A 57,671-nucleotide genomic window follows, 5' to 3' on the forward strand; every position below is an offset into this window, starting at 1 on the left:
GCGCCGCGCGCACCGTATGCGCCTGCCAGCCGGTGGCCTTGCACAGGTCGTCGAGCTTTGCACCATCTGCGCGCGTGAGCATGTCGCGCAGAAGCTCTGCCTTGGATTTGCGCGAGGGTTTGGTTTGGGGCTTGGTTTTGGTCATGAGGATCTCCCGGTTCTGCGGGCCGACCCGGTGTCAGCCCTGCTACCGGCAGAGGCCCGAAGCATCGCTCGGGCGTGAGTACAGCAATGCTCGTCGTGGCGCTGAAGTCCAGTCGGGGGGGGGAGGTTCGGGAGCTATGTGGTCGTGTTGTTCAGGTCGCGGTGAGGCGAGATAAGGCGTACATTTGAAAAGGAATTCGGCATTGATGGCCAGCTTGAGTAATGAGTTAAGTCATATCTTCCGCGGCTCAGCGATAAGCTGAGCCGCACTTTTCTTCCAGAGCAATGCTTCAGCGTATGTCAGCCGCAAACACATTTGATCCCCCGCAGTCCATCACTTGATAGACTTGTCGATGAAGCCCAGCGTAGTTGCGTTCTCGATCAAAGTTCTGACTTTGGCACGATCCAGACCGGAAGCGACTTCGGCATCAATTTCCAGCTTCAGAGATACGTCACTGCCCGGAAGTGTAGTGAGCTGCTCGATAATTGCTTCCACGATTTGGTGGATGTCTCGCGCCGGTCGGTCGGCCGAGATCATGACGGTTCCGGCGAAACGCGTGGGTTTCCTTTCTGGGGCGGGAGCGGGTTCTCCACCCGTATCACCACCTGGCGTTGGCGCAGGGCCATCAGGGTCCGTGGGGCCTGATCCGCCCTGACCAGCCGGCTCTTCTGTTGACTTGGGCCGGTGAGATTCTGCGACGTCGGGTTTGATGATTACAGAATCGCTGTCGATCACGACCTGGACTTGGCTAGGACCTGATATTGCCAAACCAACGTAGATATCCTCTGGTTCATCCCAGCGATCGGCGTATGCAAATGGGCCAGGAAGCATCCCAGAGACCGCTGATTGAACAGCTTTCGCAAGCACGCTGCGATTCTTGACGCGAGGCAAGTAGGTGTACCGGTTCATGTACTCCCACAAGTCCTTGAGAAACAGATGACCTTTCCCGTTCCAGATGTATTTTTGGAGCTCGCGATCCAGTCGGGCGGGCCCAAGCTCGGGCAAAAGCCCCTCGTCACTGACGAGCTTCTTGCTTGCACGCGCCAGCAATCCGTCCTGAGCGGGCACCTTCGCTGACGTCCACTCGAGGTCTGCCTGAGCGCTTTCCTGAACTGGATACAGAAGATAGCACCAAGCCTCTTTCAGGCGGGTTTTTAGCGTCTCATTGCTTTCCGTCAGTTTTGCCTTGGCGAGGGCGCTGTCGCTTTGCGTCAGGTTAAGACGATCCGTTTCGCGAACGATTTCTGCCCAAGCCAAAGCCGAACGCATTGCAGCCTTCAAGTTGTCGAGCTGACGTTGCTCTGCCGCCAAGAACACAAGCATGTTCCGGTAGACGCGCGGCGTGCTCCCGCGTTGCATCAGTATTTCCTTGGCTTCGGACAATGCTTCGGAGCCATCTCTGCCGGTGTGTGGGTGTGCCACGCCCAGAATTACAGCGCGCACGCCGCCAGGTTCATCGGGAACGTCGGACGAGCTGCCAGGCGCCACTTGCACAGCATCGAAGTGCCCACGGTCACCGAGGCCATTGATGTAGCCGACGAGTGCCTTATCGATTTCCATCAGGACGAGAGCTTCCTCGAGCTGTCCTGCGCGATCGGCGGCAATCCGGTTCAGGCTTGCTGACATCGAATACCAATAGCGGCCGAGATCGCTGTGCATAAACTTCGCTTGGTTGGTCAGGCGTCTAAGCGCATCGCCAAATATCGCTGGGCGCTCACCGGGCTGTACGACACCAAGATTGATCTGTTTATCATCGAGGCCCTTGTTCTCTTGACCATGGGTCGGTGCCGTTCCCATAAAAATCGCGCGCGCTATTCTGCGGGTTGCAGAGTATTTATTTAGGTTTGGCGCTCCTTGATCGATTTTATAAGGTGTTGAGGTTACGCCATCCACGTCACCTGCGATAATCGACTGCCAGCTTGCGTCGAGATAGTGGAGCAGCTCCGGCTCCACTCGGGCGGTGCTGATTGCCACGCTTCCGGGCATGATCATGACCGACGGGTCGTTGCCCATCCAGAGCTCATGGATCACCTGCGCCATCAAACGCAGAACGCCACGCGTGCGCTGGAACTTCTCTAGGCTCAGGACTCATAACCAAAACATGACTGTTGCGGCGAGAGCGATGGCGGAGAGGAAGACTTCGGGGCAGCGGTCATATCGTGTGGCAACGCGCCGCCAATCCTTCAGGCGGCCAAACATGATCTCGATGCGGTTTCGGCGTTTATACCTGCGCTTGTCGTATTTGACGGGCTTCTTTCGGGCCTTCCGTCCCGGGATGCATGGCCTGATCCCCTTTTCTTGCAGGGCTTCGCGGAACCAGTCGGCGTCATAGCCGCGATCCCCCAGAAGCCACTGGGCTTTCGGCATGTCGCCCAAGAGCGCCGCCGCCCCTGTATAGTCGCTGATCTGGCCAGCCGACATGAAGAACCGGATAGGCCGTCCGTTGGTGTCGGTGATGGCATGCAACTTGGTATTCATGCCGCCTTTGGTCCGCCCTATCAGCCGCCCGCGCCCCCCTTTTTGCCCCGCAAGCTTGATGCCGTGCGATGGGCTTTGAGGTAAATAGCGTCGATCATGATTGTCCTCGGGTCCGTCGCCTCAGCCGCCAACCCTGCAAATATCCTGGCAAAAACACCCATCTCGCTCCAGCGTTTCCAGCGATTGTAGAGCGTTTTCGGCGGGCCGTATTCCTTCGGCGCATCGCACCACCGTAAGCCATTGCGGTTGATGAAGATTATCCCACTCAACACCCGCCGATCATCGACCCTCGGCTTGCCGTGGCTCTTGGGAAAGAACGGCCGCAGTCGCGCCATCTGTTCGTCGGTCAGCCAAAATAGATTGCTCATGATACTCCCTCAAAATTTGGGGATTTGAATCATGCGACCAATGCGATCTCAACCCGATTAATAGGTCCTGAGCCTAGCTGAGACGAGTTCGAATTTGTCTGACAGCACCTTACCGACCTTTCTTGGGCGAGGTAGAATTGGCCTGACACCGCTCAACCTACGGATTGGGCAACAACTTACCGGGGTTCATCTGCCCTTGCGGATCGAACACCGTCTTTAACCCCCGCATTGCAGCAATTTCAAATTCCGAGCGCGAAAGGCCCAGCCAGTCGCGCTTGATCGTTCCAATGCCGTGTTCGGCAGAGATAGACCCCTCACGGTCCCGCACCAGCGGATAGGCGGCGGCCTGCAATGCCGTCTCTCCTTCGGCTCCCAACGCGGGCATCCTTGCCATGACATGCAAATTGCCGTCACCCAAATGGCCGAAAAAATAGACATCGGCCGTGGGATCGAGCGCCCGGATCGCGGCACCGCACTCTTCGACAAATCCCGCCATGGCCGAAATGGGCAGGCTGACATCAAGATTCAGCACGTCATGCAGGCTGTCACGCGCGTTACGGGTTTCACGCACCGCCCAGAACGCCTGGGCATCCGCTTCGGACTGGGCGATCAGGGCATCAGTCACCTCGCCGGCCTCGAACGCGGTTTCCAGCAGTGCAGGCAATCCGTCGCCTTCGGCCTCGATCAAAACGGCCAGGGGCGGCGCATCGGCGAAAAGATTGCCGCCGCCGCTCATCATGAAATGATCGCGCCACATCACTTCGAAGGCTTGCAGAACCAGACCCTTGCGCGCTCGCTGCAGCAGGGCGACCACCTGGTCGAACCTGTCCAGCGCGCAGAGCGCGGTTTCGCCCCGTGCCGGTCGCGGCCAGAGCCGCAGTACCGCGCGGGTGACCACACCCAGCGTACCTTCGGCACCGCAAAAAAGGTGCCGCAGATCGTAACCGGTATTGTCCTTGGTCACGCGCGACAGATGCGACAGCACCTCGCCCTGCGCGGTGACGGCTTCCAGCCCCAGAAGATTGTCGCGGGTGGTGCCATAGCGGATCACGCGGCAGCCGCCCGCATTAGTGGAGATGACCCCACCGATCTGGCAGGAGCCGCGCGCGCCCAGGTCGATGGGCAGGACGAATCCGGCTTCCTCGGCCGCGCGCTGTGCGGTTTCCAGAACGGTGCCGGCGCGGACGGTCATCGTGGCAGCGGTGGTGTCAATTTGCTCGATACCGGCAAAGCGCGCCATGGACAGGGCCACCTGACCGCTGCCCACATTGGCCCCGCCGGACAGGCCGGTCAACCCGCCCTGCGGCACGACGGGCAGTTGGTGTCGATGACAGATTTCCAACGCCTGGGATACCTCGCCGACCGAGGCCGGGCGCAGCAATGCCAGCGGGGCCCCGTCCGTCGCATGGCCGCTGGCGTCCGATATCTGGCCGATCCCGGTGAGGGCCTCCCTACTCAGGCACCCCTTGGGTCCCAGAGCGGCCTGCAATTCCGTCAGCGCCTGATCGGCCGGTGTCGTTGTCATCGTTTCAGTCCCGCTCTGGTCAACCGGCCCCATCTGTCACGATACGCGGCTGATAATCCAGCACGGCGTTCAGCAACACCTGTGCCCCCAGGCCGCAATCGGCTTGAGTGGCGCTTTCCGCCGGGTTGTGGCTGATCCCGTCCTTGCAGGGCACGAAGATCATTGCCGTCGGCGCAATCGTGGCACAGGCGACCGCATCATGCCCGGCACCGGAAACGATATCTCGCCACGCTGCCTGTTCGACCTCGGCGCCCTTGCGGACCGCCGCGATGCACCCGGGATCGAATTTCACTGGCGCGCTGGAGTACAGCCGCGCAATCTCGACATTCACCGGTCCGGCGGCATTGACCAAATCGGTCAGACCCTGTTCCATCCCGTCCAGGCCCTCTACCGTCGGGTGCCGGGCATCAACTGTCAGTCTGACCTCTCCGGCCACCACGTTACGCGAGGCGCGGGGCACCGAAATATCGCCGAAGGTGATCACGCCGCCCAAAGCGCGGGCGCACTCTGACATCTCCATCATCAGCCGCGCCGCGGCCAGCGCGGCATCGGCACGGTGGTTCATCGGCGTGGTGCCCGCATGGGCCGATTGCCCGGTGAATCGAAGATCGTACCAGCGCATGCCCTGCACACCGGTCACGACACCCACCGGAACCTTGTTCTGTTCCAGAACCGGTCCTTGTTCGATATGCAGTTCGAACATCGCGCCAAGGGGGATGGTTCCCGCGTCCATATCGCCCGGACGACCATGATCGGCCAGCGCCTGTGCCATCGAAATCCCTTGGGCATCGGTGCAGGCCAGCGCCCGGTCCAGAGGCTGTGTCCCGGCATGCACCGCCGATCCCATCATCGCCGGGGAAAAGCGCGACCCCTCTTCATTCGTCCAGTTCACAAGCATCACGGGGGCTTCGGTTTCGACCCCGGCTTCGGTCAGGGTTTCCAAAACTTCCAGACCGGCCAGCACACCCAAGATACCGTCGAAACGTCCGCCGGTGGGTTGGGTGTCGAGGTGGCTGCCCATGGCGACCGGTGCCAGATCGTCGCGGCGGCCGGGCCGCGTGACGAACATGTTGCCGAACCGGTCCACCGACAAATGACAGCCTAGCTTGCTTGCATATTCGGCCAGCCAATCACGCACCTGCGCATCCTCCGGGCTGAGGGTCAGACGGCAGACACCGCCATCGGGCGTCCCTCCGAACCGTGCGGTTTCGATCAGGTTTCGCCACAGCCGGTCTGAATTTACCCGTAGTTTCATCCGTCAGCTCTTTCTTGTGGGCCTATGCCCGCGCGTCGCAATAACGTGTTTCGTTTAGTTCGATCAGCGTCGGGCGGTCGCGCTCTGCCGCGGCCTGTGCCGCTGCGGACAGGTCCCCGGGCCTATCCAGCATCACCGCCTCGCAATCGAACCCTTTGGCCAGGGTCTGGAAATCGGGCGTGAAGATGTCCACCCCTATCGTGGGAATATCGCGACCTTCCATGAAGCGTTTGATCTCAAGATAGCCGTTATTGTTCCACAGCAGGATGATCAGGGGGCAGCCGATTTCGCGGGCCGTGGCGATCTCGCCCAGATTGAATTGAATCCCGCCATCGCCGATTACCGCGATGACCGGCCGGCCGGTGGACAGCCAGGCACCCGTCGCCGCCGACACAGCATAGCCCAACGTGCCGAACCCGGTGGCCGAACAAAACCAAGACCGGGGCTGGTTGACGCCGAAATGCAGCATTCCGGCATAAACCGGCTGGGCGGAATCCCCGACGATCACGGCATCGGGCAGCGCCTCGCGAAGCTGACTCAGCATGGCCTGACAACTGGCGTGAAGCGGCGAGGTTCCGTCGCGCACGGCATCGCGGCATCGCGCGGCGCGGCCTGCGCCATCACAATCCTTCAATGTCAGTTCCGGCAGGTTTCGTAGTGTCGCTGCGCAATCTGCCAGGATTGCCGGATCGGCCTGCGGGCCGCGCATCATCTGCTGGGCATCGATATCCACCCGGATCAGCCGGCCTTGCAATGCCATCAGGCCACGGTCATAGAAATCATATTCGGCCGGACCCATTTCGGTGCCCAAGGCGAGCACCAGATCAGCGGTTTCCACCATCTCTCGTACCGGGTCCAGCGCGGGCCCGCAGGGCACCGCCAGAGGATGATCGTCGGGCAGGATGCCGCGACCGTTCATCGTCATCACCACCGGCGCGTCCAGCCGCTCGGCCAGGCGCCGCAGGTCCTCGGCGGCATTCGCGGCGCCGCCCCCGGCAAGGATCACCGGGCGTTCGGCGGCGTCGGAGGCCTTGACCAGGGCCGCAAGATCGGCGGGGGTAGCGACCGGTGCGGCCGGAATCTGCGGCGCCGTGACAGGCAGCGCGGCGTCGGACATAGTGCGGGCGAACAAATCCACCGGTATTTCGATATGCACCGGTGCGGGACGGCGCGACCGGAACACCGAAAAGGCGCGGGCGAGCACCTTGGGAAGCTCCGCCGGGTCGAGGACGGTATGACTGAACGCGGTTAGCTGTCCGGCCAGCCCGCGCTGATCGGGCATTTCATGCAGCCAGCCATCACCTGACCCCATGCGCCCCACCGGATTGACCGATGATATCACAAGCATCGGAACGGAGTCCGCCAGCGCCTGGCCCATAGGCGTGGCGATATTGGTCATGCCCGGCCCGGTGATCACGAAACAGGCGGCCACCTTGCCCGATGCACGAGCATATCCATCGGCCAAAAAGCCGGCCCCCTGTTCATTGCGCGGGGTGACGTGCCGCAATGCGCTGCCGTTCAGGGCACGGTAAAGTTCTACCGTATGTACGCCGGGAATACCGAACACCGTATCCACATCATAGGTTTCCAGCGCCGCCACCAGATACTGGGCCAGCGTCATGGAGTGTTGGGAAGAAGAAGACGACATGACAATATCCTTCTGACCTGAATGCGCGATGGCGGCACAGGCCGGTGCGGGGTTACAGACTGTCTCGGATCAGCGGTGCGGTCGAGCAATGCAAACCGCCCCCGCCCAACGATACCTTGTCATAGGGCACGCTGCGCACGCTGATCCCGGCCTTGTCGAATTTCTCGCGCGTGCGATCCGACAGACCCGGCGACATCAGAACCCGCCCCGGTCGGACCGCCAGGCAGTTTATGACCCAGCCTTCATCCTCGTGACAAACGTCGATTGTCCTGATGCCCAGCTCGGACAGCTTTTCAAGGAACCAGTAGGGCAGCAGAGCCGGGTTGATGAAGGCCGTTTCAGCATCGACCATCACGAAGGCTCCATCTATATGCAACCGGTATCCGGTCAGTTCCACGATGAGCAGTTCGATCCCTTGGGTGGCCAGCACCTCCTGCAACTGCCGGGCGCCTTCGGCATTCACCCGGCAAGAGAGACCCACCACCGCCAGCGTCGAGGTGATGAAGGCGAAACTACCCCCCTCCATCAGGCCCGTTCCGCTGATTGTGCGCAAGATCGGCATGCCGAGCGCAGCCAGCGTGCGGGTAACGGGCAATTCCTCGCCCCGGCGGATCGGCGGGCCAAGCCGGGTGACGATGGCTCCGCCTTTCACGGCGATCACGCTGTCGCGGGTATAGACCTGCTTCATTTTTCCGGGCGCCGCCTTGTCTACATAAACCACTTCGGCGCCTTCCTCGCGCAGGATGTTGGCATAACCGTCGTGCTGGGCCTGCATATCGGCCAGATCGGGAATCACATCACCACGCCAGTACCAGCCTTTGTCGACCTCGCCAAAGGCATTGATGCCATCAATCCGTCGGGTAGGATCAAGCACCTTCAGTTCATCACCCGGGCGGTGCATCAGCACCTTGCGGATCTGGCCCACATCATTGTCACAGCCCCAAACCTGCCCCCAGACCGCCTGCTGTTCCTCATCCTCGTGAAAGGCGGGGCTTTCTTTCGAAGGGAACTGCTTGATCAGGGTGTTATACCGGTATTCGGCTTCGGTGATGATCGACATCTGTAGGCTCCATTGATGTGACAGGGATAAACAAAAAAATCAGGCCGGATGCGACCAGCCTTCGCCGCGCGCGGTGCAGACATATTCGGGCCATCCATAGCCGACCGGCGCATCAAACCCGGCGGGAAGCAGCGGTGCAGTCCAATCCGGACCGCGCACACCACCGCCCGACCGGTCCCGGAATTCGCGCTGCGCTTCGGCCAGACTGGTGCCATCGGTCAGTAAGTCCAGAATGGTGGCTGAAATCACCCGTCCGGCCGTGGACCACATCGGGTCAATACAAGCGGGCACACCGCCCATGGCGTTGCGGGTCCATTCGCCATAGCGATAGCCGTCGGGCGAGGCTAATGTGGGGCGCGCCACATATAGCCGCACGGTCGGCGCATGCCATGTGTATTCCACGTAATCGTCGGCGGCGATGTGGGTCTGCCAAGCGGGCAACTGGGCGCGGAAGGCCTGTTCAGCTTCCCAAGGCGGGGTCAGCCGATCGTGGCCATCCACGAAAGGCTCGTCTAGCGGGTCGCGCCCCAGGCCCTGCATGATTTGCCGCGCAAAGGCCTTGCCCTCTTCCGGCCAGGTTGGCGGGCCAATCTCTGCGAAATTGGCAAAGGCCAGCCGGGCCATAGCGTGATTAGGCAGGCCGGAGCGGCAGCGCGTAATCCAAGCTTTTGTCAAGGTGCAGTGGGTCATCGCCGCAATATGCTCGGCGTTGCGGTCCAGCACCTCGAATACCTGTTCGCACATGGACAGCGCCGGCCCGCGGAAGGAATACTGAATCTGTCCCAGCCCCGGCGCGATGTTATCCGCCGCAGCATGCCCGGCTTTGAGAATATACTCGTTCAGGGTCCAGCTGCCATGATGCGGCAACATGCTTTCCTTCATGTATTTCCCGGCACTGTACATCAGACAGACCGCATCAATGGCTCCCGGCGCGCGGGCGCTGAAATGGGTGTGTGCAATTCCCGTATTGGCCTTGGACTGCTGCCAGGTTTCGGGGGTATCGCATTCGAAGGTATAGATGCGGCTCCAATAAGGAGCAGAATGGGTATCCCAGAAACAGCCATTGGTCAGCGCCGGGAAGGAATGCGGATGAAAGCTGATCGCTGCATCCATATCGTCGTAATAGCCCTTGGCGGCATGAACCGGCTTGGAGCCGCACATCTTTTCCGCCGGTTCACCCATGAATTTCAGGCGGCCGGGTATGTTGTGCTTCTCCATCATCGCCTTGGCCGCCAGAAACCCGGTCAACGAACCGATCCCCAGCGCCGAATGCGGATCGGTGTGACCGGCGGCGTATTGCGAGACCCCTTCGCGCGGCGCACGATATGGTACCGGGGCCTGCGCCTGGCCTGGTACTGCGTCATATTCGGCATAGCCGCCAATGGTTGGGCCGTCACCATTGCTCCAGGTGGCGCAGAAGGCGGTGGGCATGCCGCCCGATCCAGCTTCAACGTCAAATCCTTCGGCGCGCAGCCGCTCTACATACCAAGCCGCGGATTTATACTCGCGCCACGACGGTTCGTGCAGGTTCCAGATCGTCATATGATCCGCCGACAGGCAATCCAACCGTGCGTCGATCCAGGCCATTGCCTCTTGCTTTAAAGGTACACTAGAAAACATCGTCTTGCCTTTCTTGAAGATCAGCGTTTCCGGCCTCGGCCTAGAAGTTCGAACATCAGCAGGGCGAGAGTGACCAGGATCAGCACAGACGCGACCGCGGCCATGGTAGGATCAAGATTCTCGTTAATCCCATCCCACATCCGGCGCGGCAGGGTGAAAACTTTCCGTCCGGCGATGAACAGTGCGATCACCAGTTCATCCCAAGAATGGATGAAGGCGAAGACCAGCCCCGACAGGATACCCGGCATGATATTGGGAAAGATGACGTACCAGATGGTCGCGCCCATCCCGGCCCCAAGGTTACGCGCCGCCTGCTCCAGTTTGGGATCAAGGCCAGCCAGGGCCGTAGACACGGTGATAACAATATAGGGAATGCCGGTCATGGCATGGGCGACGATAATCCCGGTATAGGTATTGACCCATCCCAGGTCGGCCCAGACCTGATAGGCCCCCAAACCGTAAACGATAGGTGGCAGCATCAGCGGCACCATCATGATCAATCGCAGCACATTGGAGGCTCCAGAACTGATGCGCCAACATCCGATCGAGCCCAGCGTGCCGAGGGCCCCTGCAATGGCGGTGGACACGCAAGCGATGACAAAGCTCTGCCAGATCGACCAAAGCCATTCCGGGGAGGTGAACAAGTGGCGGTAATATTGCAGAGACATCCCCTCTTCCGGAAGCGACAGATAAGGCCGGTCGGTGACGGAGACGGCGAAGACCACGCTCATCGGCAGGATCATCAAACAGATAATCGTCCAGGCCGAACCGCGCACCGGCAGCGAGGCTTTGTCACGGACAAAAGAAGACATCAGGCGGCTCCAAACAATTTACGCAGATCGACGATGCGGCTGACAATGGCCAGGGTAACAATGATGAAAATCAGCAGCAGGCTGGCCAGCATGGATCCGGCACCCCAATTGACCACCTCAAGGATCTGCACCTTGATGTACTCGGCGATCATCATTTTGCGTCCACCGCCCAGCAAGGCCGGGGTTACGTAGAAACCAAGCGCATAGATGAATACAAGGATCGAGGCGCCGAACACCCCCGGCAGTGTCAAAGGAAAGAACACCTGCCAGAAGGCCCTCAGACGGCTGGCCCCCAGCCCGCGTGCCGCCGCAATCAGCCGGGGGTCAATGGATTGCATGCACGAATATAGCGGCAGAATGGCCAGCGGCAGCATCGCATGCACAATACCCACCAGCACGGAAAATTCGTTCCACATCATTGGCAACGGAGCATCAATCACGCCAAGCCTCATAAGCATCTGGTTGATCAGCCCGTCGCTCCGCAGCAACGTAAACCACGCGAACGCCCGAACCAGTACCGAAATCCAGAGCGAGGCCAGCACTGCCATGAACAACAGCCGTTTGCGGTGATCTTCTGCATGGGTGATGACATAGGCCACGATATACCCAAGAATCAGAGTCAACGCGGTCGAAATCAGCGAGATACGCAAAGTGGTCAACAGCATCCGGTTGATGGAATGCGATTTTCTCAGCAGGTCGAAATTATCAAGACCCGGCTCGGGGATAGTGACGCTCATCCAAAGAACGCGCGATACCGGATAGAAATAGAAAGCGGCCATAGCCAGCAGCGCAGGCAGCACAAGCAGCCAATAGGTCAGTTGCGGATTGTATTTGCGTTGCATGCGGCTGAAATATCCGGCTGCCAGAGAAGGGAAGATTGGGTCAGCATAGACTGACCAGCTGGTATGGACGGGTCAGCGCCCCCTAACGCAGAGGCGCTGACCACCAGTGCTTACAGGGCAATCCGGTCAAGGAAGGCCTGATAGGTCTCGCGATGGTTCTCGATATACCAATCGGCATTCAACACGGCCTGAACCTCGCGGTTCTCGGGAGATGCCGGATTGGCGCTGCGCAACTTTTCCGGCACCATATCGGCTGCGGCGGGGTTGGCCGGACCATTTCCCATTTGCTCCAGAACGTAGACCTGTTCCTCAGGGTTTTGCATGGATGCAATGGCGTGAAACGCCTCGTCCCCGGCAGGGTTGTTTTTGGGCACGACCCACAGGCCGGGCTGCAACAGACCCTTGTTGAAGGTGTATTTGATGCGGCCGCCGGTTTCTTTGTCCAGCATGTTGGCGCGGGTGGACCAGAGGAACCCCATGACGCATTCCCCGTCACGCAGCAGGCTTTGGCTTTGCGACCCGGAGGTCCAAAACAGCAGATCATCGCGGATGGAATCGAACTTGGCAAAGGCACGCTCCACATCCAACGGGTACAGATCTTCAGGGGCAACACCATCGGCCAACAGCGCCAGTTCGAGCATGGCTTGGCTATCTTTGCGGATCATCCGCCGCCCAGGATATTTCTTGGTATCAAAGAAGTCCGCCGGTGTGGGTGTGCCTTCGACCTTGGCACTGTCCCAGGCCATGACAGACGAAAAGAAATAATTCGCCACGCCTAGATCATAGGCCATGCCGCCCACGACTTTGGATTTGTCCACAATATCATAGTTTATGGGCTGCAAAGCGCCTTTTGGCCCCAGATCAGCAAGAGTGGTGACGCCTGCATCGCAGATGTCCCAGGTCACATCGTTGGCCTGGACCATCGTCAGGATCTTACCGTTCACCGGTCCCGACCCGTCGATCACCATGTTCCCACCCTTGGCGTTATAAGGGTCGGCAAAAGCCTTCTGAAAAACATCAACCGCCATGCCGCCCCAATTTACCAGCACGACTTCGGGTTTATCGGCGGCCAAGGCGCCACGTGCGCTCAGCGATGCGGCCAGCGGCGCCACACCCATCGCAAGTGCCGATTGCAGAATTTGCCGACGGTTCATACCGCTGGCTTTCTGCTCCTGCATAATATCGGCAAAATCTGCTGCAAAACTCTGGTCTTCCATTTATAGTCTCCCTGTTCTTGAAGGCTTGCATTTTTGTTGTTCAGTGATCGGCTAAGGGCAGCGCATCCTTGTCCTGCCAGTCCAGCGCGATAGCATCGCCCTCCTGTGGCAAGGATACGCCCTGCCCAGCGGGTATCTTAAATCGCAGGGGCACACCGCTCTCGGTATGCGCGGTGTAACGGATTTCAGCACCGTAATAGTCGCGTTCGGTAACATGGGCCGCAACACGCCCAGGGCCCTGCGCCAGTTCCAGAGCATGTGCGCGCAGCGCCAGCATACGCTGGCTGCCGCTCAGATCGGGGGGCAGGAAGTTCTCCACCCCCATGAATTCGGCAACGAATCGGTTTACGGGCCTGTCATAAAGATCGTCCGGAAGGCCCACCTGCTCTAGGCGGCCATCGCGCATCACCGCGATCCGGTCGGACATAGACAGGGCTTCGCTTTGATCATGAGTGACATATATGAAGGTCAGCCCCACCGCCCGATGCAGGCGTTTTAGCTCACTCTGCAACTGGCCGCGCAACTGCGTGTCCAGCGCGCTGAGCGGCTCATCCAGCAACAGCATATGTGGTTGAAATACGATGGCCCGCGCCAGCGCCACGCGTTGTTGCTGACCGCCCGACAACTCGCGCGGATAGCTCTTCCCTTTATCCGAAAGCCCGACAAGCTCCAACGCATCGGCCACGTGTCGTGCCGCCTTTACGCCATTCTCTCCGCGCATTTTCAGCGGGAATTTCACGTTGTCGTTGACAGTCATATGCGGGAACAACGCATAGCCTTGAAACACCATACCGAAGCTGCGCTTTTCCGGCGGCGTATGGGTGATGTCTCGCCCACCCAATGTAATCTGTCCACCGTCGGGCTGGACGAATCCGGCGATAGACATCAGCAATGTCGTCTTGCCCGACCCGGAGGGACCGAGCAGCGTGAGGAACTCGCCCTGATTAACGCTGAGCGAAACGGTATCGAGCGCGCGAAAGCTGCCATAGGTCTTGGACAGATCGCGAATCGTCAGGGTGTCGGTATCTGATTTATGCGTCATCATCTCAGGTTTGCTGTCAGGGTGAGCAGAGCAAACATCGGCCAAATATTAAAGTCAACTATAATTTTATACTTATGTATAATTTTAGTGTAAAGTACATAAATTAATAGACTAACTGCGCGGCGCTGCTATGACCGCACGTCAAGTAAAGGCGGAACGCGATGGGATTAAGAGAAGAGAACAAGCGACTTAAACGCGAGGCTTTGACACAGTCGGCGCGAGAACTGTTCGAGGAGCAGGGTTACGACGATACCCAAATGGAGGAGATCGCGGCTCGCGCCGGAGTTTCGACCGCGACGGCTTATAACTATTTCGAAACCAAGGCCAATCTAATGACCGCCATCGCGCTGCGGCACCTGCGCAGCGCCCTACCCGCACGGCGTGCCCTGCTGGCCGCCTTACCGCCTGAACCTGTGGACGGCATCATCGCATATGAACGTCTTCTGGCGCAACAGACCCTGGCGACACTCGGTAAGCGCGGTTGGCGGGTAATTCTGCGGGCAGCCTATGATTCACCCCCGACACACCTGACTCGGGCAGGCCGTATGTTCGGCTGGAGCATCGCGCGGCACTATCGCAGATTGCTGGAGACCTATCGGGATGCCGGTCGGCTGCATCCCGATACGGATATCGCACTGACGACCGAATTAATCACCATGGTCGGAACCGACTATTTCGCACGCATGGTGATGGATGATGGCATGACAGTGGATACGTTGATAGAGATGATTCCGGCCTATGCCCGTGTTATCCTTGCCCCTTGGCTACTGCCCGCACCATCATGCGGCGAATAGGCGGCACATTGCACCTCAAGCGTGTTGGCCATATCGGCCAACGTCGAGAACACCACGCCGGCATGTCCGGCAATGTACTCGGCCAACGCGTCGGCCACGCCGATATACTGATCGCACAGCGTAACGAAGGGATGCCAGACCGTCACGAAACAGCCGCCCTCGGCATAGCAGAGGTCGAACGTGTCCTTGTAGATCCGTAAGACCTCCGCGGCGGATCGCATGGGCCGATCGTAGCCTAGCCGGGGCAGGTGAACACAATGGGCCCAATCATCCAGTTGCGCGTGGGTGGGCAGGCTCCAGTAGCTGCCCCCGTCTCGCTTCACGCGGTTTGGCATGAACTCGGCGACAGAGCTACTGTCATAAGTCATGCCTGCGGCGATCACGTTGCCGGGGGTGCGCTCCGACACGTCATAGGACGGGGCGCGCATCCCGCGCAAACGCACACCGAATTCGGTTTGAAATACATCCACGCTGTTCTGAAACTCCGCCTGCTCCCCTGCCGCGTCTAGACTCGCGAAGGGCAGGTGGTCCCACCCATGAAATCCAACTTCATGCCCGCTGTCGATCAGCCGGTGTACGCGACCAGGCTCGGCCAGCGCCGTTACAGTCGGAATAAACACGGTTTGCGACGCGCCAAGCCGATCATAGAATTCCAGAAGACGGTCGAAATACGTCGTCTGATCCTGCTGCATCAACTTCTCCAGCCCACGGGGCAGGTCAACACCCAAGGCGCGCTTGGCTTTAATCAGGGCAAGCCCATCAATATCGAAACTGAGACAAGCGCGAACCCGGACTGCGGACATAAGCAAGGCCCTATCAAGCTGCAACCAGTAGCGAGGCTAGTCAGCCTGCCAACCGGACTCTAGTTAAGTAACGTGGTGAACTACCATAACATCCGGTGATATCAGAGCAACCCAACTTGAAGTTGAAGTTCCCCCCGGCGGTGTCAGAGCAACCTGACTTGAGGCCGACCGATCCGGCCTCTACCCTGCCCCCATGGAAAAACGCGACCCGTTCAAGTACTTCAAAACCAGCCCTGGGCAATGTCAGAGGAAACCGGGTTGAGGCGGCGTTAGTGCCGCCCTACCCTGCCCACATGGAAAAACGTGACCCGTTCAAGTACTTCAAAACCAGTCCCGAGATCATCCGCCTGGCAGTGATGATGTATGTGCGATTCCCTCTGTCGCTGCGCAACGTCGAGGATCTGCTCCACGAACGCGGCATAGACGTCAGTCATGAATCTGTCCGCTTCTGGTGGAACAGGTTTGGCCCGAAATTCGCCTCAGAGATCCGGCGCTGCCGAATTCAGCGAATGCGGGCTTGGTCAAACTGGCAATGGCATCTGGACGAGGTGTTCGTGAAAATCAATGGCGAGACCCACTACATGTGGCGCGCTGTCGATCATGAAGGCGAAGTTCTTGACGCCTTTGTTTCAAAGCGGCGAGACCGCAAGGCAGCGTTGAAATTCCTCAGGAAATTGATGAAACGCTACGGTCGACCCGAGCATGTCGTGACCGACAAGCTCCGTTCCTATGGTGCCGCGATGAAGGAAATCGGCAATGCCGACCGCCAGATGACGGGGCGCTGGCTAAACAATCGTGCCGAGAATTCGCATCAACCGTTCCGACGACGAGAACGTGCCATGACCCGTTTCCGGCGTATGCGAAGTTTGCAGAAATTCGCCGCCATCCACTCTTCGGTCCACAATCTGTTCAACTCGGAGCGCAGCCTCTACTCAAGATCAAACTTCAAACTGAACCGCGCCACGGCTCTCGCCGAATGGCGCGGTCTTTGCATGACATAAGGGGCAGCATCCCTGCCCTAGCTGAGACTAGTTCGAATTCGTCTGACAGCAGCCTTCGGCCCCCTCTTCGCGGCGGAGATCAAGAAACGTCGCGTGGCCGGAATGAAATCCAGCCGCTGGCGCTGGCATTTGGACGAGATGTTCGTAAAGATCAACGGCGCGAGGCACTACCTCTGGCGAGCTGTGGATCACGAAGGGGAAATCCTGGAAAGCTTCGTGACCAAGACCCGCGACAAGAAGGCCGCACTAAAATTCTTAAAGAAAGCAATGCGCAAGCACGGTCGCCCGGACGTGATTGTCACGGACCGGCTGCGTTCGTATGGCGCCGCGTTGAAAGAGATCGGCAATGCAGCTCGACAGGAAACCGGCCGCTGGTTGAACAATCGCGCCGAGAATTCCCACCTGCCGTTCCGAAGGCGAGAGCGGGCAATGTTGCGCTTCCGGCGACTACGAAGTTTGCAGAAATTCGCCGCCGTCCACGCCTCGGTCTACAATCTGTTCAACTCGGAGCGCAGCCTCTACTCAAGATCAAATTTCAAGCTGAACCGCGCCGCCGCTCTCGCCGAGTGGCGCGGTCTTTACATGACATAAGGGGCAGCGTCCCTGCTCTAGCTGAGACTAGGTCGAGTTTGTCTGGCACCACCGAGCTTGCCCATAGGGATCACTCCGAGGCACAAACCGGTTTCGGAGAAGCTGGGACCTTGATCTTTGCCAGCGGGTGAGAGGCAGGCAGTCGGTAGCCGTCGGGCCCGGTGCTTTGCGGTCCTTTGTACCAGTCGGCGATTTCGTACCAGAACGATTCAACCCGTCCGTCATTATAAACGCAATCAAGTACAGTCATCCGAAGGCCACCGTAGTGCGACATCGACCGGAAATCGATGTCTTGCCGAGAATTCATTCCGGGAGCGACGAACCGATTTGCGTAAAACATAAGTGTCTGCCCGTTTTCGAAACGCAGCAAGCGCGCCTCGCGCAGTCCTTTACCCGAGGGCGCAGCGGCACGGAATATCAGGTTGTAGCGCGCAAGCGCACCAAAGTTGTCCCAAAACACATCCGTTCCACCGGCTGCTTCGATGAACTGCGTCTCAAGTGCCGCGATGTTCAGTGGTTTGTCCTGCGGAAAACGGTCAAATACCACGTGAAAGAACTGGTACGCTTCGGGGGGTCGATAGGTGAATAACATGGTGGATAGACCCGATTCATCGCCGGTTGACTGAACCGGCGGCTCGTCCATGCCATAGCGCCGAAAATTCTCGGCCAATTGCGAGAATGCCGGATGATCGCAGGGAAGTTCGGCGAACATAAAGTTCAACTGCCTCTCTTCGTCGCGCGCTTCATTGATAATTGTCTGTGATCGGCTCGAACTGCCACCGAAAAGACCTTCTATTCCGGCGATGATGGATCGACCGCCTGCGGACTTCTGAACGCGCTGCCAGCGGTCGAAATTGCGGCTGTAGAGATCATGCAAGCTCGCGTGCACCCAAACGACCTCTTTTCCGACTTCCCGCTGCGAGGTGACTTCGCCGGAGATCATTGTGTAGCTGGTTTCCGTGATGGTAATGGGAACCGGGTTCTCGATGGCCGATCTGCAGTTTCGATCCATCAGATACATGAAGGCAAAAAGAGGTCGTACGTAACTGAGCCTGATGTCGCTGCCCGCGTTGAAGGCACCGTGCAGATAATCCCGGACGATGAGTTCGTCGGGCTCGACGAAGCCCTGTCTTTGCCGTACCTCGGTCAGCGGACGCCAGAAGGCCGGTTCCATGAAGACGAATTTGGTGCTGTCGTCACCACCACCTGCCGCCGCCTTAGCGATCAGCGCCTTACGCTGTTGTTCGTCCGGCTGTGCTTTGTGCCAGCTTTCTACCCGCTGACGCGCCTCTGTGATCCTATCCTGGTAGGCGAGGTATTCATTCGGCGTCACGCGCAGGTCTGGAACGCTGAAAGCGTCGAACGGCACCACGCGCACCAGATCCGTGTATGCAATGAAATCTGTGCGGAAAAAAGGTTCGGGGCGCTGCAAGCTGCTCGGACGGTCCTTGGCCGTTGCGCCAATAGCGTAGAGCGATACACTGACTTTTTGTGACCCGTTTGTTGCCTTCGCCTGTTGCTGAAGGGCTTGGCCGAACGGCGATGCGCCGATCTGGTCATACAGCCCCCCTGTAGGCTGAAGACCATATTTGTCCTGCGCAGGTTCCAACTCGATCGGCGCGTCCATGTCTCCATGAAACATGATCACCAGATCGTTGCTGCTAACCTGGAACACGGTCGCAGCCTGGGCTTCTACAATAACGCGGGCATCCGGAAAATTGAGCCGTGCCATTTCCTGCATGACCTCCTTTGGAGGGGCGGCTCGCAGTTGCGGCGCGGACCAGAAAAAAACAAGGGCGAGTACGCAAGCTGCAGCAAATATCTTCTTCATAAAATTCTACCTTACCATTGCGTTTAGAAGCCAAACTAGCTGGCTTTATCCAAAAAGTCGAAACGCTTATTGAAGCCGCTCGGCAATCCATAGCTTGATCAACGGCACTGACGGCAGTGTCAGAGGAAACCGGGTTGAGGCGGCATTGGTGCCGCCCTACCCTGCCCGCATGAAAAATCGCGACCCGTTCAAGTACTTCAAAACCAGCCCTGAGATCATCCGCCTGGCAGTGATGATGTATGTGCGATTTCCACTGTCGCTGAGAAATGTCGAGGACCTGCTCCACGAACGCGGGATCGACATCAGCCATGAATCCGTCCGGTTCTGGTGGAACAGGTTTGGCCCGAAATTCGCCTCAGAAATCCGGCGCTGCCGAATTCAGCGAATGCGGGCTTGGTCGAACTGGCAATGGCATCTGGACGAGGTCTTCGTCAAAATCAACGGCGAGACCCACTACATGTGGCGCGCTGTCGATCATGAAGGCGAAGTTCTGGACGCCTTTGTTTCAAAGCGACGCGATCGCAAAGCGGCATTGAAATTCCTCAGGAAATTGATGAAACGCTATGGTCGACCCGAACATGTCGTGACCGACAAGCTCCGTTCCTATGGTGCCGCCATGAAGGCAATCGGCAATGCCGACCGCCAGATGACGGGGCGCTGGCTGAACAATCGCGCCGAGAATTCACATCAACCATTCCGACGACGGGCGGTGTCAGAGCAACCTGACTTGAGACCAGTTGTCCGCCGCTCTACCCTGCCGCCATGGAAAACCGTGCCCCGTTCAAGTACTTCAAAACCAGCCCCGAGATCATCCGCCTGGCGGTCATGATGTACGTGCGATTTCCGCTATCGCTGAGAAATGTCGAGGATCTGCTCCATGAACGCGGGATCGACATCAGCCACGAATCCGTCCGGTTCTGGTGGAACAGGTTTGGCCCGAAATTCGCCTCCGAAATCCGACGCTGTCGAATTCAGCGAATGCGGGCCTGGTCGAACTGGCAATGGCATCTGGACGAGGTGTTCGTGAAAATCAATGGTGAGACCCACTACATGTGGCGCGCTGTCGATCACGAGGGTGAAGTGCTGGACGCCTTTGTTTCAAAGCGACGCGATCGCAAAGCGGCATTGAAATTCCTCAGAAAATTGATGAAACGCTATGGCCGACCCGAACATGTCGTGACCGACAAGCTCCGTTCCTATGGCGCCGCCATGAAGGAAATCGGCAACGCCAACCGCCAGATGACGGGGCGCTGGCTAAACAATCGTGCCGAGAATTCGCATCAACCGTTCCGACGACGAGAACGTGCCATGACCCGCTTTCGGCGCATGCGAAGTTTGCAGAAATTCGCCGCCGTCCACGCCTCGGTCCACAATCTGTTCAACTCGGAACGAAGCCTCTATTCAAGATCAAATTTCAAGCTGAACCGCGCCGCCGCTTTAGCCGAGTGGCGCGGCCTTTGCATGGCATAAGGGGCAACCACCCTGCCCTAGCTGAGACGAGTTCGAATTTGTCTGACACCACCCTTTGCGAGGCCGCAACCGTCCTGCTCACCCGGGTCCAGAAATGGAACTGGTTAAAGAATACAAAGCTGACATAGGATCCGCGACGGCGGATGTGTCCGGCAGGACGCGGGGCACGACGACATCGTCGAACTAGTTGTCGCTTCCGGAAACCGTTCTGGAAAGCACGTTGCTTCTGAGATTGATGCGTCGCCCCTGTTCTGGTCCCAACTTGTGGCGGCCCCAACCTATAGCGGTGCGCCGACCACGGAGCGAAGAGTGAACCCAGCCGGGACACAAATGCCAGCGCGATAAAACCGCTTGAAGGACTTCACAAATGCAACCCGATTAGCGAAGACGAGTTCGAATTTGTCTGACAGCACAGATTGAGATGACCGCGCACGGATTATTCCTAGTCTTGAACGACAAACAATGACGGCGGTTATGGCAGGGGCAGCCAAGAGCCACGTTCTTCGATGACGGTAAGCTTCATCTGTGATACACAGAGAGGAAGCGAGTTCCGAGACTTCTATGCCATGCATTTGATCAAGAACATGATATTTCGACTGCACCTGTTCCTTCTTGTGGCAGCCATCGGCTGGGTCATTCCAAGCACCGCGCCTGCACAGAACAACAGTTGGATGCTTCAGCAGCAGCGCCAGCAGATGCAGCTCCAGCAGCAGCGACTACAGATGCAACGGCAGATGGAGCAGCAAAGACTCCGCCAGCAGCAAATGGCGGATCAGCAGCGGCGGCAACGCGAGATGATGGCGCAGCAGCGTGCGCTCCGGGAACAGCAACGCCAGCAACGTGAACAAATGCGCCAACTTAGGGCGCAACGTGAACAACAAAAGCTTCAGAGAGATCAGCAGCGGACTCAGCGTGAACAGCAGCAAGCTCTTCGCGAGCAGCGCGCATCTCAAGATGCCGCCAGAGTGACGAGGCAGCAGCAGAGCGCTCAACGCCAGCAACAGACCCAGCGACAGGCGACGCAGACTTCGCAGCGCCAATCAGCACTGTCCGCGAAGCAGCAACAGGCCATTCGCGCACGCCTTCAACAGACACAAAAGACGAAGCAGCTTGATGATGCTCGGCGCCGAGCACAGCAGACCTTAGAACGAAAGAGAGTAGAGGACGCACGCAAGAAAGCTGAAACGGCAGCAGTCGTTTCTGCCCGAAATGCAATGCCAGCCGCCGCTGGCGGTGGTGGTTCGGGAAAGCCGCCTAATGGTCAGCCAAAGGCGGCCAACGATAACCGTCGTGTCGCAGTTTCTGCAAAGTTGCCGAACACTCCAAAATCTACTGTCATCAAGTTTCCTGGCCCAAAACTGCCCGACACCATTGCGGCCACCTTTCAGGATGGCAAGTACTCTAACGTCAAACTCTCGTCAGATAGAATTATGTATAAATATCATGGTGTTGACAATAGAACCGGTCAAAAAGTAACATGGCTAACTGATCGAAAATACTCAAATGAAACTGAATTGAGGAGAGACTTGGCTATTAAGAAGGAATGGGGTGTCAAACTTACCAGTGTTTCGGCATTCAAGGTTCCCAAGGGAACATGGATAAGTGAAGGCAAGGCTGCTGGTCAGGGTGAGGCATACCCTGGAGGTGGGTATCAAGCTGTTGTTCAGAATGTCCCAAAATCTTGGCTCATTCGTACTGATAGAGCATTCCAATGAGTGAATTGAACTTAGCCGAATTGTGTCAGTCACTTGGTTCAGAACTTGCGGGATCGAACAAGAGTGACACCGCAGATTACTTTTTCGATCTTGCCAAAAAATTCTCTTCAAGGGAAAAACAGGAAAGTATTGATGCTGCACGTGAACTACGCACTAGCGGGGCTATCGTGCAATACGCTGGGTTCTCGGATCGTCAAATTCAAATATTTGATCAAATACAAGAAAAAGCCAAGCTGATCCTAGAGAGTTAAAATCAAGTGTCATTTTAATAGCAATTCCAGCGTATTCTGCGAAAATTGCCGTATCTGGACTGAATCGCACTCGTATCTATTCGTAAGAGCGAATGCGCCGTTTCCTGTACTCCCCGCAAGATTAAGCATAGTCATTTCATCGATGTTTTCCTTTGCACGTGGCAGGAGGTTTGGGAGGTAGCTTTCGTACAGGAAAAGTGTGTGTTCAAGTCTCTCGACATCAGCGCCGTCTTCCTTCAGCGCTTCAGCATATCGGTTTAGCTCGGCAGAGTCGCCGCAACTCGCCGCAATCGTTTCCATCATCACGTAGAGGTAAGCCAAGTATTTTGGTTCATAGTAGGTTGCTACTTGGTCGGCAAATTGTGGCATGAGCTGTATCGACATTTCATATGCCGCCGTGGCGACTTCAGGCCACGTTACGCCTGTAGGATCAAAAGATACTGTTTCGGGGGTATCAAACGGAAAAAATCCGGCTTCTTCCGCTTGTGTCCAGTAGCTGTCGGCCAGATCGAAATCTGCGGTGACGCCTTCCCCATTGGAATACATTTGCCCGAGGTAGTCCAACGCTCCGCCATGACCTTCCGCAGCAGCAATTTCGAAGAACGGCAACGCATCGTCGAAGAGTGCAGCGGCGTGGAGCACGCGCCCAAGGTGGAAATTGGTGAGTGGGTCGTCAGGAGATTTATCAAGCTCGCTAATGCATGCTTCAATCGCTGTTTCGAGATCGTCTGGGGCAATGAACTCAGAGCCGAGCAGTCCGTAGCGACGGTTTGGGTCGGACGGATGTGCGGCGAGGCGGTCGCAGAGCGGAGCATTCTCATCAGCGATCCTGCGGGCGTCCCGAACACTCTGCCCCAAAGGCAAACCATCTAGCCCTTCTAACGCGAAATCCCATCCCGTCTCGTGGTAGCTGATGCGTGCAGTATGGATTACTGCGTCCACTTTAGTGGAGCGCGCGTCAATCAAAGCGGTCTGGACTTCTGGGCACTGTTCTTTGATCCCTCGCAGCCCTTCGCCAAGAACTCCAGACACATAATCGGTGTAGTTGGACGTTTGGCCTATCTCCAGTGGCTGCGCGTATTCACCTTGAACAGTCTCGGCGCACCATGGCTCGCCGCGGACGCTCACAGACTGGCCATATTCATCCTTTGCGATCTGCGTCCATCCAGGCCTCTCATCCTGAGCCGCATCGCGTGAATGCTGGCGAAAGTCATTGAGTTCCCTTTGAGCAAAGGCGATGAGTCGCGCTTCGTCAATGAATTGGCCGTCATTCGAATAAGTTCTCAGCAGTGAAACCGCGCCATTGTCCTGGCGTCGATCCAGCTCGCGAACATAAGATGAGATATCTCCAACCAGAGACCACCCCATAACGGTGATGTAGTCACCGCTGCGATACCCAGCCAAGTAGGCTGGACCGTCCTGTTCCAAAAGATCAATCACAGTCCATTTGCGGTCTGACGCATTCCCGCGTGGGTCAACAGTTACCTCGGCAACAGTCATGCCGAGCAACTCTCGCGAGAACGCTTGGCGTTCATCATCCAAAGATGATGTTTGCGGCTTGCCGGAGATTGCTACTTCGTCAGACGGAGTAACTTGGGGCGCAGGAGCAGCGGCTGGAAACAATTCGGGACTCTGCCCCGCGATGTACTCAACCGCTTCGCCAAGCGTCGCAGGGCATTCGGGCAGATACGGGCCAATCGCAATCAGCGGGTGCACATTCGTACTTGAGCCTCGGAAATCCGACAGCTTGTCAGGCGCAACTTCCACAGAGATAGGGTTAGCCCAGAAGGCGAGTTGCGGCTTTACCCATTGATGAAACGCACTGGCTTGTGAACCAGGTTTAAAATCTTCCCCTTGCAATCTGTCATACCGGCACGTGCGGATTTGAGGAGCTGATTGCACGGCAGCTCGAATGTAATCAGGGAAAAGATTAGCTTCGGGCACAGTGCAATATTCGGAAGATTTTACGCATCCTAACTCCTCAATCCAAACGTTCCAAATGTTCGTTTCACTGAGCGGAACGCCAGTCTCTAAGTAGAATAAGGGTGTCACGTAGGCGATGAGATTGGAGAGAGTATCGGCATAACCGCCAGCAACGTTACCATTCTTGGCCCATGCGGTATTGTTGAGATCAATCTCGTTACTATCCACCAATGGCACGTAATAGTCAGACGAGTAGTAACCTGACCGCCCGTAGTAATTTTCATCAATTGGATCGGGTAGATTGAGAGCGGCTCGATCCGCTGGCGTTTCGTATAAAGCAATTGATGGAGTTGTTACCACCTCGTCGTCCGTCACGGCGGTTCTTTGTGTCGAAGTCGGTTCCGTTACCGTAGATGAAGGAACTGCCGCAACCTCTCTTTGGACTTGCGCGGTATTCGCGGCGACGACGTCAGGTGCTCTCTCTTGCACGATCCCAAAGCACTGCTCGCGCAAGATATCCCATGCCTCAGAAAGGCCAACCTGCGACAAATAGACGAAGTCGTTGGTTCTAAGAACGACTTCGCGTGCGCTCTTGCCGAAATCAAACAGCCCGTCATTCGCAGATATCGTTGCTCGATATACGCCGTCATCACCTCGGGTCATCGCGAGGTTGCCGTACCCGAATATTCCGACATCAAATGCGTTCGGATAACTGCCATCGCTATTGTAGAGAACGGCAGGGGCAATTGCGACCTCCCCATCGCCAGTAGCGCCAGAGTCTCTGACGCACGTAAGTGCCATTTTCCAGGGACGGTCCTCACCCAGATACGCAGCAACGATGCTTCCGCCTATGTCATCTTGGAACACCCATCGATCTTCATCAGGCTTGGTGAACCAAGTCGGTCTGTCTGGGCGCTGTAGCAACGGGCCTAAGCCAATTGTCGGGCTTGTTGACCCCGAGGGTGCGAGCGGTGGAGGACTCGCGGTCGAATTGGTTGTGCGGGAGCTCGCGGCCTCTTGGGTAGGTGCCGCACTCGGCAAACCTGCTATCTGTCGTATCCGCTGAGATTGCATATCCATGGATTGTGCGAGGCACTGGACATTCGCACCGCAGCTGTCTCTTTCCGCGAGCCAAGTCTTCTGGAGCGCAAGTAGTGCTGCTTGCATGCTTTGATCGAGCTTCGAATGTGCCTCACCATAGACGGCACTTAGCTCAAGATCGCGTTTCGCCAGTTCGCTGTTTGAACAGATCGCTTTTTCTGTCGGGGTGCCTGCCCGAGCACAATCAAAACTTGGTTTGATTGCTACCGCCTGACCAAGTGGGGTCTGGCAAAACGTCTCCAACTCTCGGATCGCTGCCGATGATCCACGAAGAGCGACAGGAACACGAGAGCCAGAAAAAACTTCGACAATCTCGGCGACATTGCCAGACTTCAGCCTTTCAATGATCGGGTGGGTGATGGGAATGTTGATAGCAACCTTCAACTCAGGTTGAATGAAGACAGCCTGCGCACGCCCCAAGCCCGCCCCGTCAACCAAGACTTGAAGTTGAAAATTCCTATCGGCTGCCTGTGAAGGGTTCAGCCCAAACGCCTCGGGCGAAATTAGTAGATTGAAGAACCCTGGCTCATGAGGCCGGACATATCCGCCTGGGTAGTTCGCTGGCACCGCTCCTGCGCGTGTACAGCCGAGTTGAATAGTCGTGCCACCTAATGGTTCGAGAATGGCTGAGCCGCGCCATTCGTGGACATCGCGCTCAAACCTCCAAGATTGTGCCACAGCACTTTGCGCCAACGTAGCGAGCGCAATACCCAACCCAACAAACAAAAACTTCTTGCCCAATCTGCCCGGCATCTCGGCGAACCCCACCAGCGATTACATACCTGCTCAGGTTAGTCGCCACAGCTTACGCCGCGCAAGCCTTCAAAGCTTGCGGATGGGTTTTCGATCCCAAATGACGGGTTTGCAGCCAATAGATGATCACGCTAGGCTTGGCTGCAATCGAACCTGGGGTCGAAAAGGCAGTGTCAGAGCAACCTGACTTGAGGCTGGTTGCCTGCCGCTCTACCCTGCCCCCATGGAAAAACGCGACCCGTTCAAGTACTTCAAAACCAGCCCTGAAATCATCCGCCTGGCAGTGATGATGTATGTTCGATTTCCACTCTCATTGCGGAACGTCGAAGATCTACTCCATGAACGCGGGATCGACGTAAGCCATGAATCTGTCCGCTTTTGGTGGAACAGATTTGGCCCGAAATTCGCCTCAGAAATCCGACGCTGTCGAATTCAGCGAATGCGGGCCTGGTCGAACTGGCAATGGCATCTGGACGAGGTGTTCGTGAAAATCAACGGTCAGACCCACTACATGTGGCGCGCTGTCGATCACGAGGGCGAAGTGCTGGACGCCATCGTTTCAAAGCGACGCGATCGCAAAGCGGCATTGAAATTCCTCAGGAAATTGATGAAACGCTACGGTCGGCCCGAACACGTCGTGACCGACAAGCTCCGCTCCTATGGCGCCGCGATGAAGGAAATCGGCAATGCCGACCGCCAGATGACGGGGCGCTGGCTGAACAATCGTGCCGAGAATTCACACCAACCATTCCGACGACGAGAACGTGCCATGACTCGCTTCCGGCGTATGCGAAGTTTGCAAAAATTCGCCGCCATCCACGCCTCAGTCCACAATCTGTTCAACTCGGAGCGCAGCCTCTACTCAAGATCAAATTTCAAACTGAACCGAGCCACCGCTCTCGCCGAGTGGCGCGGTCTTTGTATGACATAAGCGGCAGCGTCCCTGCCCTAGCCGAGACTGGTTCGAATTTGTCTGACAGCTCCCCTGCCCTTGCTGAGACTGGTTCGAATTCGTCTGGCAGCACCGCACCGCTTCGTGGCTGACATCGATGCCTCGTTCGTGAAGCAGGTCCTCGACGTTCCGCAGCGAAAGTGGAAACCTGACATACAGCATAACGGCCAGACGGATGATTTCCCGGCTGGTTTTGAAATACTTGAATGGATCGCGTTTCGTCATTCAGGCAGGCTAGGCCGCAGCCGATTGCGTCTCAACCCGGTTTCCTTTGACAGTGCCCCTGCATGGGATTTTGGACAAAGCAAAAGAATTGTCGGGGCCTGTAACGGCCCTTGTAGCAGTTGCCGCATTGGGCGTCACCGGAGGCTATACTGTGTGCAGGCTGACGTTGACTTCTATGGATGCAGTGGACAATGAGGCGAGTTTCCTTTTGACTTGCTCGTAGCGGCCCACGGCCGACATTCGCCTCTCTTGAATCGAACGACCACTTGGCAATCGAAATGATCAACTACAAAGATACCACCGTTCGGTGCCCAAGCTTGCCAGCTGGCTTTACTCGCACCAGTTAAGATTTCCGACAACTTCTAAGGAAACATCACTTACACTCGAAGTCGACTTAGGAGCCCTAATAGTACCGACTCTGAATACGGCTTAGGGCATGAGACAGTTGCTCGCTTTCCCGGCTGGAATGGTATTCCTCCGGATATGGTTCCGCGCCCTCGGCTATCTCGCGGGCGATCCCGGTCAGGCGCTCCAGAGGGCGCACGAAATGCCGCGTAAACAAGATCGAGAAGACGCCCAGGAGGCCCAGCAGGCTCAGAAGACTGACCCACATCGCAACGGACAATTCCGAGGAATCCTGGCCGTAGGACGCCGGAGGCACGCGCACGACGACCGAAAGCCGGGTCGGCGGGGCATTTCCGACAGCCAACTCCGGCGCGACGGCATAGATGTTCTTAATGCCCTCCTCGTCCTCAATGATCTGGGCTGATCCGATATTGAGCGACAGGGAGCCCAAGCTGGCCGGGGTGAGATTCACCCGAGCGTCTTGGTCCGGTCCGAAGACGGCGCGGCCGCGCTGGTCGATAACATAGGCGAGAAGGCCCAGTTCATCTGCCGCCGCACGGACATAGTCCCGGAGCCAGCTCACCTTCAGGCTGTAGGTGTAGACGCCGCGGATCTGGCCTTCGGGGGACTTGACCGGGACGGCGATGTTGATCACGTCCTTCCTGTCATGCGCCTGATCGGTGGCGGAAGAGGTCAGCTCGCCGAAGAATGGCCCCCGCAGCCCGCGTCGGTACCAGCTTGCGCCGGATACGGCTGTCCCTTCCCGAAGGCCGTTTGTGCCAACCCGGATCGTACCGGAAAGATCCGCCAGTCCCGCCCACGCGACCTGTCCGCCAGCCTGTACGACGGCATCCGCGAAGGCGCGAACCTCGTCGTCTTCTTTGACGGCAATCTGATCGGCGACAGCTTGCAGACTTTCCCATTCCCGTTCAAGCACGCGGGAGACGGCCAGACGCAGCGCCTTGGCTCCCCGGATGGCGTTGTCTGTCTCGACACGGGTCTCGAATTCGCGCGCATGCTGGTGGATGGGCCACCAGATCGCAAGGATTCCCAAGAGGCCAGAGATCATGACGAAGCCGATGATCGACGTGGCAAGGCGTGGCGCGTGCATTTGCGGAATACGGGGGGAGGCGGTTTCCATCTGGGACATTTGTCAAGGGCCAGTCATACTAACGATTGTGGGCCATGCTCTTCCCGCCTTGCAACAGGCAACGCCGGTGCGAGCGCCCGGTACCAGTGACCAACGGATAGGGGCGAATTTTGGCGACATTAAGGATAATGGCTTTGAATTCGCCTAATAGTGGCAACAAGATGCTTCTTGCCGGCGATCCTGCCGGATCGGCGAATATTTTCCTGCCTGCCATACTATCGTCAATTTAGTTGTTAGAATTACCGAAAAACTTAACCATCGATTGTGAGAGGGTTAGAGCTTGCGGTATCTGCGCCTGTGTATTGGTTTTTTCCTCCTGTTCGGGGCGCTTTACGTCATTGTCGTGGAACAGATGACCGGCGCCAGCTCGAATGCATTCATCAATGCCCCACTCTTGACGGCTCGTGCGCCCGTTGCGGGGGATGTTGCCCTTCCGGATCGTGTGCCTGGCGCCGTTATCAAGAAGGGCACGACGCTATTCTCCGTCGAAGATGCCAGGGCCGACCGGGTGCGCCTGGACGACCTTCGGCTTGAAAGGGATTTGTTGGCGGCAGACCTTGAGCGCCACGAAGCCGAACGGGATGCACGGCAGGACGCGCTGCGCTGGATCGAGAGTACGGCCGACAAGTACGCCGCCGGCCGGACGCGAGAGCTTGAGGTGGTCGCAGGCGTGCCATCCTCCGGACCGAACACGCCGAGCCGTTCTGCATCGGAAGCAAACACCGGTCTCGTGGAAGAAAACAAGCTGGCGCCGGACGAAGACAACCTGGGACGCTTCCTCGAACTGTCCGGCGCGTTCCTGGACGGCGCCGCCGGGAATTTCGACGATATCGAGACCCTGCAACTGCAAGCCGCGCGAAACGCGGTATTCCTCGACGATTCCGCGGGCGCGGCCTGGAACATGGCCCTGCGGCAACGCGAAGTGGCGACATCGCTCGCGCTTGTCGAGGCGGATATCGCCCGCACCCAAGACCAACTGGCAGCTTACGAAACCCGCATTGAACGGGAGCTTTCGAGCCTCGTATCGCTACGCGGTGATACGCTGGCCTCGCCGATCGACGGTGTTCTCTGGCAGGAATTGACCGCCAACGGCGTAAACGTCCAACGGGGTGATCCCATCATGAACATCGCCGACTGCGCCTCGGTGCTGGTCACGCTTTCGGTGTCGGAAACCATATACAATTCGCTTTCCACCGGCGACGCGGCGACGTTCCGCCCGCTTGGCGGTGACAGGGTGATGCAGGGCACGGTCGCACGCCTCGCCGGGTCGGGCGCGGCCTCGGTCTATGCGGGCATGGCGGTGGCCCCGAGCGAAGAACACCTTCAACGCTACGACGTTGCGCTTGTCGTCCCGGAGCTGCGGGCCTCCCCGGCGGAGGGGTGTAGCATAGGCAGGACGGGCCGCGTGTTCTTCGATGACCGCCCACTCGATATATTGTGGAAGTTCTGGGAGTAATGCTTCCGAACCTCTACCTCGGCGACGTGGGCGCGAGCCTGATGCACTTGGTTCCGATCCTCGGGGCGGCGATGATCCTGCCCAACGTCGTCGACCGGAACAACACGTATCACCGTATCTTCCTGTTCGTGATCGCGATCGTTTTCGCTGTCAGGTACGCATGGTGGCGCACGACCGAAACGATCGCCCCGGTGGGCTGGACGCTTGATTTCCTTGGCAGCGGTCTGCTGCTGGGACTTGAGCTTATGGCAATCGTGAGCTCGATCAGCGCTTTCGTCATCCTCATGCGCCACCGCGACCGTAGCCCCGACGCCGACCGCAACGCCGGCTGGTGGGGAGACACGCCGCCGAAGGTCGCGATCCTGATCGCGACGTATAACGAAGAGCTGGAGGTGCTCGAACGGACAATCATCGGCTCCAAGGCCCTCCGCCACCCCGACAAGGAAGTCATGGTTCTCGATGACGGGCGCCGCGACTGGTTGCGGGATTTCTGCGAGGATCACGATGTCACCTACATGCGGCGCCCCGACAACAAGCACGCCAAGGCCGGGAACATCAACCATACGCTCCAGGTTCTCTGGGCGCGGGAGACGCCACCCGACTACGTGGCCGTGCTGGATGCCGATTTCGTGCCGCATCGCGGATTTCTATCACGCACGCTGGCGCTGTTTCACGACCCGACCGTGGGCCTGGTGCAAACGCCCCAGCACTTCTTCAACGCAGACCCGATCCAGCACAACCTCGGGATCAGCCGCTCCTACCCCGACGAGCAGCGCTTCTTTTTCGACGATATGCAGCCCTCGCGCGATGGCTGGGGTGTCGCCTTCTGCTGTGGGACATCCTCGATCATGCGGCTGGACGCATTGAAGGATATCGGCGGCTTCCCCACCGACAGCATCACCGAGGACTACATGATCACGCTGTGCCTGCAGAATGCAGGCTGGCACACCGCCTACCTCAACGAGCCGCTGACCGAAGGGCTCGCCCCGGAAGGCTTGAAGGAATACGTCACGCAACGCTCGCGCTGGTGCCTGGGGATGATGCAGATCGCGCGCAGCCGGGTCGGTCCGTTTCGCAACAACGGACTGCGCCTGCGCGACCGCTGGAGCGTCATCGACGCCAGCCTCTACTGGATCACCACATTTCCCTTCCGGGTCGCGGCCATGGTTTTCCCGTTGCTCTACTGGTACGGGAACATCACCGTCGTGGATGCCAGCCCGGCCGATGTGATAACCTATTTCGGCTGTTTCTTCGTCTGGAACCTGATGGCGATCAACCTGATGTCGCGCGGCAACGTGGTGCCGATCCTGACCGATGTCAGCCAGTTGCTGGGCGCCCTGCCGATCACCCGCGCGGCTTTCACCGGCTTGGTGCAGCCAAAAGGCCACCCCTTCAGTGTGACCGCCAAGGGTGGGGACCGCAGCCGCATCGTGGTGCAATGGAACATGCTGGCCCCTTTCGCCATCCTGCTTGGTCTTACGATTGTCGGGCTTCTGCTGGGTATCATCACCGACCGTTTTGCCTTCAACGACGCGGGCGAAGGCAAATGGGTCATACTCTTCTGGACGATTTACAACATGATCGTGCTGACTCTGACGATCATCACCTGTGTGGAACTGCCCCGGCGCGAACGCCACGTTGCCGACACGCCCGAGCGCGTCACCTTCACCTCGGGCAGCGTTGCAAAGCGCATGTGGGTGACCAGCCTGACTCAGGATACAGCCCGGCTGCGGGGCGACCTTTTCAAGGTCGGAACCTACGGAAAGATCAACCTGCCGGGGGTTGGCGAACTGCCGGTCTTCGTGCTCGCGCAGACAGCCGACGGAGTGCGCGTGGAACTGATGCCCGACGAGGAACAGCGCGATGCCCTGTTCATGAAATTCTATACCGAGAACAATACGCCCGGTATCAGTGTGGTGGACACTTGGAACATGCTGGGTGACATGGCGCGGCGCATCTCGCGCATCAGCCGCGCCAGGACAGGCCGGAAAGGAGCAACACATGACCGCAGGAATTAGAACAATCGGCTATGCCGTCGCGATGCTCGCCCTCACGGCACCGGCGGCACAGGCCGACGGAGAGTTCTATCAACTGGATCTCGGCGAAGACACCACGACGGCCGTGATCTCGGTCGAGCGGGGGCGGCTGGCATTCGGCATGGTGTTCAGCGACTATACCGGGCCGGAGGATCTGAACCTGATGGCCAGCTACAAGTTCACGCTGGGAACGCCGGTAACCTTCCGCGCCGGGCCTGCCATCCAGCTCGAAGGGTTCGAGACGGTCAAGGGCGGGCTACGGGTTGTGGCCGAGCATTACCAACCAACAAGTTTCGGGAGCATCTTCCTGCTCGGCGAGTTCACGACGATCGATCGCGGTTACTTCACCCTTGCGGCCATCGGCCTCAACAAACCGGACGTGACATTCGAGTTCAGCTATCTCGGTGACGACGACGGTTTCCACGACACGGTGGCGGCGGTGGCTTTCGGAATCCCGAACACCGAGACAAGTTTTCGCGCCGGCTACAAGTTCGATACCGAGGAAAGCTTCGTGGGCATCTCGATCAACACGTTCTAACTGGAAGAACCAAGTAACCCTGTGCATTTCCGCCAAAGCGGACACTGGTGATCAGCGCAGCGAATGACTGCTCACCGCCGCATTTTCACCAAGGATGCGCGGCGCATAATTTGGCCATATGTACACGGTCCGAAACGTCTTGGTGAACCAATAGAACCGACCTTTCGATTCTGGCTTCCCCCGCCCTGCCCCAACGCAGACTGCTTCGAATGCCCTCACAGCAACCAATCAAAGGCTCAGCCCCGCACTTGGAACCGAGCCAGTAACGCCCTATGCGGATCCAGATTGCAAAGCAGTCATACGCTCCTCTTCCAGCCAAGATTCAAGCCAGTTCGTGGAAACATCACCCGCCCGGACATCGGCGTTTCTGACAAGTGCAGCGTAAAGGGCTGCCGTCGTCGGACCGGGGCCGATGGACAGTTCGCCAAGGGCACCTGCCAGACGGTCAAGCGCGCGCGCGCGCGATACATCCCAGACGATCAACTTTCCAAGCAGCGAGTCATAATAAGGCGGAATCCCATACCCTTCGTATATGCCGGTGTCGAACCGAACCCCCGGCCCTCCGGGTATCTTCAGGGTCTCAACGACTCCGGGTGCCGGTAAAAAGCCATTCGCCGGATTTTCCGCATTCAAACGCACTTCGATTGCGTGACCCGCACACCGGACATCTTCCTGACCGATTGTCAGCGAACCGCCCCCTGCAATCAGGATCATTTCGCGCAAGAGGTCCACACCAGTGATCATTTCAGTCACCGGATGTTCGACCTGAATACGCGTATTCATCTCGATAAAGTAGAACGCCTCGCGATCCATATCATAGAGATACTCAAGCGTCCCGGCACCGCGATAACCGACCTCTTGTGCCAAACGCACGGCCGAGGCGCACAGCTCTTCGCGCACAGCCGCCGGTAGCATCACGGCGGGCGCTTCCTCCCAGACCTTTTGTCGACGTCGCTGAAGCGAACATTCCCTCTCGAACAAATGGATGGCAGATTTACCGTCGCCCAGAATCTGAACCTCGATGTGGCGCGCCCTTTGGATGAAGGCTTCGACATAGAGACCGTCATCGCCAAAACCCGCCCGCGCTTCGTTCATCGCGGTCGGTAAGGTATTCTCGAGTTCGGCACGCGAATGTGCAACCCTGATGCCGCGTCCACCGCCGCCCGCCGCCGCCTTGACCATGACCGGATAACCGATCTCTTCGGCAACCGTGATCGCCTCGGCGATGTCCGTGATGCGCCCCTTGCTTCCGGGCACGACGGGAACATCGGCGGCAATGGCCGCCGCGCGCGCATTCACCTTGTCGCCCATGCGTTCGATGGTCTCGGCATCGGGCCCACAAAAAATCAGGCCCATTTCCTCGACGCGGCGCGCGAATTCCGCATTTTCGGACAGAAACCCATAGCCGGGATGGATCGCATCTGCCCCGCTTTCCTTTGCGGCTGCCAGGATACGGTCGATATTCAAATAGGATTGATTTGCGGGGGCCGGACCAATCTCGACGACTTCGTCGGCAAGCCGTGCCGCAAGCATATCGTAATCGACTGTGCTGACGACCTGTACGGTGCGAAGCCCAAGATCACGTGCCGCACGGATGATACGCACCGCGATCTCGCCCCTGTTGGCGATCAGAAGCGTCTTGATTGTCCGGGTCATCAGTTACTCCTCAATCTCGCAGAACGCGACGCCCGGTTCAAGTTCTTCTCCATCCCCGATGAGAAATCCGCGGAACGTGCCCGCAACTTCCGCCGTGATCGGCACGAAGGATTTCATCAACTCGACCAGAGCCAGCGTATCGCCGACCGCCACCGCATTACCCGGTTTCTTGAAAGGCTCCGAATCGGGTTCGGGCTTGTGATACAGAAGTCCGGGCATCGCTGCCTCAATCTTGATGATAGCCATCTGAGAATTCCTTTTTACGTCAGGGTCCGCTCAAGCACGCGCTGGAGAACGGCGAGGAAATAGTCTGCGTTGTCCTGGGTGAAAACCAAGGGTGGTCGAATCTTGAGGACGTTGGCAGCTTTGGCGCAGCCGGAAATGAGAACCTTTTCGTCCCTGAGCCCGTTGACGATCGCCGTCGCAAGCGCGGCATCCGGTGTTTTCGTCTCGGGGTTCGCGACCATGTCAACACCGATGAAAAGACCGGCACCGCGTACGTCGCCGATCTGCGGGTATTGCGCCTGTAGTCCCCGCATGCGTTCGCGCAGGTAGTTGCCTACCTTGCGGGCGTTTTCGACAAGATCTTCTTTTTGAATGACGTCCAACACTGCCGCCGCAGCCCGCACGGCAACAGCGTTCCCGCCAAACGTGTTGAAGTAGCGCGCCTTGCGCCCGAATTCCTCAATCACGTCGGGGCGTACTGCGACGCCCGCCACCGGATAGCCATTCCCCATGGGTTTGCCCATCGTCACCAGATCCGGCGTGACATCGTGGCGCTGAAAGCCCCACATGGCATCCCCCGTACGGCCAAAGCCGGATTGCACCTCGTCGGCGATGTAAAGCGCCCCTGCGGCCTTTGCTGCCGCGACAGCATGCTTGAGAAAACCGGCGGGGCCGTCAAACACGCCATCGCTTGCGAAAATCCCGTCACAGATGAACAGCGCCGGCTTGATCCCGTGACGTTTCAGATCCGTAAACGCAGCGGCGACGGCGTCGCCGAACTCTTCGGCCATTCCGGCGCCCATACGGTAGGAATCCGGTGCCGGAACGGTCCGGACATGCGGCCCTAAATCGACGTTTTCTCCAAGCGACGGGGAAAATTCCGATACCGACTGGGTGATGCCGTGATAGGCGGTTTCGGTCACGACGATCCCGGTTCCGCCTGTATAACTTTGGGCAATTCGAACCGCGAGGTCATTCGCGTCCGATCCCGTGCATGTGAACATCATATGACCGATCTCGTCGGGCATCGTCGCAAGCAGGCGTTCCGCGTAATCCAAGATCGACTGGTGGATATAGCGCGTATTTGTCGCCAGGGTCGCCGCCTGATCCGCAATCGCTTCGACTACTTCGGGACGGCAATGACCGATGGATGTCACGTTGTTATACGCATCGAGATAGGCTTCTCCTTGCGGATCATAAAGCCAAACCCCCTCGCCCCGCACCAGATGCAAAGGACGCTCATAAAACAATCGATAAGCCGGTCCCAGCAATTCGCTTCGGCGCCGGATCATTTCCGTTGTGGCCGTGTCGAGTTCGGTCTTGCCTGCTACAAAGGCATTCACCATGCCTGCATCGGTGTTCATGTTTCACTCCAATCCACAAGCGAGCAAAAGTCGCGCTTTTACTTGATTTCGGTCGAGCGCGGCAAACCCCGCCATCGCGCGTCTGGCCGGACCGTTATTTCGCAAGATATAGGCGCCGTTCTCCGGATACCTCCGCGCGCGCCATTCGGTAATCGTGATCGACGTCACAAGGCGCATGACGATCAGGTCGCGCATAAGTTCAATTTCGGTTCGCAGAAGCGGCGTCACCTGATGATAGGCCGCAATCATTCGCGAGACACTTCCCAAAGCATCGACAGGATGATCCGCAAGGTACGAGGCAGCGACCGCAACGTCGATGGCAAGGCAGGTTTCGACCATGTCACCGAAATCTATTACACCAGTTATGCGGGATGTGTCGTCGGGGCAGACCATCACGTTGTGATGGTTCAAATCGTTATGAACCACCTGATGACGCAGTGCTGCTAGCCTCGGCTGAACGTCGGCCTCGTAATATGCAAGTTCCTCACGCACGGCCCGCCCGACGGCATCCATCGGCACCGCATGCAAGAGCGGCCTCAGCCGCCCTGCATGGCGAATATCCCAAAGAAGGTCCTGCTTTGCCCCGTCGTGGGAAAAATCGCGCAATGCACGTCCCACACGTGCCAGAACGGTCCCGATCGCCGCTTCGATCGCGGGCGTGATCGCGACCTTGTAGAGAGGTTCTCCCTGAAGCCATGTCAGGACGCGGACCATGCTTTGCCGCCCGTCTGCAAGGGTGACTGGCGCCTGGTATTCGCCGCCTTTGGTCGCCACCAGCTTGGGTACAGGCAAATCCGGATCGTGACGCTCGATCCACAAAATGCCTTGCGTCTGGAAATCGGTCGTAACGCGCGCTTCTTCCGGATTCGAAATCTTGAGAACATATTCACGCCCGTCAGAAGCCGAAACATGGAAATTCTGATCTCGCTCACAGGCGACTTCCGTAAGCACGGCGTCAATCCCGAAGCGCTCTTGTAGCAAGCCGGTCGCCTCTTCCTGCGTCATGCAAGGCGGCGTGCTTCCCAGTAATCCGGCAAGAATGGGATCGCGTTCCAGCGCCGACAATTCCGGTAATCCCGTTTCAGACACGTTCCAACACCCCGGCCCGTGTCGCGGCATCGATCCCGGCGCGCAGGTCCGTCGCTTCGGCACGGTCAATACAGCGGAAATTCAGAACCTCGTTCGGCTTGACCTGCCCAAGTTTCCAAAGGGCCGCGCTCGCCACAGTGAACGGATTGATGAACCCGCCGGTACTTGGGGAATCATGCACAAGGATGATCGGTGTCTGACCGGCCAGGTTCACCGCACCCAGCGGATACCCGTGATCGATTATGTTCGAAGGATCATGACCGTGATCGGCATTCTTGTTCAACGCCCTCTCGGAGAAAGCGAACTCAGGCCCGGTAAGCCGTATCCCGGTGCGGCTGCTCTTTGCCTGGACTTTCCAGTCGGCTGAAAAGAATGTCTCGATCATCTCTTCGCTCAACCAGTCGTCATTTGGCCCCTTCAGGGCTTCGATCGACCAGCGTTTGTCACTCGTGATAACCGGACGCCTGGCTTCGGGGATCGTGAATATCTCGTTCGCTTCGGTACCGTTGCCGAGCGGCACATCCTGACCGGCAACAAGCGCACAGCCCCCGACACCCGCCTGATGGAACACCGCTCGTGATCCAAGAACCGACTCCGTGGCGATTCCGCCGGAAATGGCAATATAGGATCGGGCGCCGACAATTGCCGCCCCAAGCGCCAGTTCCTGCCCTGCCCTGACCTCTGTCGTCGTCCACATGGGAACGGCTTTACCATCAAGCACCGGACGCATGTCTGCGCCAGTGATCCCGATCCGGCAATCTGACTGGAATTTCAGCGTCGGCCCCAGAAACTGGCATTCAAGCGCCGCGGTGTCACGGTCATTTCCGACAAGTAAGTTCGCCTGCCGAAAGGACCATGCATCGAATGGACCGGAAAAAGGGAACCCTTGTTCCAGAAAACCGATCCGGCCCGGCAGTTCCTGTACGCAGGTTTGCAGACCGGGTTTCATCACCGTAAAGCTACCGCTCATTGCTCTGCCTCCTGCGCTTTGGCCCAGTCCAGATACCGATCCACCGAGAACACCTGATAATCGACGATGTCATGACGATAAGTGCCGTCCTCGACCCGCGCCTTGATATCCTCGTATTCCTCAAGGTCGACAGGCGCGAAACGCACCCTGTCACCGGCCCGGAACAACGCCAGACTGTCCTTGAAATCCGGCAAACGCTGCTCACCGTCATAGGTCGATGCCGGAGTGTGCCCGATCAGTTGATAGCCCCCCGGCGTCGCATCCGGATAGATGCATGTCAAAGCACCGCCGATCCCTATTGCGCCTTTCGGTGTATGCGTCCTCGGAGGATTGTATTTCGGCGCGATGATCCGTGCGCGGGGATGCAGCGGCAGGAGCGAACAAAGTCCGGGCCAAAATCCCAACGCCGCAACCCAATATTCGGTCCCCGAATGAAGACGTTTTAACGCGGCCCGATCCGGCAAATCATTGAGCTGGCAAACAAGCTCGGGATCGGTCGTCTTTTCGGGGTAACTCTTGCGGTAATCCGCGATGCAGGCCGTCGTTTCCTGGTCGAAATACAGAACGGGAATGGTTATCAGGCGACTGGGCAACGCGCCGGTCGCCCCGCGACCAAGTTCGGCGTAGATCGCTGAAACCTCGCGACAAAGATCCTCGTATGTCATGATGTCGGGATCGTAAGAAATCTGAAATGACGCCAGTTCCGGGATCAGGTCCAGAATGGCCTCGAATTTCGCGTCCCGGACGGCGGCGACCAGCTTGTGAACGATAAAGTTGATCGTGAAATCCATTTCATCGCCCAACTCGACTTCGATCGCGCAATCGCCACCCGGATAAAATCTTGGCTCATCATAAAGCATCCAGTTGATTTCTCCTTTGTTTTGCCGACCCAAGCCGGAAAGGCTGAAGGGGGGAAGTCAACGCATATGTTGCATTTTTCGATATATCATATATCAAATAGCGTCAATGACATTTATGTGTATCTTGTGTTGAAATGCGCTATGCGTTGCGATGAAAAAGGAAGTCGGCGTATGAAGAAAATCGAACATCACTCTTTGAGCGACCGGGCCTATCAGGCCCTGAAGGACAGCCTGCAAGAAGGGGTTTTTCCCCCGATGCAACCGCTGGTCATCCGCACGCTTGCCAATGAATACGGCATTTCCGCAACGCCGATCCGGGAAGCGCTTCAAAGGCTCGTCGCCGAGCGCCTTCTCATCGTCTTGCCAAACCGCTCCATCGTCGTTCCGCGCATGACGCGCAGTCTTTTCCTCAACATCATGCCGATCCGCGTATCCCTCGAAGGCCTGGCAGCACGCCTGGCTGCGCCCAACTTTTCCGGCAAAGATATCGAGAAACTTGAAAAACTGGTCGAACGGGTCGCGAACTCGACAAAGACCTACGACGCGCAAACCTACCTTCTGCACAATCGCGAATTTCACTTTGCCATCTACGAAAAGTCCGGCAACCCGGAACTCCTTCAACTGATCGACGATCTGTGGCTCAAGGTGGGGCCGGTCTTTACCGGCCTTTTCGATGACACCTATTTTCGCGATCACGCCAATGACGAGCATCAGAATATCCTCCGCGCGATCAAGGCCGGAGATGGTGAAGCAACCGAACGGTTCATGCGCCAGGACATCGACATCGCCGCCAAAGCCCTGCTGCCGCTCATGCCGGACGACAGCACCGAATAGGCCCCATGGCCCCGAAAGTCGGATGCGTCGAACGCAGCGATCATGAGGTCTTGTTCAGCTTGGCAAAGAGCAGCCAGAATGTCCCCGCCAGCAATGGCAGCGTCAGAACCAGAATGATCGACGACAGCGAGAATATGATAGGCACCTGACTTTGCTGCGCTGCGGCCTGCACCCAGTTCCACACGGGCATCGTTTCGGCTGTTCCGCGCAGGAATATGGTCCTCATGACCTCATTGAAGGACATGAGGAACCCGAAAAGCCCCGCGCTCACGATACCCGGCATCAGGATCGGAAATTCGATATCCCGGAAGATCTGCCAGTCGGATGCCCCGAGATCGCGCCCCGCTTCGACCAGGCTCTGATCGAAACGCAGCGTGACCACCAGAACGATCAACAGCGCATAAGGCAACGCCCAGACGTAATGCCCGACCGCGACAGACCAGAACCCCAGATCGAACCCCAGAACCGACCGCGCGAAAATGAAAAGCGCCGCCCCCATCGACATCCCTGGCACGAACAAGGGCAAAACGAACATCATCAGCATCTTGCCCGGGCGGTGCATCTTGGGAACGGCGCGGCCAATGACCGTCGCGGTTATCGCACTGACAAGGCCGATGATCAGACCGATGGCGATGCTGGCGACCATTGGCATATGCCATGCATCGCTGGCAAACAGTGCGTGGTAATGTTCCAGAGAAAACGGGCCGGGAATGCCCGATAGCGGATCGCGGGAAACCGAAAGCAGGACCAGCCACAGCAACGGAAAATAAATCAATCCAAGCATCCCGAGGCCAAGCCATTTCCCGGCCGTTTTCCAAACGGGTTTGAAACTGATCTCCAGTTTCGTGTCAGTTTCCGAAGCCGAAAGAACGGACAGTTCAGTCATTGTGTTTCCTCAGATCAACGAAATGTCAGGCCAGAAGCGCCGAAACGCCGAAGGACCAGAAGAAGGACACCGAGCAGCACCAGCAACAGCGCGATAACGAAGGTCGAAAGCGCGGCAACGACCGGATAGCGCAGGGCGGTGTAGGCACTCTCGATGGAACTGGACAGAAGGTTCACAAAACCACCGCCCAGCATTCCGGGTTCGACCCATGCCGCCAGCGCCGGACCCAGTGTAAAGACAAACCCGGCAACCACCCCCGGCAATGCCAGCGGGAAAATCACGCGCCAGAACGTCTGTGACGGAGTGGCCCCAAGGTCATTCGACGCTTCGATCAAACTGTCGTCGATCAAGCTGATCGCCATATAGATCGGCAGGACCATCGGCGGGAAAAGCGCTGGGATCATACCGAAATGAACGGCAAATTCCGAATACAACATCCACTCCACGGGTGAATCGGTCACGCCGGTGGACAGCAGGATCGTGTTGATAAGACCGTTCTGACCCAGTATCGCGCGCCAGACGATGGTTCTGGAGGACAGGTCCAGAAAAAACGGGATCGTCAGAAGTGCCAGAAAAATCGCACGGCTCGATTTGCTGATATTCGACTTTGCCAGCCATAGGGCGAATGGAAACCCGACCGCAAGTTCGATCATCGTAACCGTCAACGCCACGCGCAGGGTTCGCAATGTGACCTCGAAACGACCCGAGGCGAACAATCCTGTCCAGGTGTCCAGGCTCGGGGTGAATACCGTCTGGAAATACTCGGTCGTGAAAAAGCTGTAGACGAACAAAATGATAAGCGGAACGATCACCACGACGAACCAGGTCAGCGCGATCGCGGCCAAAGCCACCTGAGAAAATGACAGCGATGTCTTGAATCGCTTTGCAACGGCCGGTTGCCCCGGTGCCGTGGACAGGTTTTCCATCTCAGTGTTCATGGTCGGCTTTCGAAGTTTTCATGAATGGCCCGCAGGGTTTTCTGCCCCGCAGATATGCGCCCCCCTCGGAAAGGGAGGCGCTTGCATTATCCTTGACGATCACGCGTTGAGAAAACGCTGCCACTGGTCTTCGATATCCGCAGAATTTTGCGGCGTCGTTGTCGATACGAAGGGTTTGGAGAACTTCTTGGCGACCTTGGCCTCGGTCGCCTTCAACGCGGCGACTTCCTCTTCGGACCAGCTATTCTCCTCGGCATAGGCTACGCCAAGATCCATGTTTGGGCCTGCATAGCCACGGTCGCGTGCCTGAAGCGCACGATATTCACCGCTCAGGAAGTAGTTCAGCACCTTATAGATATTGGCGACATTGTCACGACCCATCGCCTGTTTGGCGACATAGGCGCCATGGCCCCACTTGAAGTAGCCTTCCTTGGTATAGGCATACCGCGTCGCATCGGGACCCAGCACAAGATTGGCCTCCCGAACTGCGGGCTCCCAGCAATTGATCACGTCGACTTCTTCATTCGTAAGAAGCTGAATCTGTTCTTCGAACGCACCATAGAGCGTACGGAACTGGCCCGCCTTCTTACGCTCGATCAGGAAGTCGGCGACAACCTTCGCCTCATCACCGGTCATGTCGGCGACATTCCCGATTTCCGCCGCGCCCTTGGACTTCAGATAAAGCGCGGCACTCGGAAAGGAATAAGCCCAACCCTGACCATAGGCGACACGGCCGCGCGTGCCCTCGTCGTCGAACATCAGCGACCAGGACAACTCTTCCTCGCTATCGGGCGCAACCCCCAGTTTCTCGGGGAAATAGCCGAAGCTGTCGGCATTGCCGATCACCGGAACACCCCACTGGGTGCCTTCTGCATCCGTCACGACGTCCGAGCGCTTCCAGTCGTCCGAGGTCCGCTCCCAAAGCGACAGCTCGGGATTTTCGGTGTCGATCTCGGCATAGAAACCGCGCGGACCCAGAATGTCTTCGGTGCCACTTTCAAAAATGAAAATATCGGTCGAGTCGCCAAGATTGGACGCCATGATGTCCCGCATGAACACGCCGACATCGTTGCTTGTCCCGCTAAGTTCGCAGCGCACACCGATGCTGGCCTCCATGGGTGCCCAATCCTTGAGCGCGGCAGTCGGAACGCCATATGCCTTCACCACCGGCAAATCCTGCGCCTGTGCGGCAAACGGCAACCCGGCCACGCTGCCTACGGCTGCGGTTCCCGCAAACGCCGTCATGCCCTGCAACATGGAACGACGTGTCAGTTCCACCTGGGAATAGGTTGAAAATTTGTCTTTCATTTTTCTCTCTCCTGTTGGCCGCTGCTTCTGGCAGCGGATATTCAGACGTTGCCATTGGCAAAGATGACAGCGTCAGTCTCTTTCCAGCCGACCCGGCTGGCGGTTTCATTTTCCATGGGCGCGCCATGCCAGCTCCGCATCCGCAGTGAGCCCGCGACGGTGTCCATCACGATGTCGGTGTATTTGCCGCGGTAAACCTTGCTCTTTATCGTTCCATCGATGCCGTTTTCGCCCTGCCCGACGGGGCCGAGGCGCTCAGCGCGCAAGGCAATGCTGACCGGGCTGCCCACGGCCATTTCAGAAGAAACCAGCTTGCCGCGCACCACGGCGCGACCATCCAGTTCGATTTCGCCCACGTCGCCGTCACGACGCACCAGACGACCATCCAGAATGTTCTCGTACCCCATGAAATCAGCCGCAAAGCGCGACACGGGATGATCGAAAAGATCAAGAGGCTCACCGCTTTGCTCGATGCGACCGCGCCGCATCAGAACGACCCGGTCGCTCATCGTAAGGGCTTCTTCCTGCGAATGGGTGATGTAGACAAAGGTCATGTCCAGCTTGCGCTGAAGATCCATCAGTTCCAGTTGCATATCCTGACGCAACCGTTCGTCGAGCGCCCCAAGCGGTTCGTCCAAAAGCAGGACTGCGGGTTTCGTGACAACCGCACGCGCAAGCGCAACGCGTTGCCGCTCACCCCCCGAAAGCTGACGAATGTTCCTGTCGGCCTTGGCCTCCAGTTGCACCATCGCCAAGGCCCGGTGCGCCTCTTTCAGGGCGTCGCTTGCGGGCACTTTGCGAATTTTCAGACCATACGCGACGTTTTCGACCACCGTCATATGCGGGAAAAGCGCATAGTTCTGAAAAACCGTCGTGCAGCGGCGCTTTGCCGCCGGAACACCCACAACGCTTTCGCCGCCGATACGCAGACAGGAAACGGAGGTCGGCGTCTCGAGCCCTGAAATGACGCGCAACATGGTTGTCTTGCCCGATCCGCTGGACCCCAGAATGGTCAGGAACTCGCCTTTCGCCGCCGAAAGCGACACATGCAAAAGCGCCGTCACCGGTCCGTATTTGTGGACGACATCACGCACCTCAAGCATGGGTTCCGCATTCATATCTTTCATCTCGTTTCCTTGATCATATGCCGTTCAGTTCCTCAGAACCGCCGCCTCCAGCGTCATCATTTGCAAAGCGAGGGAAAGCGCGATTTCCAGCAGGCTGCGTGACAAATCCACAGGGTCGGAAACCTTCGGCACATCCGCATCCCAATCTGCATACCCGGCGTCCTGCCCTACATTGACGCGCAGCTTTTCCGCCGGCGCGCGCAAGGCGCCACTCACGATCCGCCGTGCAGCGCGTTCTTCCTGACTGTGTGCGTCGAGCGCATCGACAAGATCCGCGACGCGAACCAGCCCCCTGCCCGCGCCTTCGATTGTTCCGTAGGCTTGCGCCGAGCGGATGGAACTCAGCGCCCGCCGCACCTCGTTCGTCAGCCCCGGAGCCGCCGCATCCGGCCCGACCGACAATTCGACCCATCTTCCCGCAAGGCGGGACTGGCGCCGTTGTGTGTGTTCGCGATCCAGTGACAGATAGCGGTTGCGCGCCACCTCGGCGGCAATGACCTTTAAACGCAACGCGATCTCTTCCTCGTCGCCCTTGGGATCGAGAAACGTGATGCGCTGACCTTGCCTTTTCAACCCGATCGCGGCCCCAAGCATGTCCGGCGTAAGACGGTCCAGACTATGCCCCGTTTCCTCGGAGATCATAACCGATCCGGTCGCTATCGCCAAATCCGTCAGCACTTCTGCCGTCCGGGGGCCTTTGTCGACGGGCACGAAAGCGCAGACGCGAAGTATCCCCGCAACACGGTTGCGCTCCAGAACCTTCCTCGCGTCCCCCTCCAGCCCACGCGCGGCGATAACCAGACTCTTGTCGCTCTTTGCAAAGCCCTCGATCACCGGCAGAAGCGGCTTGAGATCCTGTATGACATCGTTCACGACCAGAACGAACACGCGGTCCATGTCGGTCAGCGTCCCGCCAAGCAACGGCTCCATATCGGCGATAAAGCCCTGGCTCACCGCAAACGCGACACCTTCTTCGGGGTGATCGGAGACCTCGACATGGCCGTCTCGGCCTGCATGGATGATCGCCTCACGCAGCCCTTCGGCCGCATCCTCCGGCAGATCGAACGCTCTCAGAACCGGGGCCGGATCATCAAATGCCGATGTACACGACGCAAACGCCGCATTCACTTGGGGAAAAAGCCCCGACACCGCCCGCAACAAGACTGTCGGGTGAAGCCCCGCAGCCACGGCCTTGTTGCTGGCAGCCAGGGCGGCTTCGAACATCGCGGCAAGCCGTGCGGTCCCGTCCTGCAAATCCTGATCCGCCCCAACGAATGTTTCGCGCAGCAATTTCTCGGCGGCGCTTTGCCCGGTAAAATGGCGAATGATATCCGCCCCGGTTTGCGCGCGCCGCGCAGACCCGCCCTGCGAATAGAGAGCGGTTCGCCCCTGAGGCCCCAGTTTCGCCGCCGCAGCACGCAATGCCGGCGAAAGCCTGTCAGACATCGCAAGGGCACTGTCAAAGCAAACCGGGTTGAGACGCAATCGGTAGCGGCCTATCCTGCCTGAATGACGAAACGCGATCCATTCAAGTATTTCAAAACCAGCCGGGAAATCATCCGCTTGGCCGTTATGCTGTATGTCAGGTTTCCGCTTTCGCTGCGGAACGTCGAGGACCTGCTGCACGAGCGAGGCATCGATGTCAGCCACGAAGCGGTGCGCTATTGGTGGCATCGCTTCGGCCCCCTCTTCGCGGCGGAGATCAAAAAGCACCGCGTGGCCGGAATGAAATCCAGCCGATGGCGCTGGCACCTAGACGAGATGTTCGTAAAGATCAACGGCGAGAGGCACTACCTCTGGCGAGCTGTAGATCACGAGGGGGAAATCCTGGAGAGCTTCGTGACGAAAACCCGCGACAAGAAGGCGGCACTAAAATTCTTAAAGAAAGCAATGCGCAAGCACGGTCGCCCGGACGTGATTGTCACGGACCGGCTGCGTTCTTATGGAGCCGCGTTGAAAGAGATCGGCAACGCTGAGAAACAGGAAACCGGCCGCTGGTTGAACAATCGCGCCGAGAATTCCCACCTGCCGTTCCGAAGGCGAGAACGGGCAATGTTGCGCTTCCGGCGACTACGAAGTTTGCAAAAATTCGCCGCCGTCCACGCCTCGGTCTACAATCTGTTCAACTCGGAGCGCAGCCTCTACTCAAGATCAAATTTCAAGCTGAACCGCGCCGCCGCTCTCACCGAGTGGCGTGGTCTTTGCATGGCATAAGGGGCAGCTAACCTGCCCTATCTGAGACTGGTTCGAATTCCTCTGGCAGCACCGGACAAACTGATCGGAATGGCGGGATCACCCGCTGTGGCGACCGGATGGTCCGGTCATTACTTTGCGAGGCCGCAACCGTCCTGCTCACCCGGGTCCAGAAATGGAATTGGCTCAAGCGATGGGGCATGCAGATCGCCCAACGAAGAGGCATACGCCGCGCACAGATCGCGGTCGCCCGGCGGCTGGCCGTGATCCTGCACAGGCTGTGGATCGACGGCACCGAGTTCCATGGCAGTCGTGCAAACGCCGGTAATCACGCCACAGCATGAAACCAAACACACGGAGGTTAAGGAATACAAAGCTGACATAGGATCCGCGACGGCGGATGTGTCCGGCAGGACGCGGGGCACGACGACATCGTCGAACTAGTTGTCGCTTCCGGAAACCGTTCTGGAAAGCACGTTGCTTCTGAGATTGATGCGTCGACCCTGTTCTGGTCCCAACTTGTGGCGGCCCCAACCTATAGCGGTGCGCCGACCACGGAGCGAAGAGTGAATCCAGCCGGGACACAAATGCCAGCGCGATAAAACCGCTTGAAGGACTTCACAAATGCAACCCGATTAGCGAAGACGAGTTCGAATTTGTCTGACACCACCGCCACCCACACCCGTCTCATTTCACCCCTTCGGTTTCGCCTTTATTTTCCGGGCGTTTTCCGCAGGTTACCTGAGGCTTTTCTTATCAGAGACGCACCGCATCGCTAAGAGCTGCGGGCAATTCGGCTCGAGTCTCAGCGGGCCATTTGAGGCGGTTCGGTTTTCGGCGCGCGCGCCGGTTTACAGGGAATTAACAGGGAATTTTTCAGCGCGAACAGGGAATCGGTTTTCAAGGAACAGGGCATACAGATTTTGCGGGTAAGGACGGGCGCCGTTTGCATGTGTGGCGAGTGGATTGAGACTTAGTTGCCTAGAACCAGACTGCGGCTGCGGGCCTGAGTAAACATCAGAATGCACTCGGCAAGACTTCTTCTCAGTTCTGGGACGCTGCGGTCAATCATGTCCGGCCGGCAGGCCCTATCGCGCGCCTTGACCCAGTGACGCTGCGCTGAAAGCACGCCTTCAGGGTCTTTCTTCCTCGCCCATTTGAATAACGCCACCATTTGACCGTCTGCTTTGGCTAGAGCCGGTTCCTCGCAGATTATAGCGGCAGCTGGGTCGAGCGCACCGTTGCAGTCGAAACTCGCTTCCTCGATATTGCGTATCTCGTCGGGATACATTCCCACAAGATCATCAGCCTCGATAAAATGCATCGGGAGGAGACCGATCCAAGCGCCACGCGGTCCAAGAGTGGTGTGCAGGCTTACGGGGACTGGCGTTTCGAAATCAAGTATCTGGTTTCCGCGATATTTACCTTTGTTGTCCGGGTAATACACGTTCTCGTTAAAGGCCTTTGCGTACCAGCGACCATCGTCGAAGCGGAAAACGCTGCATTGAGAGACCCCAATACCCTGAGTATTAGGCGTCGTGAAATAGAAGGCTTCGGGATCAGCCCCTGGAACGAGACGGGTTCTACCATTGAACTTTTCGAGCGACGGGAAACGCTGTCCGTTGGTCCGGGGTGACCCGAATTTCATCTTGCCGCCTTCGAAGTAGGGCTGTGTTGTGGTCTCGGTAATGACTTCGGGTGTTCGGAAGTTCCGCCCGTAGGGCCCGATGAGAAACGAATACCAATCGCCTGTCGCGCGTTGCATCAGGTAGTCGCAGGCACCGCGAGCATCGAGGTAGCCGATCATCTGCGGATAGACTACGCGCGACGTCAGGACCGTCGTGCCAGTCTCCCTTGCTGCCTCGTAGCTGTTGATCAACATGAAGCGTTCGCCAATAGGGCGGTTGTCGTCCTCGATGCTTTCCTTCGTGAGCATGCTAAAAACGAAATCGGAAGAAAGTCTCCAGTCCGACATGCGCTTAGTAATCTCGTTGATAGCAGCCTGCGCTTGACCGTAGAACTGTCTTGTGATCTGCGCGATCAGCGGTTCAGTCAGTGGAGTGCCTTCGGGCAATTGGATCGCCGAAGGAAGCTCGGAAAACGGGGCATGGAACCCGACGATCGCCTCATCATGAACGTAGCGCAGGGGCTCGCCGCGCGACCTTCGAATATAGTTGATGTGCCCACCGAGAAACGCAATGGCGCAGGACGAGAGGCAGCGGTCACCCGGGCCGACGAAGGTCGGCACTGCAAACGCAGAAATCACGTCGGCCAGCGCGATTCCTTCGTAAAAATCTCCGCCGTCGCTGTTTAGAGAGATAATCACGTTGTTCGACCAGTCGACGTTCGGATCCGGCAGTTCTTCACGCAGTATTTTCTTGAGCTTAGCAGCATCGCCGGGAACGATTGTTCCCTCAACCCGGAAATGCGGCGAGGATGAAAAATCGACGGGTGAGCCCTCGGGCGTCGCGTCGCCAAATGCGGGGTCGTCGAAGGCGTGGACAAACGTGTCGGTGATTGGCTCAGCCCGGAAAACTTCCGCGGCATCAACCGGCAATACCTTCAGAAGTAGCGCAGCAGCCAAATAAATCACTCGATGCATCCGGGGCCCCTCGCGAATTTCTCCGACGCTGCACCTAAGGCTTGATTGCCGGTTGTGCGGCGGATGTCGTCCAGAACGCCACCGTAAAGCGTGTGAAAGCTGTCAGCATAACCACAAAAATATTCCTCGACCGTTGCGCGGTCGCAGCGAGCAGGAATTAAATGTGTTGCCAGCCATGACCGATCGCCACCTTCACCGGCACAGACGGCGATCAGATCCAACTGGGCTGCGACATCAGCAATGGCGAGTTGGACATCAATCGGATTTGCCTGCTTGTCGCCGGAAAGAATGTATTCACTAACGAAATTGTGGATGGCTTCACCTCGCTCGTCATCATTTGGCAGGTGGGCAAGCGCCTCGCGGAACAGGTCAATCAACTCGGCGGGACTGCTATACCAAAGCCTGTCCAGAAGCTGCCGCGCTTCGCTCGTTCGGCCCTCGACGAATTGGGCCGCTTGCGCCATCGCCAGATCGACGCGCCGATCATGGAACGAAATTAAAAGCAGGATGACCGCCCATCCGCCGCCGACGATTAATGCGCCCGCCTGAATTGCGCTCCAGAGCCCATTGCGTGCCTCGAACCAGTCCAGCCAACGGCTTTCGGTTGCCCCCGCATTTGGTTCGGGTTTACCGGCAGAGGTCAAAGATCAACTCCGCCACATCGACGTCCTTTTCGCTAACGGTGCGGAATGTGCGCTTCAGACTGACGCTGTCAAAACGGTTTTTCAGGCACGCCACCATCTCGGGCGTCACCAATATCGCTGTTGCCTTAGGGTTCTTAGACAATTTGGATAGCTGTGCATTTGCGGCTTGGTCTGCAGGCGTGAAGTCGATGATGCTCGAACCGGCAATCGACCCACTTGAATTCTGCGAGGTTCCCTTGGCGACTTCAGCGGGCTTAGGATTGTACAGCCCATCTTCGCAAAAGCCCGGAAAGATGAGCGTGAAACCGTCGACGAAGGCAAGGTAATCGTCGGCGTGGTCGCGCATGCACTCTGCCTGACGGTACAGGACCATCGGGTTTTCGGCATGCCCCTGTCCCGCCCAAACGGAATAGAGAAACAGAAAAAGCAGTGCGAATTTCGACATGACACAGCCAAAGCCAACCTTGAGACCAGATTACCCTAAATGCGTTTTGAGGCAACCCGACCTGTTTAAGACTACTAGCCACAGATACTGACAGTGTTTCGGGAGGCTCGGGGAAACCAGAGTCACGGGCCCTAGCCCACTCAAAACCCCGGCATGTCAAGCTCACGATGGGCAGTGTCAGAGCAACCTGACTTGAGGCCGACCGATCCGACCTCTACCCTGCCCCCATGGAAAAACGCGACCCGTTCAAATACTTCAAAACCAGCCAGGAGATCATCCGACTGGCAGTGATGATGTATGTGCGATTTCCGCTATCGCTGAGAAATGTCGAGGACCTGCTTCACGAACGCGGAATCGACATCAGCCATGAATCCGTCCGGTTCTGGTGGAACAGGTTTGGCCCGGAATTCGCCTCAGAAATCCGACGCTGTCGAATTCAGAGAATGCGGGCCTGGTTGAACTGGCAATGGCATCTGGACGAGGCGTTCGTCAAAGTCAACGGTGAAACCCACTACATGTGGCGCGCTGTCGATCACGAAGGCGAAGTTCTTGACGCCATTGTTTCAAAGCGGAGAGATCGCAAGGCAGCATTGAAATTCCTCAGGAAATTGATGAAACGCTACGGTCGGCCCGAACATGTCGTGACCGACAAGCTCCGCTCCTATGGTGCCGCCATGAAGGAAATCGGCAATGCCGACCGCCAGATGACGGGGCGCTGGCTCAACAATCGTGCCGAGAATTCACACCAACCATTCCGACGACGAGAACGTGCCATGTCCCGCTTCCGACGCATGCGAAGTTTGCAGAAATTCGCCGCCGTTCACTCTTCGGTCTACAATCTGTTCAACTCGGAGCGCAGCCTCTACTCAAGATCAAATTTCAAACTGAACCGCGCCACGGCTCTCGCCGAGTGGCGCGGTCTTTGCACGAAATAAGCGGCAGCGTCCCTGCCCCAGCTGAGACTAGGTCGAATTGGTCTGACAGCACCCTCGCACAGATATAATCGGATGATAGCGGACGGAATGTTTTGCACCTTCAATTTTCACAACCGGGAAATTGGCATTGCGTCTCGGTTCACCAACATCAAACCTGCCCGACCCGTATGTTTTTCTCCGGCACCGCGCCCCCTGACGGCCCCGATTGCCGATTGAGTTGATGCAGCAGTTCGACCTGGCTGGAAACACCCGTTTTCGAGAATATCGAACTCAGATGCGAACGAACGGTCGTCGGACCGATCGACAGGGTATCGGCAATCAGTTTTACGGTCATGCCCTCTTTCAGCAACGTACAAACCCGGAATTCACACCGGCTCAGCTTTGCCGGGTTTTCGGCATCGAGGATCGACATACCGTGATCCCCATCGCTGGCGATGACAGTAAATCGCCTGATCTGCTTCAACCTTTTGCTGATCGTTCCCGGCACACGTCGCTTCCAGCCCATAGCGAAGGTGTCAAGCAACATCACAAGCAGGTTGAGATCATGCGCCGCAGGGCGGTGGCGAAAGTGAAGTTCGACATAATCGGCGTGACCGCCCGCCGCTTCCAGCGGGCTCACGATCACCTCGGCCAGATCGGCCGAAAGGCTCTCTGCCCCGGACAAAACCATGCTTGCATCTGACGCGGTCGTATCCGACATCTTCCAGATCGACCCGGCCCTGGCCGACGGCAGGCATTCCCCAATTACCGTTTCTGCGTAAGAGCGGGGCTGACCGGGCCAAATCTTTCCGGCCTGCGCGTCACATCGCGCGACATACCGCGCGCGCTTGTCGGCCTTCGAAACCCGCAGGATCATGACCGTATCGGCCTTCACCAGCCGCATCAGCCGTTTCAGAACGTCGGACAATTCGCCATTGTCGTTCAGCGCGTGCGTCCAGTCCGCGACCAGCCCCAGGCTTTCTGACGCCTGCGGATTCCTGCCGAAATGCGAACTCATGGTCCCTCTATCACCCCACCCACTGAATTGCTGTCATTTACCCGCCGCAGCCCCCACCGCGACGGCAACACTCTGTGGATGGTCTTGGCCTAACATCGGAATGTGGTGGAAATACGGCCCCGTTCATGACTCTCGCTCCCCGATGAGGAAACGAATAAAACCGTGCCCGATGGCCCAGCGGCGCACCGCGCGAAAAACCGGATCGTCGCCATACCCCGCAAACCTGCACTTTTCGACAATGCCCCAATCTTGCCCCATTTCGGACCCAATCAGGTTCTTTTCTTGTTGATGATGTGATTCGCGTCTCCGGCGGAAGGTCCGCTACACTATCCCAAGAATTCGTCATTTGGAATTATTGGGCTGCGCAAAAACAACCCCCGCACGAAATACCCTCATATTTGACGGATGCGCACGGCGCACCTGCCTCTCTAGGCTTGGAGGCGAGCTCAGGCATTTCAGTGTCAGGCTTAGGCTTCGAAAACAGATCCGAAGCGTTTCTTGCTTAATACTTATGAGGAAATCATGACCAAATTTTGGAAAAACTTTGTCAAAGATGAGAGCGGCGCGGCAATTGTTGAGTACGGCCTCGCGCTTCTGGTGGTTGCGTCCATTACCGTCGGGGCGTTCCAGTATCTCGGCAACACGACCGATACCAATGTGACCGGCGCCTGTGCGGCTCTGGGCAGCGCAACCTGCTAAGGCAGGCATGACGCGCAAACCTTTTCAGAACAATGGCCTGCGTCGTGCCATGGCGTAACGGCGCAGGTCCCTCCCCTGACAAGTCCAGACCATTAATGGACCGGGGTTATCGAATTTTACAAAAACTGATTCTTGGAGACACAGATGCGAACCAGACCGATCATTACGACAGCATTCGGCATTGCGATCGCAGCCGGTTCCGTCTTCCTCGCAAAAGATCAACTTCGGCTCACCGCCGGCACGACGACGGGTGCGCAGGCCCCGGAGCTTGTGGGAATATACGTCGCCCGCTCCGAAATCGCCTTCGGCCAGATGATCGAAAGCCATCTCCTGTCCATCCACCCTTGGCCGCGCGAGGCCCTGCCGCCCGGCGCCTTCACCAACATCGACCGGCTCGTCCCGGCGGATCGTGAACAACTGCGCCGCGCCAAGGGCCGCTTTTACCCCGGCGAAGTCGTAATCGCCTCCAAGGTTTCGAATTTCGGGGAAAAGGTCACGCTGGTTCAGAAACTGGGCGAAAACAGCCGCGCCATGGCGATCAAGGTCGATGCCGTCACCGCCGTTGGCGGGTTCGTCACGCCGGGCGATCATGTTGATATCGTCCTGACCCAGGGCGCCAAGCAGGATTTGCGCGCCGTGACCATCCTGCAAAACATCCGCGTGATCGGCGTGGACCAACAATCCGAGGAACTCAAGGATCAGCCGGAAATCGCCCGCACCATCACGGTCGAGGTAACACCCGAACAGGGCCAGCGCCTTGCGCTGGCGCAAAAGGCCGGCACCCTCAGCCTGACTCTCAGAACCCTCGACGGGGTCGAAGACAAGCCGATGGAAATGGTCCGCCTGCGCGACCTGCTGCAAGAAGAAGGGCCAGCCGAAAAAACCGTGGTTCAGCCCACCGTCAAGGTGCGTCGCGGAACACAGACTGAAATCGTTCCGATCAAACGCAGCAGCGCGCCGGTCGGCAAACCCGCTCCTTCGGCGCTGCCCGTCATCGAACTCGAGGCGAACGGCGATTCCGGTCCGGCGCTTAACCCCACCCAGACCGACAACACCGATCTGAAGGTGGACATCGGCACGCCCCCTGTGGCCCCGGCCTCTGTCAGCCCCCGTATCCGGCCGATCCATATCAGCCAGACGGTCACGCAATAAGTGCCCCGCGATGCGCCTTTTGCGCCTCATATCCCGGTTCCGCAAGGACGACTCCGGCACTGTCGCCATCCTCTGGGGCACATCGCTGGTGGCCTTCTTGGGGTTTCTGGCGATCACCTTCGACATCGGTCGCCTCAGCACCACCCAGGCCGAGCTTCAGGCCTTCGCCGACAACGTGGCGCTGGCCGCCGCCGGTGAACTCGACGGCAAGGACGGCGCGATCACCCGCGCCACCAACGCCGCCGCCAACATGATCAGCGACAGCCAGACCTTCGCCAACGGCGCAAGCACCCTGTCGGGCTCCACCGATTATACGCTGACCTTCCATTCCGCCCTTCCCGCATCGGACCTCACCGCCCTTGGCGCAAAAGTCACCACCGATCCGAACAAGGCCAAATTCGCCCAGGTCGTCCTGACGCCCAAATCCCTCAGCATGAGCCTGGCATCGGCACTCGACCAGTTGCTTGGCGGCGCCGGCTTTGCCACCACCGATGTCAACGCCGAGGCCGTCGCGGGCTTTACACGGGCCGCCTGCGACATCACTCCGCTGATGTTCTGCCTGCCGGAAAACTGGGAAACCACGCTGGACGTGGGCGATCAGATCCTGCTCCGCAGCGGCGGCAACGGCACCGCATGGGGGCCCGGCAATTTCGGCTTCATCGACCTCTCACTGTTCGAAGACAGCTCCGGCGTCTGCGCCGACGAAGGCGGCAACAAGCTCGCCTGCCTGATCGCCGCACAGCGCCAGATCACCCAATGCGTCCTGACCAACGGCCTGACCACCGAACCGGGCCAGAAAACCGGCATCACCAACGCCGCGTTCAACGTCCGCTTCGACATCTACCGCTCGGTCCTCAACGGCGAAAAGGGAAACCCCGATTTCGCCCCCGCGCCCAACGTCATCAAGGGCATCCGCAAGAACGGCGGCGGGGCCTGCATCCAGGGCAACGAAGAACCGACCGGCGACACCGCCGCATTGGGGCGCGACACCTGCATGGCCGCAGGCACCTGCGCCGACGACAACCGCTTCGGCGACGGGGTCTGGGACCGCGACGGATACCTGAACGCCAACCACGACCTTGCCGACGGCACGGCAGACGGCCTCGGCAGCGACACCCACCTGCCGCCGCTGACCGGCTCCGATACGCAATACGCGGGCACACGCTTTGGGATGTATCTGCGCGAAATCGCCTATGGCGATACCAACCCGTATGCCGCGCCCGACGCCGACGCCATTCTCGATCCGTCCCTGTCCGAAACCGGGCGCCCGATCTGCTCGACCTCGGCACCCGGCGGTCCCGAACGCCGCGTCATCACCGCCGCCGGGGTCGATTGCTCGACCACCACCATCAGCGGCTCCACCAGCAACGTCCCGGTCACGAAATTCGTTTCGGTCTTCCTGACCGAACCCGTGGGCGACGACGGCGGCTCGCCCCCCAGCTTCGACATTCACGGCGAGGTGGTGGGCTTCCCGGATGTGGTCGGGGCCGGCGGCGGCGCAAACGGCTTTGGCGGCATCTTCCGCGATGTCGTGCAATTGTACCGCTAAGGGAGGGCAGGCACATGAAACACTCCCGGCCCCACCCCGCCAAACGCTTCGCCGCAGACGACACCGGCGCGATCCTCGTCGAATTCGCCATCGTCATGCCCCTCATGCTGCTGTTCCTCGCCGTCACGGTCGAAGCCTCGCGCCTCATGTGGTCCTACCAGTCCGTGATCGCCGGTGTCCGCGACGCCGGGCGCTACCTTGCCCGCGTCACCCCCGCCGACATCTGCATCAGCGGCGGCAGCGTTGCCGGCCTGACCGCCACCTTGCAGGACATCGTCAGCCAGGACATCGGCGGGAACGACCTGTTCCCGTCCGGCGTCACCGTCAATTCCGTCACGCCAAGCTATAGCTGCGTCAGCGGCACCTACCGCGTCAGCCCCGCCCCGGTGGGCAAGGTCAGCGCCAACATCACGATCCAGTTTCCGATGGGTAATGTCATATCCCTGTTCGGCAACGGCATGTCGTCGCTCACCACGGACGTGGCCGACAGTTCGCGGATTTTCGGCCAATGACCTGCATCCGGCATATCCCGCGCGCCCTCGGGCGGGCAGTCCGCGCTTACCTGCGCGACACGTCCGGCGGCGTTCTGGTGGAATTCGCGCTCGTCGTGTCGCTGTTCCTGTTCCTGTTCGCGGCGCTGCTCGATTTCGGGCGCCTGTCCTACAGCGGCGTGACCGCGCAAAGCGCCGCGCAGATCGCCGCGCGCCTGGCCATCGTGCGCCCCGCGGCCTGCCCCGGCGTTCCCGACCGCCACCAACGCGGAACCAACACCGCGCTGCGCTACGGCACGTCCTGTAGCGCCGCATCGGGCGTCTGCGCCAGCGTCGCCACCGTGACCTGCACAGGGGCCGCGACCAACGCCACCGCCTCGGAAATCTGGGACCGGATCAATCCGCTTCTGCCCGTCAACGCCACCATCGACATGATGCAGTTTTCCTACAGCTTCGACCCGAAGCTCGGCTTCCTCGGCGGCCCCTACACGCCGATGGTCACTGTCGAATTGAACCTGAACGATTTCCAGTTCGCCTCGCCACTGGCGGCACTGGCCAACGCCGCGGGGGCGACCAACAGCGCGCTCCCCTCGTCCGCCGCCTATTCCAGCTTCAGCGTATCGCTGCCCGCAGAAGATCTCGCACAAGGAGAGTCAGGATAATGAAACACCCGGACATCAGCCCACAGCCACGGTCGATCATGATCGTTTCCCAACGGGACTCTTTCGCGCAAGCCATCGGCGAAGCCCTCCCGGCCAGTGAAAACACCACGATCATCCGGCAAAACGAAACCTTCCGCGCCATGAACGGGCGCGCGGTCAGCCTGGCCTTCGATCATGACGTCGTCATCTTCGACGCCGACCCCGACGATCAGGGCGAGATCCGCGCCGTCCGGGACCTGCTGGCACAACGCACCGGCGACACCGTCTTTCTGGCGATCACCGATAACGACATCTCGCTCGTTCAGGCCCGTCAGTTGCGTAAGATCGGCATTGACGAGGTCCTGCCCCTGTCCATCGACAGCGATGGGCTGGCGGCGGTCGTCAGCGAAACGCTCGATGCGCGCCGCGCCCCGCAGCAGATCACCCATGACGCGCCGCCCGCGCTCGGGCAGGTGATCCCGGTCACGCAGGCGCGTGGCGGTATCGGCTCTACCACCGTTGCCGTGAACCTCGCCTGTTCGCTGGCCAAAACGCGCAAATCCCTGTTTCGCAAGGCCACCCGAAACCGCGTCGTCATCGTGGATTTCGACCTTCAGTTCGGCAATGCCAACGTGTTTCTCGATCTCGAAGACAATGGCGGCCTGCTTCAGCTTATCGATGCCACGGACGCCCCGGACGACCGCTTTGTCGGCTCGACCCTGCAACGCCACGCCCTCGGCTTTGACGTGCTGTGCGCGCCGGGGCCGGTCATTCCGCTGCAATCGCTGCGCGCCGATCTGATCAGGGCCATGCTCGACATCCTCCAGCGACAATACGATTACATCATCGTCGATCTGCCGCGCGCTGTCGTCGACTGGGTCGAACCCGTCCTCAAACGCGCCGCGCATCTGGTTCTCGTGACCGATACCAGCGTGCCCTGCGTGCGGCAGGCCAAACGCCTGATCGACCTTTATGGCGAAGACAATGTCGGCCTGCCGGTTCAGGTCGTCATCAACCGCGACCGCAAGCCGATGCTGCGCTCCGACCATATCCGCGAGGCCGAAAAGCTGCTCGATACCCGGTTCGACCACTGGCTGCCCGACAATCCCAGACTCGCCC

At 58.4% G+C, this 57,671-nt stretch carries 49 protein-coding genes and 4 pseudogenes (1 of these 53 running past the window's edge); 21 read left to right on the forward strand and 32 right to left on the reverse strand.

The window, feature by feature from the left end:
• The 12 genes from KPG71_RS19885 to KPG71_RS17975 form a co-directional block, all read right to left on the reverse strand.
• Window positions 1-145, reverse strand: a 145-nt coding sequence (locus KPG71_RS19885; protein WP_216339980.1) for a DUF3489 domain-containing protein, incomplete at its 3' end; no start/stop codon positions are given.
• A 333-nt stretch (window positions 146-478) separates the two neighbouring features.
• A complete protein-coding gene (locus tag KPG71_RS17925; RefSeq protein WP_301182922.1) occupies window positions 479-2,230 on the reverse strand; it encodes a DUF499 domain-containing protein in 1,752 nt (583 codons plus the stop codon).
• Window positions 2,231-2,233: 3 nt separating this feature from the next.
• Window positions 2,234-2,991 (reverse strand): IS5 family transposase gene (locus KPG71_RS17930; protein WP_216339875.1). Its coding sequence is split into 2 segments (ribosomal slippage): window positions 2,234-2,670 and window positions 2,670-2,991, totalling 759 coding nucleotides; the frame shifts between segments, so codons are not numbered across the junction.
• Between the two features lie 157 nt (window positions 2,992-3,148).
• Window positions 3,149-4,516, reverse strand: a complete 1,368-nt coding sequence (locus tag KPG71_RS17935; RefSeq protein ID WP_216339877.1) for an FAD-binding oxidoreductase — start codon at window positions 4,514-4,516, stop codon at window positions 3,149-3,151.
• A 19-nt stretch (window positions 4,517-4,535) separates the two neighbouring features.
• Window positions 4,536-5,771 (reverse strand): M20 family metallo-hydrolase, encoded by a 1,236-nt coding sequence (locus KPG71_RS17940; protein ID WP_216339880.1) that lies wholly within the window; start codon window positions 5,769-5,771, stop codon window positions 4,536-4,538.
• Window positions 5,772-5,793: 22 nt separating this feature from the next.
• A complete protein-coding gene (locus KPG71_RS17945; RefSeq protein WP_216339881.1) occupies window positions 5,794-7,419 on the reverse strand; it encodes a 5-guanidino-2-oxopentanoate decarboxylase in 1,626 nt (541 codons plus the stop codon).
• A gap of 52 nt (window positions 7,420-7,471) precedes the next feature.
• Window positions 7,472-8,479: a dimethylarginine dimethylaminohydrolase family protein gene (locus KPG71_RS17950; protein ID WP_216339883.1), complete on the reverse strand. Its 1,008-nt coding sequence runs from the start codon at window positions 8,477-8,479 to the stop codon at window positions 7,472-7,474.
• Between the two features lie 39 nt (window positions 8,480-8,518).
• The gene (locus KPG71_RS17955; protein WP_253196362.1) at window positions 8,519-10,066 is read right to left on the reverse strand and encodes an amidohydrolase; all 1,548 of its coding nucleotides are present in this window, start codon (window positions 10,064-10,066) and stop codon (window positions 8,519-8,521) included.
• Window positions 10,067-10,119: 53 nt separating this feature from the next.
• Window positions 10,120-10,911, reverse strand: a complete 792-nt coding sequence (locus KPG71_RS17960) for an ABC transporter permease (protein ID WP_216339887.1) — start codon at window positions 10,909-10,911, stop codon at window positions 10,120-10,122.
• Window positions 10,911-11,711: an ABC transporter permease gene (locus KPG71_RS17965; protein WP_216339889.1), complete on the reverse strand. Its 801-nt coding sequence runs from the start codon at window positions 11,709-11,711 to the stop codon at window positions 10,911-10,913. The genes KPG71_RS17960 and KPG71_RS17965 overlap by 1 nt, the downstream gene beginning before the upstream one ends.
• A 152-nt stretch (window positions 11,712-11,863) precedes the next feature.
• Window positions 11,864-12,907: an extracellular solute-binding protein gene (locus KPG71_RS17970; protein WP_216339891.1), complete on the reverse strand. Its 1,044-nt coding sequence runs from the start codon at window positions 12,905-12,907 to the stop codon at window positions 11,864-11,866.
• A gap of 103 nt (window positions 12,908-13,010) precedes the next feature.
• Window positions 13,011-14,012, reverse strand: coding sequence for an ABC transporter ATP-binding protein (locus KPG71_RS17975; RefSeq protein WP_216339893.1), 1,002 nt, complete (start codon window positions 14,010-14,012; stop codon window positions 13,011-13,013).
• Window positions 14,013-14,173: 161 nt separating this feature from the next.
• Between KPG71_RS17975 and KPG71_RS17980 the strand changes: the two genes are divergently transcribed.
• Complete coding sequence (locus KPG71_RS17980; RefSeq protein WP_216339895.1) at window positions 14,174-14,806, forward strand: TetR/AcrR family transcriptional regulator; 633 nt, start codon at window positions 14,174-14,176, stop codon at window positions 14,804-14,806.
• Here the strand turns inward: KPG71_RS17980 and KPG71_RS17985 are convergent.
• A complete protein-coding gene (locus KPG71_RS17985) occupies window positions 14,749-15,498 on the reverse strand; it encodes a polysaccharide deacetylase family protein (protein WP_216339897.1) in 750 nt (249 codons plus the stop codon). The two genes, KPG71_RS17980 and KPG71_RS17985, sit on opposite strands and share 58 nt — an antisense overlap.
• 404 nt (window positions 15,499-15,902) lie before the next feature.
• On the opposite strand from KPG71_RS17985, the gene KPG71_RS17990 reads away from it, so the two are divergent.
• Window positions 15,903-16,610: an IS6 family transposase gene (locus KPG71_RS17990; protein ID WP_216339899.1), complete on the forward strand. Its 708-nt coding sequence runs from the start codon at window positions 15,903-15,905 to the stop codon at window positions 16,608-16,610.
• Between the two features lie 54 nt (window positions 16,611-16,664).
• Window positions 16,665-17,201, forward strand: a pseudogene (locus KPG71_RS17995) (IS6 family transposase); the annotation flags it as partial.
• A 70-nt stretch (window positions 17,202-17,271) separates the two neighbouring features.
• On the opposite strand, the gene KPG71_RS18000 reads toward KPG71_RS17995, so the two are convergent.
• The gene (locus KPG71_RS18000; RefSeq protein ID WP_216339901.1) at window positions 17,272-19,032 is read right to left on the reverse strand and encodes a hypothetical protein; all 1,761 of its coding nucleotides are present in this window, start codon (window positions 19,030-19,032) and stop codon (window positions 17,272-17,274) included.
• Between the two features lie 169 nt (window positions 19,033-19,201).
• On the opposite strand from KPG71_RS18000, the pseudogene KPG71_RS18005 reads away from it, so the two are divergent.
• The 4 genes and pseudogenes from KPG71_RS18005 to KPG71_RS18020 form a co-directional block, all read left to right on the forward strand.
• Window positions 19,202-19,738, forward strand: a pseudogene (locus KPG71_RS18005) (IS6 family transposase); the annotation flags it as partial.
• Between the two features lie 56 nt (window positions 19,739-19,794).
• Window positions 19,795-20,502, forward strand: a complete 708-nt coding sequence (locus KPG71_RS18010) for an IS6 family transposase (protein WP_216339903.1) — start codon at window positions 19,795-19,797, stop codon at window positions 20,500-20,502.
• Window positions 20,503-21,068: 566 nt separating this feature from the next.
• The gene (locus KPG71_RS18015) at window positions 21,069-22,217 is read left to right on the forward strand and encodes a hypothetical protein (RefSeq protein WP_216339905.1); all 1,149 of its coding nucleotides are present in this window, start codon (window positions 21,069-21,071) and stop codon (window positions 22,215-22,217) included.
• Window positions 22,214-22,468 carry a hypothetical protein gene (locus KPG71_RS18020; protein WP_216339907.1) on the forward strand — a complete coding sequence of 85 codons (255 nt, stop codon included), beginning with the start codon at window positions 22,214-22,216 and terminating at the stop codon, window positions 22,466-22,468. Before KPG71_RS18015 ends, KPG71_RS18020 begins: the two co-directional genes overlap by 4 nt.
• A gap of 9 nt (window positions 22,469-22,477) precedes the next feature.
• Here the strand turns inward: KPG71_RS18020 and KPG71_RS18025 are convergent, their stop codons facing one another.
• Entirely contained in the window at window positions 22,478-26,260 is a 3,783-nt protein-coding gene (locus KPG71_RS18025; RefSeq protein ID WP_216339909.1) for a lysozyme inhibitor LprI family protein, read from the reverse strand.
• A 208-nt stretch (window positions 26,261-26,468) separates the two neighbouring features.
• Between KPG71_RS18025 and KPG71_RS18030 the strand changes: the two genes are divergently transcribed.
• Window positions 26,469-27,176 carry an IS6 family transposase gene (locus tag KPG71_RS18030; protein ID WP_216339911.1) on the forward strand — a complete coding sequence of 236 codons (708 nt, stop codon included), beginning with the start codon at window positions 26,469-26,471 and terminating at the stop codon, window positions 27,174-27,176.
• A gap of 93 nt (window positions 27,177-27,269) precedes the next feature.
• On the opposite strand, the pseudogene KPG71_RS19690 reads toward KPG71_RS18030, so the two are convergent.
• Both KPG71_RS19690 and KPG71_RS18035 read right to left on the reverse strand, forming a co-directional pair.
• Window positions 27,270-27,422, reverse strand: a pseudogene (locus KPG71_RS19690) (IS6 family transposase); the annotation flags it as partial.
• A 403-nt stretch (window positions 27,423-27,825) separates the two neighbouring features.
• Window positions 27,826-28,917: a cache domain-containing protein gene (locus KPG71_RS18035; protein WP_216339913.1), complete on the reverse strand. Its 1,092-nt coding sequence runs from the start codon at window positions 28,915-28,917 to the stop codon at window positions 27,826-27,828.
• A 280-nt stretch (window positions 28,918-29,197) separates the two neighbouring features.
• On the opposite strand from KPG71_RS18035, the gene KPG71_RS18040 reads away from it, so the two are divergent.
• Genes KPG71_RS18040 through KPG71_RS18050 form a run of 3 tightly spaced genes read left to right on the forward strand, consistent with a single transcriptional unit; the run spans window position 29,198 to window position 32,947 of the window.
• Complete coding sequence (locus KPG71_RS18040) at window positions 29,198-30,373, forward strand: HlyD family efflux transporter periplasmic adaptor subunit (RefSeq protein ID WP_216339915.1); 1,176 nt, start codon at window positions 29,198-29,200, stop codon at window positions 30,371-30,373.
• Window positions 30,373-32,391: a glycosyltransferase gene (locus KPG71_RS18045; RefSeq protein ID WP_216339917.1), complete on the forward strand. Its 2,019-nt coding sequence runs from the start codon at window positions 30,373-30,375 to the stop codon at window positions 32,389-32,391. The genes KPG71_RS18040 and KPG71_RS18045 overlap by 1 nt, the downstream gene beginning before the upstream one ends.
• On the forward strand, window positions 32,375-32,947 hold the full coding sequence (locus KPG71_RS18050) for a hypothetical protein (RefSeq protein WP_216339919.1): 573 nt from the start codon (window positions 32,375-32,377) through the stop codon (window positions 32,945-32,947). The genes KPG71_RS18045 and KPG71_RS18050 overlap by 17 nt, the downstream gene beginning before the upstream one ends.
• A gap of 270 nt (window positions 32,948-33,217) precedes the next feature.
• Here KPG71_RS18050 and KPG71_RS18055 read toward each other — a convergent pair whose 3' ends face one another.
• The 6 genes from KPG71_RS18055 to KPG71_RS18080 are packed head-to-tail and all read right to left on the reverse strand — an operon-like array spanning window position 33,218 to window position 39,042.
• Complete coding sequence (locus KPG71_RS18055; protein WP_216339920.1) at window positions 33,218-34,603, reverse strand: acetyl-CoA carboxylase biotin carboxylase subunit; 1,386 nt, start codon at window positions 34,601-34,603, stop codon at window positions 33,218-33,220.
• Window positions 34,604-34,606: 3 nt separating this feature from the next.
• Window positions 34,607-34,849, reverse strand: coding sequence for a biotin/lipoyl-containing protein (locus tag KPG71_RS18060; RefSeq protein WP_253196363.1), 243 nt, complete (start codon window positions 34,847-34,849; stop codon window positions 34,607-34,609).
• Window positions 34,850-34,863: 14 nt separating this feature from the next.
• Window positions 34,864-36,192 (reverse strand): aspartate aminotransferase family protein, encoded by a 1,329-nt coding sequence (locus KPG71_RS18065; RefSeq protein ID WP_216339922.1) that lies wholly within the window; start codon window positions 36,190-36,192, stop codon window positions 34,864-34,866.
• A 3-nt stretch (window positions 36,193-36,195) separates the two neighbouring features.
• Window positions 36,196-37,281 (reverse strand): phosphotransferase, encoded by a 1,086-nt coding sequence (locus KPG71_RS18070; RefSeq protein WP_216339924.1) that lies wholly within the window; start codon window positions 37,279-37,281, stop codon window positions 36,196-36,198.
• Window positions 37,274-38,251 carry a biotin-dependent carboxyltransferase family protein gene (locus KPG71_RS18075; protein WP_216339926.1) on the reverse strand — a complete coding sequence of 326 codons (978 nt, stop codon included), beginning with the start codon at window positions 38,249-38,251 and terminating at the stop codon, window positions 37,274-37,276. Before KPG71_RS18075 ends, KPG71_RS18070 begins: the two co-directional genes overlap by 8 nt.
• On the reverse strand, window positions 38,248-39,042 hold the full coding sequence (locus KPG71_RS18080; protein WP_253196364.1) for an allophanate hydrolase subunit 1: 795 nt from the start codon (window positions 39,040-39,042) through the stop codon (window positions 38,248-38,250). The genes KPG71_RS18075 and KPG71_RS18080 overlap by 4 nt, the downstream gene beginning before the upstream one ends.
• Between KPG71_RS18080 and KPG71_RS18085 the strand changes: the two genes are divergently transcribed.
• Window positions 39,013-39,945, forward strand: coding sequence for a GntR family transcriptional regulator (locus tag KPG71_RS18085; protein WP_367397388.1), 933 nt, complete (start codon window positions 39,013-39,015; stop codon window positions 39,943-39,945). The genes KPG71_RS18080 and KPG71_RS18085 overlap by 30 nt on opposite strands.
• Window positions 39,946-39,985: 40 nt before the next feature.
• Here KPG71_RS18085 and KPG71_RS18090 read toward each other — a convergent pair whose 3' ends face one another.
• The 5 genes from KPG71_RS18090 to KPG71_RS18110 all read right to left on the reverse strand — a co-directional run bounded on the left by KPG71_RS18090 (window position 39,986) and on the right by KPG71_RS18110 (window position 45,650).
• Window positions 39,986-40,831 carry an ABC transporter permease gene (locus KPG71_RS18090; RefSeq protein ID WP_216339933.1) on the reverse strand — a complete coding sequence of 282 codons (846 nt, stop codon included), beginning with the start codon at window positions 40,829-40,831 and terminating at the stop codon, window positions 39,986-39,988.
• Window positions 40,832-40,845: 14 nt separating this feature from the next.
• Window positions 40,846-41,769: an ABC transporter permease gene (locus KPG71_RS18095; protein WP_216339934.1), complete on the reverse strand. Its 924-nt coding sequence runs from the start codon at window positions 41,767-41,769 to the stop codon at window positions 40,846-40,848.
• A 99-nt stretch (window positions 41,770-41,868) separates the two neighbouring features.
• Window positions 41,869-43,077 (reverse strand): PotD/PotF family extracellular solute-binding protein, encoded by a 1,209-nt coding sequence (locus KPG71_RS18100; protein ID WP_216339936.1) that lies wholly within the window; start codon window positions 43,075-43,077, stop codon window positions 41,869-41,871.
• A 41-nt stretch (window positions 43,078-43,118) separates the two neighbouring features.
• Window positions 43,119-44,204: an ABC transporter ATP-binding protein gene (locus KPG71_RS18105; RefSeq protein WP_216339938.1), complete on the reverse strand. Its 1,086-nt coding sequence runs from the start codon at window positions 44,202-44,204 to the stop codon at window positions 43,119-43,121.
• A gap of 24 nt (window positions 44,205-44,228) precedes the next feature.
• A complete protein-coding gene (locus KPG71_RS18110; protein WP_216339940.1) occupies window positions 44,229-45,650 on the reverse strand; it encodes a TCP-1/cpn60 chaperonin family protein in 1,422 nt (473 codons plus the stop codon).
• Window positions 45,651-45,713: 63 nt separating this feature from the next.
• On the opposite strand from KPG71_RS18110, the gene KPG71_RS18115 reads away from it, so the two are divergent.
• A complete protein-coding gene (locus KPG71_RS18115; protein ID WP_216339942.1) occupies window positions 45,714-46,418 on the forward strand; it encodes an IS6 family transposase in 705 nt (234 codons plus the stop codon).
• A 50-nt stretch (window positions 46,419-46,468) separates the two neighbouring features.
• Window positions 46,469-46,741, forward strand: a pseudogene (locus KPG71_RS18120) (transposase); the annotation flags it as partial.
• 629 nt (window positions 46,742-47,370) lie between these two features.
• Here the strand turns inward: KPG71_RS18120 and KPG71_RS18125 are convergent.
• From KPG71_RS18125 to KPG71_RS18135, 3 genes are read right to left on the reverse strand one after another with little or no spacing between them, the layout of a single operon-like run.
• Window positions 47,371-48,999 (reverse strand): hypothetical protein, encoded by a 1,629-nt coding sequence (locus KPG71_RS18125; protein ID WP_216339945.1) that lies wholly within the window; start codon window positions 48,997-48,999, stop codon window positions 47,371-47,373.
• Window positions 48,987-49,643 carry a hypothetical protein gene (locus KPG71_RS18130; protein ID WP_216339947.1) on the reverse strand — a complete coding sequence of 219 codons (657 nt, stop codon included), beginning with the start codon at window positions 49,641-49,643 and terminating at the stop codon, window positions 48,987-48,989. The genes KPG71_RS18125 and KPG71_RS18130 overlap by 13 nt, the downstream gene beginning before the upstream one ends.
• Window positions 49,627-50,088, reverse strand: coding sequence for a hypothetical protein (locus tag KPG71_RS18135; RefSeq protein ID WP_216339949.1), 462 nt, complete (start codon window positions 50,086-50,088; stop codon window positions 49,627-49,629). Before KPG71_RS18135 ends, KPG71_RS18130 begins: the two co-directional genes overlap by 17 nt.
• A 227-nt stretch (window positions 50,089-50,315) precedes the next feature.
• Between KPG71_RS18135 and KPG71_RS18140 the strand changes: the two genes are divergently transcribed.
• A complete protein-coding gene (locus tag KPG71_RS18140; protein WP_216339951.1) occupies window positions 50,316-51,023 on the forward strand; it encodes an IS6 family transposase in 708 nt (235 codons plus the stop codon).
• Between the two features lie 148 nt (window positions 51,024-51,171).
• Here KPG71_RS18140 and KPG71_RS18145 read toward each other — a convergent pair whose 3' ends face one another.
• On the reverse strand, window positions 51,172-52,020 hold the full coding sequence (locus KPG71_RS18145; RefSeq protein WP_216339953.1) for a helix-turn-helix transcriptional regulator: 849 nt from the start codon (window positions 52,018-52,020) through the stop codon (window positions 51,172-51,174).
• Between the two features lie 522 nt (window positions 52,021-52,542).
• On the opposite strand from KPG71_RS18145, the gene KPG71_RS18150 reads away from it, so the two are divergent.
• From KPG71_RS18150 to KPG71_RS18175, 6 genes are all read left to right on the forward strand, one after another.
• Window positions 52,543-52,719, forward strand: a complete 177-nt coding sequence (locus KPG71_RS18150; RefSeq protein WP_216339955.1) for a Flp family type IVb pilin — start codon at window positions 52,543-52,545, stop codon at window positions 52,717-52,719.
• Between the two features lie 144 nt (window positions 52,720-52,863).
• Entirely contained in the window at window positions 52,864-53,871 is a 1,008-nt protein-coding gene (gene cpaB / locus KPG71_RS18155) for a Flp pilus assembly protein CpaB (protein WP_216339957.1), read from the forward strand.
• Window positions 53,872-53,881: 10 nt separating this feature from the next.
• The gene (locus KPG71_RS18160) at window positions 53,882-55,420 is read left to right on the forward strand and encodes a pilus assembly protein TadG-related protein (RefSeq protein ID WP_216339966.1); all 1,539 of its coding nucleotides are present in this window, start codon (window positions 53,882-53,884) and stop codon (window positions 55,418-55,420) included.
• 14 nt (window positions 55,421-55,434) lie between these two features.
• Window positions 55,435-55,932: a TadE/TadG family type IV pilus assembly protein gene (locus KPG71_RS18165; protein ID WP_216339968.1), complete on the forward strand. Its 498-nt coding sequence runs from the start codon at window positions 55,435-55,437 to the stop codon at window positions 55,930-55,932.
• The gene (locus KPG71_RS18170; RefSeq protein WP_216339970.1) at window positions 55,929-56,573 is read left to right on the forward strand and encodes a TadE/TadG family type IV pilus assembly protein; all 645 of its coding nucleotides are present in this window, start codon (window positions 55,929-55,931) and stop codon (window positions 56,571-56,573) included. Before KPG71_RS18165 ends, KPG71_RS18170 begins: the two co-directional genes overlap by 4 nt.
• Window positions 56,573-57,671, forward strand: partial view of an AAA family ATPase gene (locus KPG71_RS18175; protein WP_216339972.1) — the 5' portion only. It continues 128 nt past the right edge of the window; only the first 1,099 of its 1,227 coding nucleotides appear in the window; it begins with the start codon at window positions 56,573-56,575; the stop codon falls past the right edge of the window. The genes KPG71_RS18170 and KPG71_RS18175 overlap by 1 nt, the downstream gene beginning before the upstream one ends.

The sequence above is a fragment of the Roseovarius sp. PS-C2 genome (assembly GCF_018862045.1).
Classification (GTDB): Bacteria; Pseudomonadota; Alphaproteobacteria; order Rhodobacterales; family Rhodobacteraceae; genus Roseovarius.

Coding starts and splice junctions, on each gene's coding strand:
- KPG71_RS18110 (WP_216339940.1), bottom strand. CDS start 45,650: ATGTCTGACAGGCTTTCGCCGGCATTGCGTGCTGCGGCGGCGAAACTG.
- KPG71_RS18150 (WP_216339955.1), top strand. CDS start 52,543: ATGACCAAATTTTGGAAAAACTTTGTCAAAGATGAGAGCGGCGCGGCA.
- KPG71_RS18045 (WP_216339917.1), top strand. CDS start 30,373: ATGCTTCCGAACCTCTACCTCGGCGACGTGGGCGCGAGCCTGATGCAC.
- KPG71_RS18000 (WP_216339901.1), bottom strand. CDS start 19,032: ATGAAGAAGATATTTGCTGCAGCTTGCGTACTCGCCCTTGTTTTTTTC.
- KPG71_RS18170 (WP_216339970.1), top strand. CDS start 55,929: ATGACCTGCATCCGGCATATCCCGCGCGCCCTCGGGCGGGCAGTCCGC.
- KPG71_RS18075 (WP_216339926.1), bottom strand. CDS start 38,251: ATGAGCGGTAGCTTTACGGTGATGAAACCCGGTCTGCAAACCTGCGTA.
- KPG71_RS17985 (WP_216339897.1), bottom strand. CDS start 15,498: ATGCAGCAGGATCAGACGACGTATTTCGACCGTCTTCTGGAATTCTAT.
- KPG71_RS18135 (WP_216339949.1), bottom strand. CDS start 50,088: ATGTCGAAATTCGCACTGCTTTTTCTGTTTCTCTATTCCGTTTGGGCG.
- cpaB (WP_216339957.1), top strand. CDS start 52,864: ATGCGAACCAGACCGATCATTACGACAGCATTCGGCATTGCGATCGCA.
- KPG71_RS18015 (WP_216339905.1), top strand. CDS start 21,069: ATGCATTTGATCAAGAACATGATATTTCGACTGCACCTGTTCCTTCTT.
- KPG71_RS18090 (WP_216339933.1), bottom strand. CDS start 40,831: ATGACTGAACTGTCCGTTCTTTCGGCTTCGGAAACTGACACGAAACTG.
- KPG71_RS18145 (WP_216339953.1), bottom strand. CDS start 52,020: ATGAGTTCGCATTTCGGCAGGAATCCGCAGGCGTCAGAAAGCCTGGGG.
- KPG71_RS18100 (WP_216339936.1), bottom strand. CDS start 43,077: ATGAAAGACAAATTTTCAACCTATTCCCAGGTGGAACTGACACGTCGT.
- KPG71_RS18160 (WP_216339966.1), top strand. CDS start 53,882: ATGCGCCTTTTGCGCCTCATATCCCGGTTCCGCAAGGACGACTCCGGC.
- KPG71_RS17970 (WP_216339891.1), bottom strand. CDS start 12,907: ATGAACCGTCGGCAAATTCTGCAATCGGCACTTGCGATGGGTGTGGCG.
- KPG71_RS18125 (WP_216339945.1), bottom strand. CDS start 48,999: ATGCATCGAGTGATTTATTTGGCTGCTGCGCTACTTCTGAAGGTATTG.
- KPG71_RS18060 (WP_253196363.1), bottom strand. CDS start 34,849: ATGGCTATCATCAAGATTGAGGCAGCGATGCCCGGACTTCTGTATCAC.
- KPG71_RS18140 (WP_216339951.1), top strand. CDS start 50,316: ATGGAAAAACGCGACCCGTTCAAATACTTCAAAACCAGCCAGGAGATC.
- KPG71_RS17990 (WP_216339899.1), top strand. CDS start 15,903: ATGGAAAAACGTGACCCGTTCAAGTACTTCAAAACCAGTCCCGAGATC.
- KPG71_RS18080 (WP_253196364.1), bottom strand. CDS start 39,042: ATGGATTTCACGATCAACTTTATCGTTCACAAGCTGGTCGCCGCCGTC.
- KPG71_RS18065 (WP_216339922.1), bottom strand. CDS start 36,192: ATGAACACCGATGCAGGCATGGTGAATGCCTTTGTAGCAGGCAAGACC.
- KPG71_RS18165 (WP_216339968.1), top strand. CDS start 55,435: ATGAAACACTCCCGGCCCCACCCCGCCAAACGCTTCGCCGCAGACGAC.
- KPG71_RS18115 (WP_216339942.1), top strand. CDS start 45,714: ATGACGAAACGCGATCCATTCAAGTATTTCAAAACCAGCCGGGAAATC.
- KPG71_RS18050 (WP_216339919.1), top strand. CDS start 32,375: ATGACCGCAGGAATTAGAACAATCGGCTATGCCGTCGCGATGCTCGCC.
- KPG71_RS17945 (WP_216339881.1), bottom strand. CDS start 7,419: ATGTCGTCTTCTTCTTCCCAACACTCCATGACGCTGGCCCAGTATCTG.
- KPG71_RS17950 (WP_216339883.1), bottom strand. CDS start 8,479: ATGTCGATCATCACCGAAGCCGAATACCGGTATAACACCCTGATCAAG.
- KPG71_RS18030 (WP_216339911.1), top strand. CDS start 26,469: ATGGAAAAACGCGACCCGTTCAAGTACTTCAAAACCAGCCCTGAAATC.
- KPG71_RS17940 (WP_216339880.1), bottom strand. CDS start 5,771: ATGAAACTACGGGTAAATTCAGACCGGCTGTGGCGAAACCTGATCGAA.
- KPG71_RS18035 (WP_216339913.1), bottom strand. CDS start 28,917: ATGTCCCAGATGGAAACCGCCTCCCCCCGTATTCCGCAAATGCACGCG.
- KPG71_RS17960 (WP_216339887.1), bottom strand. CDS start 10,911: ATGTCTTCTTTTGTCCGTGACAAAGCCTCGCTGCCGGTGCGCGGTTCG.
- KPG71_RS18105 (WP_216339938.1), bottom strand. CDS start 44,204: ATGAAAGATATGAATGCGGAACCCATGCTTGAGGTGCGTGATGTCGTC.
- KPG71_RS17975 (WP_216339893.1), bottom strand. CDS start 14,012: ATGACGCATAAATCAGATACCGACACCCTGACGATTCGCGATCTGTCC.
- KPG71_RS17980 (WP_216339895.1), top strand. CDS start 14,174: ATGGGATTAAGAGAAGAGAACAAGCGACTTAAACGCGAGGCTTTGACA.
- KPG71_RS17935 (WP_216339877.1), bottom strand. CDS start 4,516: ATGACAACGACACCGGCCGATCAGGCGCTGACGGAATTGCAGGCCGCT.
- KPG71_RS17955 (WP_253196362.1), bottom strand. CDS start 10,066: ATGGCCTGGATCGACGCACGGTTGGATTGCCTGTCGGCGGATCATATG.
- KPG71_RS18055 (WP_216339920.1), bottom strand. CDS start 34,603: ATGACCCGGACAATCAAGACGCTTCTGATCGCCAACAGGGGCGAGATC.
- KPG71_RS18020 (WP_216339907.1), top strand. CDS start 22,214: ATGAGTGAATTGAACTTAGCCGAATTGTGTCAGTCACTTGGTTCAGAA.
- KPG71_RS18010 (WP_216339903.1), top strand. CDS start 19,795: ATGGAAAACCGTGCCCCGTTCAAGTACTTCAAAACCAGCCCCGAGATC.
- KPG71_RS18095 (WP_216339934.1), bottom strand. CDS start 41,769: ATGAACACTGAGATGGAAAACCTGTCCACGGCACCGGGGCAACCGGCC.